The organism is Burkholderia lata (assembly GCF_902499025.1).
GTDB classification, from domain to species: domain Bacteria; phylum Pseudomonadota; class Gammaproteobacteria; order Burkholderiales; family Burkholderiaceae; genus Burkholderia; species Burkholderia lata_C.
On record NZ_CABVPW010000009.1, the window covers coordinates 57,672 to 114,246 of the forward strand.

Consider the following 56,575-nt stretch of genomic DNA (forward strand, 5'->3'; position numbering starts at 1 on the left):
GGCTAAAGCATGCCCGACGATTACTCCCCAAACCGGAAGTGAGGTTTCCCCATGTCAGATGCGCTCTCCCCCATGCCCGCCGAGATGACGGCGATCGAAATCAGCCGGCCCGGCGGCCCAGAGGTGCTGGTGCCCGTCAAGCGCGCCATCCCGAGCCCCAAGGCGGATGAAGTGCTGATCCGGGTTCACGCCGCGGGCGTGAACGGCCCGGATGTATATCAGCGCAAGGGACTGTACAACCCGCCGCCGGGCGCATCGGACATTCCGGGCCTCGAGATCGCCGGCGAGGTCGTCGCGGTGGGTTCCGACGTGCAGCGCTTCAAGCGTGGCGATCTGGTGTGTGCACTGGTGACGGGCGGCGGATACGCGGAGTATGCGGTTGCCAACCACGCCGTCACGATGACGCTGCCGGCCGGTCTCGACGTGACCGAGGCGGCGGCGATGCCGGAAACGTTCATGACCGTGTGGCTCAACCTCATGCAGCGCGGCAAGCTGAGCCGTGGCGAATCGGTGCTGATTCATGGCGGCGCCTCCGGCATCGGTACGGCCGCGACGATGATCGCGAAGGCCATGGGCGCGTCGAAGATCATGACGACCGTTTCCTCCCAGGCGCACCAGGAGGCAAGCCTGAGCCTTGGCGCGGATCACGCGATCAACTATCTCGAAGACGACTTCGTGGCGAAGGTCGACGAGTTCACCGAAGGCAAGGGCGTGGACGTGATCCTCGACATCATTGCGGGCGACTACGTGGCGCGCAACTACCAGGCCGCGGCAATGAACGGCCGCATCCTGCAGGTGAGCGTGCTCAAGGGGCCAGCGAAGGAGCTCGATCTGTGGCCGTTGATGATCAAGCGCCTCACCCATGTTGGCTCGACGCTGCGTTCTCGTACGAGCGAGGAAAAGGCCGCGATCATTGCCGAGCTCGAACAGACCATGTGGCCGCACATCGAAGCCGGCCGGGTCAAGCCACACGTCTACCGGACATTCGCGCTCGAGAACGCGCGCGGAGCACACGAGCTGCTCGATTCGGGTGTTCACATCGGCAAGATCGTACTCACCACCGCCGCGCATCGCACGGCATGACGTCCCGGGGCGCAGCCGAACGGAAGCACGTTCGACTGCGGCCGCCGGCAGCGGGCGGACACCTGGCCCACGGACCGCTGTTCATTGCCGCTCATCCGATTCCACCAGCAAGCTCATCATGAAAATCTTCTACAAAACCCGCGCTACCGCCACCGGCGGGCGTTCCGGCCGTACCGCACTTGACGATGGCAGCCTCGCGCTGGATTTGGCCATGCCGGGGGCGGGCAAGGCCGGGGCCAACCCCGAGCAATTGTTCGCGCTCGGCTACGCGGCCTGTTTCGACAACGCGCTGGCACTGGGTGCCAGACAGATGAAACTGCCGATCACGGGGAGCCAAACCTCGGTCGAGGTCGGCATTGGCCAGGCGGCCGAGGGCGGTTACGCGCTGGACATCGACCTGTACGTCGAGGTGCAGGGGCTCGGTGAGGACGATGCCCGCAAGCTCGTCGAGGCCACCCATCGCACCTGCCCGTATTCCAACGCGACGCGCGGCAATGTGGACGTGCGCCTGCACGTTTCTGTTGCCTGATGGCAGACACGCCGCATCGATGAAATCGATGCGGCCCGCCAGATCGGGACGCCCGGCTTCGTCGATGTCCACACGCACGACGATGGGCACCTCACGCGGGAAAACCGGCCGTCACCTGCTTCGAACCACGGCGTGACGACGGTACTCACCGGCCACTGCGGCATCGGTTTCGCACCGTAGCGGTCGACCGGGCGTGTCGTCGCGATGCGCGACCCGGCCCGCCGGCAGGCACCGTCAGCGATCCAGCAATCGCCCCAGCCGCATCATCGTGACGTTCACGCCGAGATGCCGCATCGACGGTTGCACGATCACGCAGTTGTCGTAAGGCGTGACGATCACGTCGTCGCCGTCGCGGGCAATCTCGGTACCGGCTTTCTCGATCACCTCGAGCCCCGTGAACGGTTGCGAGAACCGGAAGTCCATCGAACGCGCGACGACCGGCTCCGTGATCTCGACGAACTTCTGCCGCACCGGCGCGGCTTGCGTGAGGAACGTTGCGACGTCGTCGCGCGCGACGACGCCCGCATGCAGCAGGAAACGCGCCGCGCTGTCGAGCGCGACATCGCGTGCGCTCGCGGCGAAGTGCTGGCCCGTCTCGATCAGCAGCGCATTCTTCGTGCTCGCCGGATCGCCGAAACCGCCGTAATCGCGCAGCCGCGTGCCGTTCGCATGGCCGCGATCGACGATCACGTGCTCCGGCGTGCCGATCGCGGCCGCCAGCGCGATCGCCTTCTCGAGCGGGCCGGTCATCATCAGCGGCGCGGACGCTTCGTGCATCGAATGAATGTCGAGCAGCAGGTCGACCGTATCGAGCAGCGGACGCATCGCGCGCGCGCGTGCGAGCTCGCGGCTGTCGCGCGTGCCGTCGAGCGCGGCCGGCGTCCATACGCGATTCATGTCCTCGTCGAGATAGCGCGTCGCATCGGCGTTCTCCGCGCTGAAGTGCTCGTAGGCGCCGACGTTGCCGAAGCCGAGCGACAGGCGGCCCGCAGCCGGGCGCAGGCCCGAGGCCAGCAACGTGTCCACCGCGATCGCGCCGCTCACTTCGTTGCCGTGCGTCAGCGCGAGGATCATCACGTGCTTGCCGGGCCGGCCGCTGTCGAACGTATGCAGATAGTCGATGCCCGTATTGCCCGCGCGCCAGCGCGAGATGTCGGGAAAGGCCACTTCGATCGGATAGGCCGGCAACGCGGCACGGATGGCTTCAAGCGTGGTCATGTCGGAAAGGCTCAACAGGGTTCGGGAAAGGCGCAGCCGGCGTGGGCCGGTTGCGCCGGAATCGGGTTCGGGGCCGGTGCATCACGCCTCGGTTGCACGCGCCGACGGCGCGGCGGCGGCAGCCGCGCCGCGCATCCGGCGGCCGAGCGAGATCACCGACGTGATCCCGAGCACGGCCGTCGCCATCACGTAGAAGCTCGGCGCCAGCTTGTTGTGCGTCGCGTCGATCAGCCAGGTCACGATCAGCGGCGCGAAGCCGCCGAACAGCGTCACCGAGAAGTTGTACGACAGCGCGAGGCCCGTGCCGCGCGTGCTCGTCGGGAAGATGTCGGCGAGCAGCGCCGGCAGCGGCGCGAGGCTTACCGCGATCAGCAGGCCGACCAGCGCCTGCACCGCGAGCAGCGTCTCGACCGTCGGATAGCGGTTCAGCAGGACGAACAGCGGCCACGTCGTCACGCCGACCAGGATCAGCGCGATCAACATCACGCGGATGCGGCCGAAGCGATCCGACAGGTGCCCGACGACCGGCGCGGCGACCATCAGCATCGAGCCCGTGACGACCGCGCCGAGATACGACGACGTGGCCGGGATATGCAGCTGCTTGACCGCATACGTCGGCATGTACAGCTTGTGCACGTAGTTGAACGCGGTGGCCGTCGCGACGACACCCGCGCCGAGCAGCAGGTTCGCGCGATCGCGAGCGAACACGTCGCGCAGCGGCGACTTCGCGCGCCCCTTCTCGCCGAGCCGGCGGAAATCGGCCGGTTCGTCGATGTTGCGGCGGATGTAGAGCCCGACCGGGCCGATCAGCAGCCCGACCGAGAATGCGACGCGCCAGCCCCACGCATGCAGCTGGTCGGCCGTCAGCAGCAGGCTCAGCAGCGCCGACACGCCGGCCGCGAGCACCGTCGCGAGCCCCTGCGTCGACATCTGCCAGCTCGCGAAGAAGCCGCGCCGCTTCGCATCGGCCTGCTCGACCATGAACGCGGTGGCCGCGCCGAATTCGCCGCCCGTCGAGAAGCCCTGCAGCATCCGCGCGACGATGATCAGCAGCGGCGACGCGATGCCGATCTGCGCATAGGTCGGCGCGAACGCGATCATCGCGGTGCCGAGCATCATCAGCCCGATCGAGATCGTCAGCGACGCCTTGCGGCCTGCGCGGTCCGCATAGCTGCCGAGCACGATCGAGCCGAGCGGACGCGTGATGAACGAAATACCGAACGTGCCCACCGACAGCAGCAGCGAGGTTGCCGCGTCGTGCGTGGGGAAGAACAGCTGGCCGATGACGATCGCGAAATAGCCGTAGATCAGCAGATCGTAGAACTCCAGCGCGTTGCCGATGCTCGCGGCGCAGATCTCGCGCCACGGATTGTGCGGGGCCGGCGTTGCGGCGTGCGTGTTGCGGGTCATCCCTGTGCTCCTCCGGTAATGCTGGCCGTCAGGATTTTGAAAGACGGCGCGCGGCGTTGCCGGCGGCCGTTCGGGCCAGTCAAGCGCGGAGTGTAGGCAACGCGGAGCGGGCGTTCGTGCCGTTTCGGCACGCAATCGTGCCGATCGGCGCGCGGGCCCCGGCGCCGCTGCCTGCGGACGCTATGCGTCGCCGTCGTCGCGTGACGGCGCGGTGCGCCAGATCGCGTCCAGTACCGGATGCGGATCGTTCCGGCGCCGGTACAGCGCGATGTCGAAGCCGATCTGCCAGTCGGCGCCGCCGACGATCGCGAGCTCGCCGCGCCGCACGTCGTCGGCCACGAGCCGCTGCGGCAGCCACGCGAGGCCGAGCCCGCGACGCGCCATCGCGAGGATCGCTTCGTACGAGTCGGCCTGGTACACGGGCCGCAGCGTCGGGCGGTTCGGCATTTCGGCGAGATGCCGCGCCAGCACCGCGCGCAGCGTCAGCGTGCGCGCGAACGCGAGCCACGGCACCGGCGCCTGCCCGGCCGGCAGCCGGTAGCGCACACCGCCGCGCGCATCAAACGCACTGACCGGCACCAGCACCTCGCGCGCGACGGACAGCCAGTCGAAGCGGTCGCGGTCGATCAGCAGCCGCGTATGCGGGCTCGAATAGACGATCAGCATGTCGGCGTCGCCGGCCGTGAGCTGCAGGATCGCTTCCTCCGCGCTGCCGGTCGACACGGTGGCCGTGAAGAAGCCTGCGCGCGCAACCGCGTCGTCGTACCAGTCGGGGAAGAAGGTGGCCGAGAGCGTGCGGCCGGTCGCGATCCGGAGGTTGTTTTCCAGCACCGGCGCCGCTTCCTGAAGCTGCGTGCGGGCGCCGTGCAGGATGTCGAGCGCGTTCGACGCGGCATCGAGGAAGACGGTGCCGGCCGCCGTCAGTTCGAGCGGTTTCGTGCGCGCGATCAGCCGCGTGCCGACCCACTCCTCGAGCGACCGGATACGGCGGCCGAACGCCGGATGCGTGACGAAGCGGTTCTCCGCTGCGCGCGTGAAGCTGCGCGTGCGCGCGAGTTCGACGAAGTCTTCGAGCCATTTCAGTTGCATGGCCGGGCTCCTTGGGGGGCGATGAGGTGCGGGTCGGTGCCCGCTCGCGAACGGCACTCATGGCGCGGCCGCCGCCATGGGCAGATGCGGCCGTGCGGCGCGCGCCGCGAGCGGCGCCCGATCCTACAGCACCTGCGGCGCATCGCGCAGCACGGCGCGCAGCGCGGTATCGAACGGGGTCGCGTGATCGATCCCGGCGGCGCGCACGCGCGATGCGTCGAGGTGGCAGTCGTACGGGCGTGGCGTCGCGTCGGTCGGCTGGTCGATCCGCTTGAGCGATGCGTCGATGCCGAGCGCGGCCGCGATCCGCTGCGCGATGTCGTACTTCGTCATCGGCTCCTCGCCCGACCAGTGACGCAGGCCCGTGATCGATGCGCCCGCGAGATGGCGCAGCGTCAGGTCGCGGATGACGTCCGCGACGTCCGGCGTATACGTCGGGTAACGGATCGCCCATGCGTCCATGCCGACCGCGTCGGCGCCCGGCCGCGCGGAGGCGGCAATCGCCGGCACGAGGCTCGTGACCGCCGATTCGCTCCAGTCGACGATCGGGCCGAAGAGCAGCGGCAGACGCAGCACGCACGACAGCGGCGACGCGGCGAGGAGGGCCGCCTCGCCTTCCAGCTTCGTGCGGCCGTAGATGTTCAGCGGGTTCGGCGTGGCGTCCTCACGGTACGGGGCGGCCTTGCCGTCGAACACGTAGTCGGTGGAGATGCCGAGCGTCCACGCGCCGTGGCGCGCGGCGAGCGCACCGATGCGGGCCGGGGCGGTGACGTTGATCGCGCGGGCGCCGTCAGGGTCGCGTTCGCAGACGTCCGGGCGGCGTTCGGCCGCGCAGATGATCACGGCGGCCGGTTGGCGGGTGGCGAAGAGGTGTTCGAGGGCCGGCTCGTCGAGGACGTCGAGTTCGGCGAGGTTTTCCGGGGGCAGCGCCAGGCGTTTCGCGCCTGCGCCTTGCGGGTTCCGGATCGTTGCGATGAGATTCAACGACGATTCACGGGCCAGCGATGCGGCAACCGCGCGGCCAAGGAGGCCGGCGGCGGCGATGAGGAGGACGGTCGGGAGATCGGTCGACGAGGTCGGGTTTGGCATGAGCGGCAATTCGGGTGACTGGGGAGCGCGCGAGATCGCGTTCGACGTTCGCGCCGTGGTCGTGGGGAGAATAGCCGAGTATGACAGCCGGTTCATCGTGATGGCAGATCGGCCGCCCTGCGACCGACGTGCGTCTTTCGCCGCGACCGGCGGCCGTCGCCCGGCACGGCGTATCGTCCGCCCGGACGGCACCCGTGCTGCCGGCGACGTCGACACGCCGCGTGGCCGCCCTTGTGCACGTGCGATCCGCGGAGCCGCCGCACCGCGATCATCGCCAAAAGGCAAAGCCCGGTGCACTTGCGCGCACCGGGCCGTCACACCTGCAGGAAACTTCGTGCCGCGTTACTTCCGGTCGAGCGAATACCGCCCCGGCCCGGTCAGCGCGAGCAACAGCAGCCCGCCGATGATGCTCACGTTCTTGTAGAAGTTGATCATCGCCATGTATTGCTCCATCCCCTGCAGCGCCCAGTAGCGATGGCCGATCAGCGCGGTCGCGAGCGTATAGGCGGCGAACACCAGTGCGAGCGGACGCGTATAGAAGCCGATCGCGATCAGCAGGCCACCGGCCAGCTCGACCCCGACCGCGATCGCGGCTGCCAGCTCGGGCGCCGGGTTCCCCGTCGACGCCATGTACGCGACCGTGCCCGAGAAGCCGTTCAGCTTCTGCCAGCCGAACAGCACGAACAGGATCATCATCAGCACGCGAGCCGCCAGCAGCAGCTCGTCCTTCTTCGACTCCAGTGAAACGTAACGCATGGCAATCACCCTTGAATTGACGGTTTGATGCATCCGGTGCCGATACGCGCCGAATCGGCGCGCCAGGTCGGCAACGAACTACTCCTCGCGCAATCGGACAGCAAGCCGGCTGGCCCGCCGCCGAAGAATCCGTCCGGTCGCACCGTTTTGGGTGCACTCCGAATCGGTTCTGGCGAAGCACGGATGCAGTCTACTGTCTCCTCATAAATCATCAATCCGTCAAAATATGATTTGCTGTCTCAAAATAGTGGACAATTGAAGACGACAACGCCGGTAGAACGCGCCCAGTGGGGTATCGCGAAACGAAAATCGCCTGCATCCGTCCTGCACGGCGCGCACGCCCGCTCGTCCATTGCCATCCGGCGTCTTTTCCTTCAGCCGAAAGGTCAGCTTGATCGCCGATGAAACGCGGCAATTGCGTCCCACATCGACACCGGATTCGAATACATCGGGAAATGGCCGCAATCCGGGATCTCAGCCAGTTCGACGCCCTGCTCCTGGATGTGCTTCAGGTAGGAAAGCGATGCATTCTGTTCGCCAAACATGAACATCCTCGGAAACGGCAGACCGAGGAACTTCGTCATCAAGTCGCCGTTGTCCGACAGGTCGACCATCGACCGGAAAATCCCGCCGACGGCTTCGGCGCGAACCTTGTGACGCAGGCTCGCCGAATAAAGCGCACTCGCATAGGCGGGGGCATGCAGCGTCCGTTCGATGAAGTCCTCGAAGAACCGGTGAGCGTCGTCCCGCGCATGGTCGACGATCTGCCGGCTGAGAAAGCAGTCTTCCGGGGCGATGTTTCCTTCGATATCGACGAAGCTCAGCACACGCTCAGGCTGCTGGTGGGCAAGCATCAATGCGGTCAACCCGCCCATTGAATGCCCGACCAGATGGAACCGATCGAACCCGATATGGGCGAGCACGGCCCGCGCAGTTTTCACCAGAAACGGGATACTGACCTGCGACAGGTCGGCACAACGGGTTTCGCCGCAGCCGGGCGCGTCATAAGCGACGAACGGATGCCCGTCGAATGCGGCGTGGCGCACGATATCGGCATAGTCCTCTTTCGTCGAACCGAAGCCGTGCAGAAACACGATCGGCGCGTTGTCGCCATCGCGATGAATGGCCGCGACGTCCAGCGCCGTGCCGTCGACGTTGAACCGGAACTGCGACCGGATAAATTCACGCGTCATCTCAATCACCTTGCACGCATGTCCCCGCAACGCGACCTCGATTCATCGAAGGCAACCGAGGCCGCGTACTGCGGCGACGTTCAATCCACCAGCGTCGAACAGAAGTCCTGAATAGCCGTGCAAGCGCACGCCAGGGACGCGTCGTCCAGCGCATACGCGATGCGAATGTAGGGCCCAAGGCCGAACGCACTGCCATGCACGGTCGCAACACCGGCCTCGTCGAGCAACGCGTTGACCACCGCCTCGTCGCCGTCCAGATGGACGCCGCCACGCGTCGTCTTGCCGATCAGGCCTTCACACGAAGCGAACACGTAGAACGCGCCTTGCGGTACCGCGCAATGCAGGCCGCGCGCCTGGCCGAGCCGATCGACGACCCGGTCACGCCGGCACTGGAATACACCACGCGCGTGCCGGATGAAATCCTGCGGCCCCGTCAATGCGGCCAGTGCCGCATGCTGCGAAATCGTCGATGCCCCCGACGTCTGCTGCCCCTGCAACTTCTCCATCGCGTCGATCAACCAGCCGGGCCCCGTACCGAAGCCGATGCGCCAGCCCGTCATCGCATACGCTTTGGATACGCCGTTCATCGTCAGCACGCGGTCGCGCAACCGCGGCTCGACCTGGGCGAGCGTGAAGAATTCGATGCCATCGAAAATCAAATGCTCGTAGATGTCGTCGGACAGCACCAGCACCTGCGGATGCACGAGCAACACCTCGGCCAGTGCCCGTAGTTCCGCACGGCTGTAGGCCGCGCCGGTCGGGTTCGACGGCGAATTCAGAATCAGCCAGCGCGTGCGCGGCGTGATCGCCGTTTGCAACGCGTCCGCCGTCAGCTTGAAGCCGCTTTCTGCCCCGCACCGGACGATCACGGACTGCGCGCCGCAGAGCTGCACGATTTCGGGGTAGCTGACCCAATACGGCGCCGGCACGACGACCTCGTCACCCTCGTTGAGCGTGGCCGCCAGTGCATTGAAGATCACCTGCTTGCCGCCGCTGCACACGAGCGTGTCGCGCCAGTCGACGTCCAGGCCGTTCTCGCGCCGGAACTTCGCGGCGATCGCCTCACGCAGCGCACGCAAACCCGCGACTTGCGTGTAACGCGTGTGGCCCGCCCGGATCGCCGCGATGCCGGCTTCGCGAACGTGCTCCGGCGTATCGAAATCGGGCTCCCCGGCGCTCAGCGAGATCACCGCCGCACCGCTGGCGCGTCGTGCGGCCACGCGATCCATCACCTGATAGGTTGCCGACGGGCGGGCTGCGACCAGGAAACGATTCAGACCTTCTGCCGGTGCGGTCATTGCGCTGCCCTCCAGCGCGTGAGCCCCATCAACTCCAGCGTGCTACTGCCTTCACGCAACGCGTCCATCATCTTCGCCTCCTTGTCGGCACGGGCCTGCCCCTGTGCCAGCGTCTCGCCGACGTGCGCCGCCGGGATCACGAGGACACCGTCGTCGTCCGCAACGACGAGATCCCCCACCGCCACCGGCGTGCCGGCGAAGCTGATCGGCTGGCCGACCGACGGCGCGCTCGCCTTGATCGTGCCGCGCATGCAGATGCCGCGGGTGAACACCGGAAAGCGCCGGGCGGTCAGGGCCGCGATGTCACGCACGCCGCCGTCGATGACCAGGCCGACGACACCGGCGGCTTCGGCTGCGACGGTCAGCACTTCGCCCCAGTAGCCCGACACGAAGCCGCCGGTCGATACGACGAGCACGCTGCCGCGCGGCACCTGCTCCATCGCAATGTGGATGGACAGGTTGTCGCCGGGCGAACATTCGAGCGGATACGCCGGGCCGGCAATCGACGCACCCGGCCATACCGTGTGAATCGCGGGATCGACCGAACTGGTAGCGAGACCCGATGCTTCGTACAGCGTCGATGTACCCAGCTTGCAGGCTTGCGCCAGCAGATGCGGGTCGTAGAAAGGCACGTGGGTCATCGCTCAGCCCCTGGTTTGAAGCGTGTGATAACCGAGTGCGGCGCGCGCGTCACCCAGCGACTTGCCTTCCGCGATCTGCTCGCGGATACGCGATTCGACCTCCTCGATCTTGCGGGCGATCCCGGCGACTTCCCGTGCACGGCCGCGCGGCACGACGACGACACCGTTCGCATCCGCCACCACGATGTCGCGCGAAGCAACGCGGACGGTCCCGATCCCCACGGTGGCGTTCACCGATTCGACCTGCACGCGGTCCTTGCCGGTTCGCATGAAACGACCCGCCGTGAACAGCGGATAGTGGTCGCCGAGCGCCTGGTTCACGTCCCGGCAGACGCCGTCGATCACGGTGCCCGCGATCCCGCGCAGCCCCGCATACTGGGTCATGATGTCGCCCCAGACCGTGCAATCGGTGCGACCGTCGTTGTCGATCACGACCACGTCGCCTTCCGCGACGTCATCGATGAAGTCGCCGACCGTGCCGGGCGGATGGCCGGCCGGCACGTACTTGACCGTGAATGCCGGCCCCACGACGACCTTCGTGTAGTTCGCCAGCGGCATGATGCCCAGCGACTGCCCGTGCAGGCCCAGCTTGTCCATGGCGTCGGAGACACCGGGGGTGTCCAGCCCGGCGAACAACGCGACCAGTTCCCGGTCTGCCGCGCTTGCCCTGTTCGGATGCGTCATACGAGACAACTCCAAAAATGATGTCGGGTCAGCGGGCCGCGATGGCCTCGAATTCCGTGTCGTGCATGACCTCGGCAACGGAGCGGCCGGCGCGCACGGCGGCCACCATGCCATCCTGCCGACGCGCGATGCGCTCGCCGAGATCCAGCACCGCCTCGATACGCGCGGCCGGCACGAACGCCGTGCCGCAGCGATCGGCAATGACGTAGTCGCCGTCGTGCACGGTGACGCCTGCCATCCGGACCGGGATGCCCGAGTCGACCTGGATCACGCGATTGCGTGCGCTGATCATCGTCACGCCGCGGCCGTAGACCGGGTAGCCGATCGACTCGCTGCCGTCGATATCGCGGCTCAGGCCGTCGATGACCGATCCGCGGATCCGTCTTGCCGTGGCGGCGTTGGCCAGGATGTCGCCCCAGCAAGAGATGCCGTCGGCGCCGCCGGCGATCACCAGCACGCGGTCGTCCGTGGTCACCGCGTCGATGACGGGCGAAATCAGGTGCACGGTGGGTTTCGCATCCGCTTTCGGACCGAGCTGAATCGTGCTCGCGCGGCCGACGATCTTCGGGCAATCCCACAGTGGACGCAGTCCACAGGTCGCGCCCGGCAGATCGAGAAAATCGAGCGCATCGGCAACGGTGTTGGTGTCGAGCGCGGCGAGGCGCTCGAGGATGGAGGTCGGGTTCATCACGTTGGGCTCCGTAGGCAAGTGCCGCCATCGTCGCGTCGCCACGTTGATATGTAAATTTCCTATTTCGTATCTGCCTGATACCATTTTCGGATCAGCAAAAAAACGGGCGATGGCGCCAGACAAGCGGAAAATGAGCGCCCTCGACGCATCTCGCATTTCGCGGAGCATTCCGGACGGAGGCAAACCCGCATGAGCAATACGATCGATTTCAGGCTGATCCGGCAGTTGTGGATGTTTCTCGCGGTTGCGGAAGAACAGCACTTCGGGCGCGCAGCGAAGCGCCTGAACATGTCTCAGCCCCCGTTGACCGAACAGATCAAGGTTCTCGAGCAATCGCTGGGGCTTCAGCTCTTCTATCGCTCGCGACAGGGCACGCAACTCAGCCCCGCCGGCGCCGCCATCCTGCCTGCGGTACGACAATTCACGCACCAGGTCGAACGGCTGGAGCGCGTCGTGCGAGAGGTCGCCGCGGGTCAGTCCGGCGTGCTGCACGTCGGCGCCATTACGTCCGCGATGCTCGACACCGTCCCGCCGCTGCTGGACGAGCTGAAGCGGGCCCATCCGGATCTGACGGTCTTCGTCAATGAAATCGACAGCGTCGACGCGATTCCCGCACTCGAAGCGGGAGAACTGGACCTCGCGTTCGTGCGCGTCGACCGAGAAGCCGGAAACGGGATCCTGACGATGCCGCTTGCCGAAGATCGCCTGGCCGTCGCGCTTCCCAGGGATCACACGCTCGCCTCGTTGCCGAGCGTGCGATTGCGATCCCTGGCGGGCGAGCAGATGGTCATCTCCTCGCGACAGGTCGCGCCGGATTACTTCGATCTGCTGATGTCCGTTTGCCGCTCCCACGGACTGACACCGCGCGTCATGCACGAGGTGCGTTCGATCACGTCGCAAGTCGCCTATGTCGGTTGCGGCCAGGGTGTTGCGCTTGTGCCGTCGTCGATGCGCAAGCTGGTGCCCGCGAACGTCGTCGTGAGACCGTTGAAGGAAAAGGTGATGGTGGTCACGGCCGCACTGGTCTGGAACTCGAACCGCTACCACCCGATGGTCGATGCCGTGGTGGCCTTGTTGAAGAAGAAGTCCGGGCACTCGCGCTTGCCACCAGCCGGCAACCCCGGCGGCTCGGTGCGAACCACGGGCCACCGCGGGCCGGCCTGACATACGTCGATGCCATTTCCGTTCGGTGCGACAGTTTTCCGGGACATGACCACCGACGTCGATCAAGACGACACGGCTGCCGGCCTTGTGCGCGAAGCCCATCCGCAGTCGCGATGCGCGTCCACGACCGGCCGCGCCCGCCGCCCTTCCCCCCTCTCCTGCCAAATACTAAGCACGACACATTGTCCTTGGGCATCGACGGGCGCTTTTGCTACGCTCGTTTCGACGCCTGACCGGCGTCAAAAAAAGCATCGAAAATTTAAACGCTTAAATTTTACTGGAGCCGACGGGTTCGGCATCCATGTTCAGGAGGATGACGATGGACAGACGATCGATGTTGCGCTGGAGCCTCTCGGCCGCGGCGCTTGCCGGCCTGGATTTCGCCGGCGCGGTGCCGGCGCTTGCCGCGATGCGCGGGTCGGCACCCGGCTCGTTCGCCATGGGCGCAGACGTGTCGACGCTGCCGCAGCTGGAGGCGCACGGCGCACGCTTCTTCGACCGCAACCAGGCCGGCGACTGCCTCGCGATCCTGCGCGCGCACGGTGTCGATTCGATCCGGATCAAGGTCTGGAACGATCCCGGCAATCCGGCCTTCTACCCGGCCAACCAGAGCGAGCCGGGCGGCTACAACGATGCCGCGCATGTGTGCGCGCTCGCGCGGCGGGCAGCGGCCCTCGGGTTGCGCGTGCTGGTCGACTTCCACTACAGCGACTGGTGGGCCGATCCGGGCAAGCAGTATCCGCCGCACGCGTGGGCGGGCAAGAACCTGGCCGACACCTGCGCGCTGCTGGCCGCGTACACGACCGACGTCCTGACGCAGCTCGCGCGGGTCGGCGTGCGTCCCGAATGGGTGCAGATCGGCAACGAAATCACGGGTGGCATGCTGTGGCCGCTCGGCAAGTACGACCAGTGGGACAACCTCGCGCAACTGCTGAAGACCGGGCACGACGCCGTCAAGGCATTCGATCCCCGGATCAAGGTGATGCTGCACATCGACAGCGGTGGCGACAATGCGAAGAGCCGCTGGTGGTTCGACAGCGCGACGCAGCGCGGGGTCGCCTTCGACGTGATCGGCCTGTCGTACTACCCGCAATGGCAAGGCTCGCTCGACGACCTGCGCAACAACGCGAACGATCTCGCCGTGCGCTACGGCAAGGAACTGATCGTCGTCGAGACGGCCTATCCGTGGACCACCAGCGACGGCGACAGCGAACCGAACACGATGACGAACACGGGCTCGACGACGTTCCCGCCGTCGCCCGCCGGGCAGGCGCAGTTCCTCGCGGCGGTGACCGACATCGTGAAGGGCATCCCGGGCGGACGCGGCAAGGGCGTGTTCTGGTGGGAGCCGGAATGGATTCCGACACCGGGTGCGGGCTGGAAGATCGGCGCGGGCGATCAGTGGGACAACAACACGCTGTTCGATTTCCACGGCAACGCGCTCCCGTCGCTGGATGCGTTCCGGCGACGCTGACGGCATGCCGGCCGCCACGTGACATTCGTGCGCGGCGGCCGGCCCGAGGCGTGTCGTTGTGCGTCAGCCCGTCGTATCGCAGCGTCCGCGCGAATGCCGTGCATCGCCCGCAACGCCGGTGCCCGGGTCGCGCGCCGCACGCAGCAGTCCCCATGCCACGAGCGCCAGCGCACCGCAGCACAGGAACGTCGCGCGGTAGCCGAACAGGTCGAGCAGCGCGCCGGACAGGATCCCCGACACGATCGACCCGACGCGTGCGGTGCTGAAGAACATCGCGGTCGCGGTGCCCGGCCGCGCCGGCATCATGTCGCACACGCGCGTCATGCCGAGGCACGACGTAATCGCGACGACACACGCGCTCAACAACTGAAGCGGCAGGACCGCGCCGACGTGCGGCACCGCCGCGAGCCCCGCGAAATAGATCGCGTGCACGGCCGCGCAGCCGGTCAGCCAGCGGGCCTTGTCGAGCCGGGTCGAGCGGATCCCGAGCCACAGCATCATCGGAATCTCCAGCAGTGCGGCCACGCCGAGCGCGGCCGACACGTCCGCCGGCGAGCCGCCCAGCCCGCGCACGACGTACAGCGGCAGCACGATCATCGTCGCGTTCGCCGCGAGGCCGATCAGCGTCAGCGCGGCCAGCGTGCGCATGACGACCGCACGCGGCGCGGTGGGTTGCGAAGAAGCCGCCGCCGGCGCACCGGCGGCGAACGACGCCGATACCGCAGTGACGGGCCGCGCGGCCGGCTCGGGAATCCGCATCACGATCGCCATGCACGCCGCGAAGCCGAGCGCGGCGGCCACGAACAGACCGGAGAAGCCCGCTTGCGCGAGGATCAGCGCGCCGAGCGCCGGCCCGAACACCCACGCGACGGACAGCATCGTGCGCAGTGCCGCCGCCGCGAGTTCGCGCTCGGCGTCGTTCGCGGCCGGCAGCACCGCGCGCGCGAACGAGAAGATGTGCGACAGCGACACCGCGCCCGCCCCGAGCAGCAGCGTGCCGGTGACGATGACGGGCACCGGGGCGCGCAGCCGGCACAGCAGCGCGAAGCCGAGTGCGGCGGCGGCGAGCGACGCGACGAGCAGCGGACGATGCCGCGCATGGCGATCCGACCAGCGGCCCGCCCACGTGCTCGCGACCACGCCGCTCGCCGCGATCAAGGTCATGAACACCCCGGCCATCCAGGGCGACATCCCGGCCGCCTCGACGCCGAACAGCGACAGGAACGGCGCGGTAAACGACATCGCGACGCCCAGCATCAACGCGGCGGCCGACAGCGCGACGAAATGCGGAATCCGGACCAGGCCGGCAAACCGGGATCGCATGACGTCAGTCCGGCGCGATCCACGCCGCGACGTCGACCGCGCCGATCACGGGCCCGCCCAGTACGAAGGTCGCATCCGCCGGCGCGGGTGCCGGAACCGGCGTTTCGCCGTAATTGAGCGCGAACGTCAGGCGGCCGCGCCGGCGCAGTCGCACGCCGTCCGGCAACGCCTGCACCGGCAACCCGGCCTCGCGTGCGCTGCGGGCGATCACCGCCCGCAGCACGGCCGGATCGAAACAGGCCGGCGCATAGGTCACGCGGCCGTGCGCGACGAGTGCCGGCACGCCGTCGTCGAACGAGGCGAGCACGTCGACCTCGCCGGTGTCCTCGACGTGGTCGCGCCACCTGACCGCATGCCCCTCCACACCGTCGACCCGCACGCGCGGCGCCAGCGACGGCCGCAGCGATTCGACCTGTTCGATCCGGGCCGGCAACACGTCCCTCAACCGGCCGGGCGCGAGCCCCGGCACGATCGCGAACTCGGCGGTCCGGGAGCCGCTGCGCGGGCCGAACAGCCAGTGCGCACCGCCGCGCGCCGCCTGCTCGACCAGGCCGTCCGGCACGACCGGCAACGTCGGCGCAACGACCAGCGCGTAGCCGTCCAGGTCCGCGTTCGCCGCGACGAGGTCGACGTCGAGCCCGAGCTCGCGCAGCGCGCGATACCAGTCGAACACATGCTGCTGATAGTCGAAGTCCGCGCCGTGCGGCTGGATCCGGATCATCCAGTCGGCTTCGTAGTCGAACAGCAGCGCCACGCGCGCGGGCACCGGGCGCGCGTTCGTCAGCGCAGGATCGAGCGTCGCGAGCTCGGCGGCCACCCGTGCGACTTCGCGCCCGCCGGCGGACAACCGGTCGTCCGGCGTATTCAGCCCCGAGTGCAGTTGCTCCTGCGCATGCGGATATTGCCGCCAGCGGAAATACGACACGAGTTCCGCCCCGTGCGCGAACGCCTCCCAGGTCCACAGCCGCACCGCCCCCGCGTGCGGCACCGGATTGTGCGGCCCCCAGTTCACGGGGCCGGCCTGCTGCTCCATCACCCACATCCGCCCGCGGCCGATGCCGCGATACAGGTCGTGCGAGAACGCCGACACGTCCGGATGCCCGGTGCGCGCCCAGCGATGCTTGTCGCGTTCGTCGAGCGGCAGCACCTCGGTGCGCGGCACCGGATAGCTGTCCCACGCGGCCACGTCGAGACCGGAGCGGGCGAACGCGTAGTGATCGAATTCGGTGAAGAAACCCATGAAGTTGTGCAGCACGTCGCGGCCCGGCGAGTGCGCGCGAATCCGCTCGACCTGCAGCGCATGGAACCGCGCGACCTCGTCCGACTGGAAGCGCATGAAATCCAGCCGATGGGCCGGATTGGCGTCGGTCGGCGTGTGCCGCGGCAATTCGATCTCGCTGAAGCTGCGGTACTCCATGCTCCAGAACACGTTGCCCCACGCGCGGTTCAGCGCCGCGATCTCGCCATAGCGCGCGGCCAGCCAGCGCCGGAAGCCCGCGAGCGCGGCCAGCGTATGGCTCGGCAGCGTGTTGTGGCAGCCGAGCTCGTTGTCGGTCTGCCACGCGATCACGGCCGGATGCGTGCCGTAGCGGCGCGCCATCGCGTCGACGATCCGCACGCAGTGCTCGCGATAGATCGGGCTCGATACGTCGTAGTGGCGGCGCGAGCCGAATTGCCAGACCTGCCCGTCCGCGCCGATCGGCAGGATGTCGGGATGGCGGTCGACGAGCCACTTCGGCGGCGACGCGGTCGGCGTGCCGAGCACGATCCGCAGGCCGTGCCGCGCGAGCGTGTCGATCGCCTCGTCGAGCCACGCCCAGCAGTAGCGTTCCGGCTCCGGTTCCATCCGGCTCCAGGCGAATTCCGCGATCCGCACGCAACTCAGGCCGAGTTCGGCCATGCGACGCGCGTCGCTCGCCCATTGTTCGCGCGGCCAGTGTTCGGGGTAATAGCAGACGCCGAGACGCATCGCGGTGTCCTTGCCGGCAGGAGAAAAGGTCATCGGGTCATCCTTTGGTCGCGCCGAACGTCAGGCCGGCGACGAAGTGTTTCTGCATCGCGAAGAACATCGCGACCGACGGCAGCGCGGCCAGCACCGAGCCGGCCGACACGAGATTCCAGGCGGTCGTCCACTGCCCTTTCAGCGCGGCGACGCCGACCGTGATCGGCGCGGCATCGTCGCCCTGCGTCAGGCACAGTGCCCAGAAGTAGTCGTTCCAGACGAACGTGAACACGAGAATCGCGAGCGCCGCGAGCGCGGGCCGCACGAGCGGCAGCACGACACGCAGGTAGATCGTCCATTCGCTCGCGCCTTCGACGCGCGCGGCCTCGATCAGCTCGAACGGCAGCTCGCGGATGAAGTTGCGCAGGAACAGCGTGCAGAAGCCGGTCTGGAACGCGGTATGGAACAGCACGAGCGCCCATACCGTGTTGTACAGCCCGATGCCGAGCATGATCTGCCGCACCGGGATCATCAGGATCTGGATCGGCACGAAGTTGCCCGCGACGAACAGCCCGAGCAGCACCGCGTTGCCGCGGAACCGGTAGTTCGCGAGCGCATGCCCGGCGAGCGACGCGAGCAGGATCGACGCGACGACCGACGGCACCGTGATCAGGATGCTGTTCGCGAAGTAGTGGAGCATCGGCGTCTGCGTCAGCGCGGTGCCGTAGTTGGCGACGAGCGCGAAGTGCCGCGGCCAGGTCCAGTAATGGCCGGCCGCGAGCTCGTCGCTCGAGCGGATCGACGTGACGAGCACGGCCATCAACGGCGCGAGCCACAGCGCGAGCGCGCATGGCAGGGAGACGCCATACAGCCAGCGCGACGGCCGGCTCCAGCGGGAAACGGGCATGGGATACATGAGCGTCGGGCTCCGGTGCGGGATCAGGATTCGGTGCGCACGAGCTTGCGCAGTTGCCACGCGATATAGACGAGCATGATCGCGAACAGCACGACCGCGATCGCGGCCGAATACCCTTCGCGGTAATACTTGATCGCCTGGTCATACATGAAATACGCGAGCACCGTCGAGCTGTCGAACGGGCCGCCGCCCGTCATCACCGAGATCAGGTCGAAGCTGCGCAGCGCACCGATCACGGTCAGCACGATCGCCATGAACGTCGCGGGCCGCAGCTGCGGCAGGATGATGTGCCACAGCAGCGTGAAGCCGCGCGCGCCCTCCATCCGCGCGGCCTCGACGATCTCGCCGTTCAGGCCGGTCAGCCCCGTGAGGTAGAGGATCATGCAGAACGGAATCTGCGGCCACAGCGCCGCGGCAATCACGCCGTAGGTCGCGTAGCGCGGATCGCCGAGCACCGGGATGCCGTGGCCGACGATCAGCTTCAGCAGGCCGAAGGTCGGGTCGTAGAACCACGAGAACACGAGCCCGACGACCACGCCCGGCAAGACGAACGGCGCGAAGAACAGCGATTTCACGAGGCGGATCCCGCGCACGTTCTGGTTCAGGTACAGCGCCAGCGCGAGCCCGAGCGGCGGCGCGGCGAGGAACAGCGCGAGCCATGCGAGGTTGTTCTTCAGGGCGACGTAGAACGTGTCGGATTGCACGAGTTCGCGGTAGTTGCCGAGACCGATGAACACGGGCGGCGTCATCCCGTCCCAGTCGTGAAAGCTGAGCCAGATGCTGCTGACGATCGGATACAGCACGAACACGCTGAACAGCGCGAGGCCGGGCAGCACGAACAGCAGCGCCGCGCGGGTGCGGCGACGCGCGAGCGATGCGCCGGTGCGCGGCCGGCGGCGCGCCCCTCGCGGCAATACGTTATCGGACAGGCTGAGTGACATCGGGAAACCCTCTGCAATGCGAACGAAAGCGGTCTCGAGGGCCGGCGCGGCCGGCCCGTTCGACGCGCGCTACTTCTTGTAGATGCGCTTGCGCGTCTGCTCGAGGCGCTGCAGGACCGCGTCGAGCTGCGTCGGGTCGGACAGGAACTGCTGCATCGCCTTCATCCCTTCGTCGGCCATTTCCTTCGTCATGTCGCGGTCGTAGAACTGCGCGATGCCGCCCGTCGTCGTCGCGAGCGTATGGAAGCCGATCTTCGAGATCGGATCCTGCGGCTCGGGCGCCTTGTTGTTCGACGGCAGCTGGCCCATGCCCTTCGAGAACTCGCCGTTGATCGCGGGCTGCCCCATGAACGCGAGCAGGCGGCGGGCATCCGTCTTGTTGTGCGCCTTCGCCGGCACCACCAGCACGTTGACCGGGCCGTCCTCGGCCAGCGGCACCGATGCGTCGATCACCGGGAAGCGGAAGAAGCCGATCGGGTTGCGCGCCGCACTCAGCAGGCCCGCCGAGTACCAGGTGCCCATCAGCGTCATCGCGGCCTGGCCGTTCACGATCAGCGGGCTCAGCGAATCGACGTCGTAGGACAACGCGTTGTCGATGAAGTACTTGTCGTCGATCAGCTTCTTCCATGCCGCATACACGGCGCGCACGCGCGGATCGGTATAGGCAACGTCGCCCGCCATCAGCTTCTGGTGGAACGCGTAGCCGTTGATTCGCAGGTCGAGATAATCGAACCACGCGGCGAGCGTCCACGCATCGCGCGCGGCCACCGCGATCGGCGCGATGCCGGCCGCCTTCAGCTTGCGGCACGCGTCGAGAAACTGCGCCCAGTCGGCCGGCTCGCCGTGAATGCCGGCCTTGTCGAACAGGTCCTTGCGGTAAAACAGGCCGTATGCGTCATAGCCGAGCGGCAGGCTGTAGACCTTGCCCCCGTAGGTCGACGACTGCTTCACCGCTGCAAAGGTGTCGTTCCAGCCGTTCTTCTGCCAGTCCGGCGTCAGGTCCTCGATCAGTCCGCGCTTCGCGAAATACGCGAGCCGCTCGCCGTTGTTCCAGCTCACCACGTCAGGCGGATCGGTCGCGAGCCACCCGGACATCTGCACCTTGAACGCCTCTTCGCCGACGTAGCTGACCTTCAGGTCGATGTCGGGATTGGCCTTGCGGAACTGGTCGAACGCGCTCTGCCACGTCGCGCGCTGGTTGCCGCGCGCGGCGACGTTCACCTTCAGCGTGCCCGCATCGGCCGCGACGGACGCGACGAGCGCGGCGGCGGTCGTCAGGGCGAGCAGCAGTTTGCTCGTGCGAAATCTCATCGTTGTCTCCTGGTTTTTGCGTGGTATGCGCCGCGCGCGGGATGCGCGGGAAATCGGTGTGCCGCTACGCGAACGTCGGCGCCGCGTGCACGGCCGGTAACGCCGTGCCGGTCTCGTCGAACAGGTGGCAGTGTTCGGCCGGCACCTGCAGCGCAGGCCGCTCGCCGCGCCGCAGCGTGGCCTGCCCGGGCACCTTCGCGAGCAGCGGCGTGCCGCCCGGCTGGTCGAGGTGGACATACGCGGCCTCGCCGAGCTGCTCGACGAGCGCGACTTCGCGCACGATCGATGGCGCGTCCAGTGCGGCGCCTGTCCCGACCGCCAGGTGTTCCGGCCGAATGCCGAGGGTCAGCGGCGTGCCGGCCGCCATGCCGCGCGGCAGCGCACGGCCCCGCAGCGTCAGCCGCTCTCCGGTGCCGTCGAGCACCAGCCGGCAGGCATCCGGATCGTCCGATGCAACGGTCGCCGGCAGGAAGTTCATCCGCGGCGAGCCGATGAAACCCGCGACGAAGCGGTTCGCCGGCCGGTGATACAGCTCGAGCGGTGCGCCCACCTGCGCGATGCTGCCGAAGCGCGCGACGTCGTCGCCCGCGTGCAGCAGCACGATCTTGTCGGCGAGCGTCATCGCCTCGACCTGGTCGTGCGTCACGTAGATCGAACTCGACTGCCCGAAGCGCGCGTGCAGGCGTGCAATCTCGACGCGCGTCTGGCCGCGCAGCGTCGCATCGAGGTTCGACAGCGGTTCGTCGAACAGGAACACGCGCGGCTCGCGCACGATCGCGCGGCCGATCGCGACGCGCTGCCGCTGGCCGCCCGACAGCGCCTTCGGCTTGCGATCGAGCAGCGCTTCGAGTTGCAGCACGCGCGCGGCCTCGGTCACGCGCCGGCGGATTTCATCCTTCGGCACGCCGGCGATCCGCAGGCCGAAGCCGATGTTGTCGAACACCGTCATGTGCGGAAACAGCGCGTAGCTCTGAAATACCATCGCGACGCCACGCTCGGCCGGCGGCGTGTCGTTCATCCGCTCGCCGCCGATGCGCAGCTCGCCTTCGCTCACCTCCTCGAGCCCGGCGATCATGCGCAGCAAGGTCGACTTGCCGCAGCCCGACGGCCCGAGGAACACGCAGAATTCGTGCGACGCGATCTCCAGGTTCACGTCGCGCAGCACCGGCGCATGGTCGCCGTAGCGCTTGGATACATCCTTCAATGAAATGGCGGTCATCGGTGGTCTCCGTCGGCGTCACGCAGCACGCTGCGCGAAATTTAAACGCTTAAATTTTTGTGGCGCCACGCGCCGGATTCGCCGTACCATGATGTCTCCTGTTCATCGGCGTCGATACGCCGGCGCGTGCATTGCGCGCCAGGCCGCTGTCGAACCGTCGAATTGCCTGTTCGGGGTGTGTCGAGAAATTAGCGCACCGATTATCGCTGCGCAACTTGTGGGACGCTATCCCAATATATGCATCAGCATCCGTTTTCCCCGACCCTGCCGGCCTCGGCCGGCCGCAGCCGATGGTGACGCTCGCCGAAGTCGCGCGTCGCGCGAACGTGACGGCCGCGACCGTCTCGAACGTGCTGCGCAACCCGCAGAAGGTCAAGACGTCCACAGTCGAGCGCGTGATGGCGGTCATCCGTGAGCTCGGCTACCGGCCGAACCTCACGGCCCGCGCGCTGGCCGAAGGCCGCACGCCGACGCTCGCGCTGATGCTGTCGAACATCACGAACCCGTTCTATCCGGAGTTCGTGCTGGCGGCCGAGCGCGAGGCGCGCAAGCGCGGCTACTACCTGCTGGTCACGAACACCGACGACGACCCCGCGATCACCCGCAGTTACCTGGAACGCATTGCCGGCACGCTCGCAGCCGGCGCGATCGTGATGAACACCGATCTCGCCGAAGCCGAGCTGGCCGACCTCTCGCGCCATGGCGCAGCCATCGTGCTGTGCATGTGGGAGCACGTGCCGGCATCGCACACGCTGCCCTGCGTGACGGTCGACTTCGCGGCGGCCGGTGCGCTGGCCGCCGCGCACCTGTCCGGGCTGCGGCACCGGCGCTTCGGCGCGCTCGTGGGCAAGGGCTCCGGCGGCCCGCAGTCGGTGCGGCTGCGCGGCTTCGTCGACGCGCTCGTGGCGCTCGGCCATGCCGAACGTGCGGTCACGACGGTGTCGACGCACGATTCGATCGAGGGCGGCTACGACGCCACCATGGCGCTGCTGCGCGCGCATCCGGATCTCACCGCGCTGTTCGCGACCAACGACCTGATGGCGATCGGCGCGCTGCAGGCGGCGGCCGACCTGGGCCGGCGCGTGCCTGACGACCTGTCGGTCGTCGGCATGACGGATATCCAGCTCGCGCACCAGTTCCGCCCCGCGCTGACGACGGTCCGGTTCCCGACGCCGCTGATCGCCGCGCAGGCGATTGCCACGGCGATCGAGATGATCGACGGAGAACCGCCCGGCGAAAGCACGCGCGTATGCGGCACACCGGAACTCGTGGTCAGGGAATCGACGGCCGTCGCGCCGACGCGCCGCAAGGCGGCATCGGCGCAACGCTCGAATTGAAGCGGTTGCGCCGGCCCCGTTCAGGCGCCCCCTTTCGGCGTGTATGTCCCGCCGATGCCCGTGCGTGCCGCTGCGCGGATGGCAGCGGTGTCGCCACTGACAGACACGCCCCCTGATCCGAATGCCTGGGCCGACTCCGCGCCCAGCGCCCTGCCTCGAACCTCGGTGCCGTCGCGATAGCCAGGCGCGCCGGCAAACGTCGCGCCCAGCGCCGTGCCCCCTGTTTCAAGGACACGAAAACTCCCGCTTTTTTCAGGCTACCTGATTCAATCGTTATTTCCGACTTCAATTGACACGAATCGGTCACAACCGTGCATCACGCACTGTCATTTCGCAGCATTTTCGATATGCGATTCACGCAGGCTGATTTCATTCCCGCAACTCGACAGAAATTGCAATCGACGGTGCTTCGTGTTTCAGAAAAAGACACATGGCCCGGAAACGGCGACTACCAAACGAAAACGTTTCGCGGGCAAGCGGGTGGATGCCATCCCCGGCGGGTACGCCCAACGGACAAGAATTTCATCCCGATGCCCACCAGGAGAAGCATCTTCCGCATGCCGTCGATCGATCCGATGTTTAGCTGAGCAAGCGAAATAACCCGATCAAACATTCGCGCCATCAGCAAGTTTTAAATGCCGGCAAAAAGCCTTGAATAAATACAATCAAAACGGTGTGTTAACGGCAAAAAATCGCAAACCTTTAGTCCGCACTACATCGCGCCACTTCCGTCTGCATTTTTCTCAACATGCATTACAAAAAATTACCAAGCAATACCGATTTAAATATACGATAGCGCACGTCCTTACGTTTTCCCGACATTCCCGTGAACCCCGGAACGCATGTCGCCGGACGCGGCCTGCAGGCGAATCGCCGCAGGGCGTCCCGACAGCCGCTCGTCACGGGATCGCTTTCCAACCGGAGACCATCCATGGCAATTAACACGCCCGTGAACAGCAACGCGAATATGAACAGCGTGATGCAAGATGCGGTGCAATCGCTCATCAGCGGCTCGACCGGCAATACGTCGGATGTCAACGCGCTCGTCAAGGTGCTCGTGAACGCGAAGACGGCCGGCCGCGCGGCCGCGCTGACGTCGGCGCAAACCACCGGCACGACGCAGATTTCGGCATTCGGTGCGCTGTCGTCGGCGCTGGGCGCGCTCGAGGCAGGCCTCGCGTCGCTGAAGAACGGCGCCCTCCAGTCGACGTTCAACGCAGTCGCGAGCGGCAAGGGCCTGACCGCAACCGCAGCCGTCGGTGCGGTCGCCGGCACCTACACGGTCGGCGTCACGCAGATCGCAACCGCGCAGGCGCTCGCGTCATCGGGCTTCGACGGGAGCAAGGCGCTCGGCACCGGCACGTTGACGCTGTCGCTCGGCAGCCAGTCGTTCAAGGTCCCGGTCGGCAGCACGAACAACACGCTGTCGGGCATTGCGGCCGCGATCAACACGGCGTCCGACAACCCGGGGATCAGCGCAACCGTCATCAAGGGCACCGACGGCGCGCACCTCGTGCTCTCATCGACGAAGACCGGCTCGGCGAACGCGATCAGCGTCGCAGTCGGCGACGTGTCCGGCGACAACGGGCTGTCGAGCCTCGGCGTCAAGTCGACGGCCGACACGTCCGGCGGCGCGTCGAAGATCGAATCGGCGAACAGCGCGGCCGCGTGGCAGCAGAGCACTGCCGCGCAGGACGCGAAATTCACGCTCAACGGCATCGCATCGACCAGCGCGAGCAACGCGGTGTCGGGCGTGCTGACCGGCGTCACGCTGAACCTGTCGGCGGATGCGATCAACGCGACCGGATCGCAGACGCTGACGATCAGCACCGATACGAAGGCGCAGGCGACGACGATCACGAATTTCGTGAACCTGTACAACACCGTCGTCAAGACGATGGGCACGCTGACGAACTTCACGCCGGGCGCGAACTCGCAGGGTGCGTTGATCGGCGATTCGACGCTGAACACGATCCGCAACTCGCTCGCGTCGAGTGTCGCGCTCGGCGTCCCCAACGAGAACGGCAACGGGCACACGAACCTGATGGCGCTCGGCATCACGCTGGAGAAGGACGGCACGCTGAAGATCGACAGCGCGAAGCTCGACAGTGCGCTGTCGTCCAACCAGGCGGGAGTCGCGCGCCTGTTCAACTCGAAGAACGGGATCGGCGCGCACCTGGCCGAGCAGATCGCACCGTTCACGAAGAAAGACGGGATGATCGACGTGCGCACGAACGCGCTGAGCGCCGATCTGAAACGCGTCACCAAGCAGCAGTCGGACCTGACGGACTTCGCCGACCAGTTGACCAAGCAGTACCGGGCGCAGTTCACGGCGCTCAACTCGCTGATGGCCAAGATGAACTCGAACACGAAGTACCTGACGCAGCTGTTCGGCGGCGCCAACAGCGCCGGCACGCTGGCGAACAAGTGACGAACGCCGGGGCTGCCCGATGATCGTGGCGGCCGCCGCCGGTCAATGGATCGACCGGCTCGCGCCGCCGCGCACGGCGGCTCGCCTGGCAACATCACTCACGCCCGGCGGTGCGCCAGCGCGCCAGGCTCCCTTCCCTGGCTCACGCCGTTGCGGCAGGTAGCCTTGCCGCGGTTCGCCCGATGCAGGCGTGCGGTCAGCCGAGCCCTTCCACGCGATCGGCAAACAGATCGATCGCACGCGACACCTGACGCCCGAAATAGCTCGGCCGCTCGCGCTCGTACGCGCGCAGCAGCGACGTGCATTCACGCTCGGCCCAGCGCCACACGGGGCCCTGTTTCGCGAAGACCGGATGATCGTGCAGTTCGGCCGGCACCGTGTGTTCGTCGTCCCAGCCCCAGAAATACGCCTGGTATGCGCGGTCGAACGGCATCCCCAGGTTGCTCGCCACGGTCTCGTCGTGGCGCAGCGTGAAATCGACGATTTCCTTGCGCGTGCGGCCGCCGATGTCGTCGTGACGCGCTTCGATCCAGCAGTGATACCTCGCCAGTTGCGACAGGTGCCGCGCGGTGCGGCGACGCTCGCGCGTCGTACACAGCGCGTACAGGTTGCCGCCGCCGAAATCCAGCACCTCGCCGCCCGCGTACGGCCGGTAAGTCTTACCTGTCAGCAGCGTCAGCACCTGCGCGCCGACGATCGCGTAGTCCGCACACCGCATGTAACCGCTGCGCGTCGTCGCTTCCGACACGCTGCGGTGGACGACCTCGTCGATCACGGCGTGCAGCATGGCATCAACCGGTGCCGCCAGGATCGGTGGCTGGCTTGTCGTCGTTACGTGGTGCATGGAAAGCGGATGCGGATTCAACGGTTCGTCGGTAAAAAACGCTCCGCGGCATAATATTACGAATCGTTACGGGAACGATAGAACGGTCTGATCATATTTGTGTGCTTTTGTCTTCTGGTATGAACATGCGCCGATCGGTCGGCAGCGACGGCGGCGAATCAAGGGGACGCAACGGGGCGGACGAGCGAGCGGTCTGCTTGGGGCTTGGGGCTTGGGGCTTGGGGCTTGGGGCTTGGGGCTTGGCGCTTGGCGCTTGGCGCTTGGCGCTTGGCGCTTGGCGCTTGGCGCTTGGCGCTTGGCGCTTGCGAGCGGCCCGATGATGCGATGGGGGGGAATAAAGCCGGGGCCGGCGTTGCGTCGCGCTTGCGGCACGCCGTCGTGCGTGGCAACGGGCAACCTGTGACCGGCCAGCCAATGCGGGAGTCGGGCCGCGACAGGCGGCTTGGCCGCCGTCGACAGCATTGAAATTCCGATGGAGTCGCCGCGTGACACGTCCGACCCATACGCGGCGCCGGACTCACCTCATCCGAGGTACGGCAGGTACGAGGCAAACGCCGCCAGTCGCGCCACGCACGCGGCGCATCGCGACAAGCGAACTGCGCTGGCGGCCACCCTACGCCGCTAGCATGCGCTTCCGGACGAACCCATCCGAAGGCACCCGCCCGTGCAGCACGCGCTGCCGTCGCGCACCGCAAAACTCGCACGGCATACCGCGCACACTATTGCGCAGCGATCCTTCGCCGGAAATGCTCGGTGCCGGCCACGATCTTGTCGAGCACCGCGTCGAGCGCCCAGAATCGTTCACGCACGTCGTAGTCGATCGCGCGGCAGCGGATCGACGCGAACGTACCGATCCGCTGGTGATAGAGCTTCGCGAGCGCCGGGTACCCCAGCGCCTCCGACACCGCCGAGACGACCAGGAACGTCGAGAGTTCGTCGGCCAGCGCCGGATTCGACTCCCCTTGCGTGCGCAACCACCGGTACAGGTCCGGATGGAAGTTGGTGAACACGCCGTTGAAGCCGGCGGAACCGGCCTTCATCGCATCCCACGCAATCGCGGCGTTCGCGTTGAGGATCTTCAGCGGCGAGCCTTCGGCGAGCGCGACGCGCCGCTTCACCGTCGCCAGGTCGCAGCTGACGTCCTTGAGCATCACGAACCGGCCCGTGTCGATGCACGCGCGCAGTTCGTCATCCGACAACAGCCGCCGGTAAGGCGCCGGGCACTCGTACAGCCCGAGCGGCAGATCCGACGGCAATCGCGCGAGCAGCCGGTGAAGATGGTCGAGCAGCGCAGCGCTGCCCTTGCGCTGCGGATCGAGGCGATTGGTCACGAGCACGACGCCCTGCGCGCCCGACTCGGCTGCTGCACACAGCTCCTCGACCTGCGCGTCGAGATCGTCGCTGATGTGCCCGGACGCGACGACCGGCACGCGCCCGGCCACCCGTTCGACCACGAAGCGCGCGAGTTCCGCGCGTTCGGCCAGACTCAGGAACTGCATCTCGCTCGACTGCGCGACCGCGAACAACGCATCGGCGCCGTGCGCCAGATACCACTCGATGAGCCGCTCGAGCCCGGCGTAGTCGATCGCGCCGGCGTCGTCGAACGGCGTCAGCATCACCGGGACGATGCCCTCGATGGTCACGTTCGATTGCTGCGGGTGTTGCATCTGTTTCTCCTTCCTTCAATGAATGCGTGGCGCGAGCCGCGTGCTCAGGCCGGCAACGGCCCGGACGCGGCGTTCGCGGCCTGCTCGGGAATCGGCTTGCGCACGAGCAGCAGATAGGCCATTGCGCCGGCGAACGCGATCGCCGCGGCCGCCAGCAGCGCCGGCACGAACGACCACTTCTGCGCAATGATGCCCGTCAGGATCGGCGCGAGCGCGCCGCCGATGAAACCGCCGAAATTCTGGATCGCGCCGAGCGACGCGATGCGGCTCGGCGGCGCGGCCGCCGTCGCGAGCGCCCACGAGCAGGCCGACGCCGCGTTGGCGAGAAAGATCACGACCGAAATGCACGCGAGCGCCACTGCGTTGCTCTGAACCAGCGCGGCGGGAATCGTGAACGCGACCATCCCGAGCATCGCGACCACCACCGCATTGCGCCGGCTCACGACGGGCGAACGGCTGCGGCGCGTGACCAGGTCCGACAGCCAGCCGGCCAGCAGCGAACCGACGAACCCGCACAGGAACGGCACCGACGCGGCAAAGCCGGTACGGATCAGGCTCATGTGCCGCTCCATCGTCAGGTAGCCCGGCAGCCAGGTCAGGTACACCCAGTTCAGGTACACGGAACCGAAATAGCCGATCAGCATCCCCCAGGTCGTGCCGTGCGAGAACAGGCCGCGCCATTCGGCGAACGTCAGTTTCGGCGCTGCGACCGCGCTTTGCGCGCCGGCGTCGAGATAATTGCGCTCGGTGGCAGTCAGTTGCGCGCGCACCGGATCGCGGTACAGCGCAAACCAGACGACCGCGACGACGAGACCGGCCGCGCCCGTCGCGATGAACGCCCAGCGCCAGTCGAACGACGCGACGAGGATCGACAGCAGCAGCGGCGCGAGCGCGGTGCCGAGCGGCGACGCGGCGTTGAAGATGCCGGTCGGCGTGCCGCGCGCGCGCAGCGGAAACCAGTTGCTCACGACCCGCGCGGCCGACGGGAATTGCGGCGCCTCGCCGATGCCGAGCACGATGCGCGCGACGATGAACCAGCCGAACGTCGACACGATGCCGCCCGCCGCCTGCGCGAACGACCACACGATCAGGCCGATCCCGAGCAGCCGGCGCGGCCCGATGCGGTCGACCAGCCCGCCGACCGGAAACTGGCACAGCGCATAGCTCCACGAGAAGGCCGACAGCAGCAGCCCCATCTGCGCGAGCGACAGGCCGAGATCGCCGCGGATCGCCGCGGATCGCCGAGCTTGCGACGGCCAGCGTGCCGCGATCGAGATAGTTGACGATGCCGCTCACCATCAACAGCGCGAGCGCGATGCGTTGCCCGCGCCGGATACGTGGCGGAGCGGGCGGGACGGTCGGGGTTTCGTTCATTGCGGTTGTCTCCATGTCACTGGTATTGGCCGGTTCCGGCCTGTCCGTCTGATGCGGAATTCAGGGCTCCACGCGCGCCACTTCGTCGCGCGTCGGAATCGAGGTCTGCGCGCCGTAGCGCGTCACGCTGATCGCGGCCGCGCGCTGGCCGAAGCCGATCGCGTCGTTCATCGACGCGCCGCCTGCGCGGGCGGCCGCGAACCCGCCGACGAACGTGTCGCCGGCCGCGGTCGTATCGACGGCCGTCACCGACATCGCCCGCAGGCGGCCGTTGCCCGCACCGCCGCGCCAGCACACGCCGCGCGCGCCGAGCGTGACCAGCACGTTGCCCGCGCCCTTCGCGCACAGCGCGTCGGCGGCACGCACGGCGGAGGCGTCGTCGCCGACGGCGATGCCGGTCAGCGACTCGGCTTCGGTTTCGTTGACGACGAGGTAGTCGACCCGCGCCAGCAGTGCGTCGAACAGCGGCTGCGCGGGCGCGGGATTGAGCAGCACCGGCGTGTGGTGCGCGGAGGCACAGGCAATCGCGCGCGCGACGGTAGCCACCGGCACTTCGAGCTGGCTCACGAGCATCGCGGCGCCGGCGATCGCGTCGCGTGCCGCGTCGATCCGGTCGGCATCGAGACGCGCATTCGCGCCGGGCACGACGACGATGCTGTTCGCGCCGCCCTCGTCGACCGTGATCGTGGCCACCCCGGTCGCCGTGCCGCCGATCCTGCCCAGGTGCGCCACGTCGATGCCCTCGGCCGCCAGCGCGTCGTGCAGGCGCGCACCGAACGCGTCGTCGCCGACGCAGCCGATCATCGCGACCGACGCGCCCAGGCGCGCGGCCGCGACCGCCTGGTTCGCCCCCTTGCCGCCATGAACGGTCTGGAAATCCGTGCCGAGCAGCGTCTCGCCCGGCACCGGCAGGCGCGGCGCACGGGTAACGAGGTCGATGTTCACGCTGCCGACGACGGCGATGCGCGGTGGATAGGTGTAGCTCATTTCCGAATGTAATCGCTTACATTTGCGACGGACAAAACGGCCGAAAGGGCCGTCGTCGATGAAAATTTCACGAAATGGATAGAATATGTGTCTGACATAATGCGGAAGCACTTCAAGATAGCGCTTACATTCTCACAGGGTCGAACGGGAATGCAAGCGGTGCCACCATGAATCGAGGGTAAACATTGACGCATTTGACAACGCGTAGCGCCGCCACCGCCGCCACGCCGGGAGCCGGCCGATGAGCACGCCTCCGTCCCGCGGCGGTACACCCCGCGCGCGCCGCGGCAGCGGCCGCTCGGTGCTCGGCGATGTCGCGAAACTGGCCGGCGTGTCGACCGCGACCGTCTCGCGCGTGTACAACGATCCCGGCAAGGTGTCGGCCGACGTGCAGCAGCGCGTGCGCGACGCGGCGCGCGCGCTGAACTGGATCCCGAATGCGGCGGGCCGTGCGCTCGCGTCCACGCGCACCCACATCACGGGCGCGATCATTCCGACGCTCGACGACCAGGTGTTCGCGTCGCAGGTCGCGGGCATGCAGACGGTGATGGCCGAGCACGGCATCACGCTGTTCCTCGGCTGCTCGAACTACGATCCCGTGCAGGCGCTGGACCAGGTGCGCGCGATGCTGTCGCGCGGCGTGGAAGCCGTGTCGCTCGTCGGCGAAGCGTATCCGCCGGAACTGTTCGAACTGCTGGCGATGCACCGTGTGCCGTACGTCGTCACTTATGCGTACCGCGACGACAGCCCGCACTGCTGCATCGGCTTCGACAACCGCGCGGCATTCGCGCGGCTCACCACCCACCTGCTCGACCTCGGCCATCGCGATTTCGCGATCATCATGCAGCCGTCGGCCGACAACGACCGCGTGCAGGCCCGCCTGCGCGGCATTCACGACACGCTGGCCGCGCGCGGGCTCGCGGTACGCCCCGTCCATCAGCACGAAGGCGCGGCCACGATCGCGTTCGGGCGGGCGAGCCTGCGGGCGATCGCCGACAGCGACGCGGCCACGCGGCCGACGGCCGTAATCTGCGGCAACGACGCGCTCGCGCTGGGCGCGTTGCTCGAGGCGCAGGCGCTCGGCATCGACGTGCCCGCGCAATTGTCGATCACCGGCTTCGACGACATCGCGCTCGCGCGCGAGATCCAGCCGCCGCTGACGACGATGTGGGTCGACACCAATGCAATCGGCCGCCAGGCCGCCCGGGCCTTGCTCGATGCGTTGGAAAACGGCGCAACGGGGCCCGGGCATGCGGTGCTGCCGGAGTTGCGCACGCGGGAATCGGCTGCGGCGCCGGCGCAGGTGCGCGCAGCGCGAAAGAAATGAAGATGCGCCGGGCGGCTTCGGCTGCCCGGCCCGCCCGTCACTGCATCACGTCGACCGGCAGCGTCTTGTCGAGATTGTCGTGCCACGCCTGGATGGTCTTCGGCACGCGCTTCTTCCACGCCGGCACGTTCGTGTAATAGCGCATCCGGACATCGTTCTTCGCGTCGAACACGAGCAGCCCGATCCACAAATCGTTGCCGCGGCGCATCACGATCGCCGCATTCGTCGTCGCGATACCGCGCACCCAGTACGAATTCACGTGCGCGTTCAGCCCGTCGAGATCCTTCTCGTCGGCGCTGTAATTGACGTTGTCGACGAGCGTCTGGTAATCGGCGCCGAGCAGCGTGTGCGCGGTCGCGTTCTGCGTCGCGTCGTCAACGACCTTGAGGCTCAGCAGGTCGGCCACCGGCTTGGCCTGGAACTGCGACGCGGTCACATACTGGCCGGCGTAGACAACACCCGCGCCGGCACCGCAATCGAAATCGGCGCCGTGTTGCGTGACGCCGATGCGTCCGCCCTTCCGTTCGAAATCGAGCCGGCACTTGTCCTTGCGGTAGGTGCCGCTGTCGCCGTGCAGCACGATGTCGCCGTCGAGCCCGCCCGTATTCGCGCCGTTGTTGCCGCCCAGCTCGAAATGCAGGCGCGGCGCCGTGCCGGTGAACGTCAGCACGCCGCCGAACGACGGGTTGTCGCTCGTCATGTACCACGTCTGCTGCCAGCGGTCGGCAGCCAGCGGCTTGCCGTTCAGGCTCGCGAGACGTTCGCGGTAGCGGTCGCCCAGGCACTGTTCGTCGCCGCCGCACCGGTCGCGCTGCTTGAGCCACTTCAGCTGCGCGGCTTTCAGCGCGGCCGTATCGCCGCCTTTTGCGAGCGCCTGCTTCCACGCCGTCGCCAGGTCGCCGTCGAGCTTCGACAGCGTGGTGTCCGCGCAGATCGCCTTCTCGGTGGGCGAGGCGGCCTTCGCGCAGTCGAAGCCGGCGGCATTCACGGCGACCGGCAGCAACGTCACCAGTGCAGCAGCCACGATGGATCGCAGATGCGTGCGCGACGCATCACGGGCGGGAGTCGCGGTTGGCCCGCGCGGATTCGATCGGTTCTGGATGGTCATCGGCTTGGCTCGTCGCAGGATCGCGCGCCTGTAGAAGCTACCTGCACGCGGCATTCGAGGTAAAAACGCCCGGCCCGGCACGTGGCGCATGCCGTTGCTCGCCGAAGCCTAACCCGAATGCGCGGCGCCGATCAATCGATGGTCGATGTCAGTGCAACCGTTCCAGTGGTCACGCTGCATTGCACGATGCCGTCACGCAATGCGGCTTCGACGGCGGCATCGATGAACCCGATGAACACCATCACGCCGTCACCTTCGTGCGCGGCCAGCCCTTCGTCTTCCATCGACGAGAACCGGATGCGCCGCGCGGCGACCTGGCAGACGCGCGTCGCAATCGCGCCCTCCGCGTCGGCCACGCGCACGATGCCCTTCGCACGCAGGATCGTGCGCGGCAACGCCTTCAGCCACGCACGCAGCCGCGCCTTGTCGAGCACCTCAGGCACCGCGACGGTGACGCTCGCGAACGCCGGCATCGCTTCATGTCCGATCGGCCGGCGCGAACGCGCGAAACCCGCCGGCATCGCGCCACGATCGGGCACCGCCGCATCGAACAGCAGCGCGAGCGGAATCTCGCCATGCCGCGCGGCGACGACGATATCGGTCGGCGCACACGCGCGCACGTCGTCGAGCACCGCGTCGCGCCGATCCGGATCAACGCAGTCAAGCTTGGTCACGACGATCGCGCCCGCGCCGTCGAGCTGGCGCTGCGCCATCGCGCCGACGAGCGGATCGGCGAGCGTGTCGCGCCATGCGAGCGCGTCGGCGACGACGAGCACCGACGTCAGCCGGAAGGCACCGTTCAGCAATCCGATCTGCGCGATCTTCGCGGGATCGGCCACGCCGCTCGCTTCGACGAGCAGCAGTTCGGGGCGCACGTCGCGGGTCGCGACACGCGTCAGCGCATCGACGAGCGCGCCGCCGATCGTGCAGCAGATGCAGCCGTTGTCGAGTTCGATCACGTCGTCGCCACGCGCCCGCACCAGACGCGCATCGATGTTCACCGCGCCGAAATCGTTGACGAGCACCGCGATGCGCCGGCCGTGCGGCGCCTGCAGGATCGCGTTGACGACCGTCGTCTTGCCGGCGCCGAGATAGCCGCCGATCACCGCGAGGTCGATCGGCGCGCGCGCAGCCGCGGCAGGCATGACGGCCTCGGCCGGCGTACTCATCGCGGCGACCGGAACACGCGCCCGCCGAGCACGGTGCCCCACACGGCGAGTTCCTTCAGGCGGGCGGGTGCGCAGACTGACGGGTCGTCGTCGAGCACCGCGAAATCCGCGAACTTGCCGATCTCGATGCTGCCGACGAGATGATCCATCCGCAACGTATAGGCCGCGCCGAGCGTGATCGCATGCAGCGCGTCGTCAACTGAAAGCCGCTCGCCTTCGCCGAGCACGCGCCCGGACGCCGTCTCGCGCTGCACCGCGCACCATGCGGTGAACAGCGGATTCAGCGGCGTGATCGGCGCATCCGAATGCAGCGCGAACGGAATGCCGAGCCGCTGCGCGGAGCCGGCCGCGTCCATCCGGTTCGCGCGATCGGGGCCGATAGTCTGGCTGTAATGCGCATCGCCCCAGTAGTACAGATGATTCGCGAAGAAGTTCACGCACATCCCGAGCGCGCGGATGCGCTTCAACTGCGCGACGTCCGCCATCTGGCAATGCTGGAGCGTATGGCGATGTTCGGGGCGCGGATGGCGCGCGAGCAACGTCACCATCGCGTCGAGCACGACGTCGGTCGCTTCGTCGCCGTTGGTATGCACGTGCAGTTGCAGCCCCGCGCGATGGAACGGTTCGAACACGTCGACGAGTTGCGCGGGCGGAATCAGCCACAGCCCGTTCGGCTGCCCGCCCACGTAGCCGGGCCAGCGCACGCGCGCGGTGAAGCCCTGGATCGAGCCGTCGACGATGAACTTCACGGGCCCGAAATGCAGCTTGTCGGTATTGCGCTCGATCTCCGCGAGCACGCTGTCGGCCGAGCGCGCCGGATTGCGCTGCGGCGCGAACGCCGGCACGATCCGCACCGGGTAATCGGGATCGGCGGTCACGTCATGCAGTGTGCGGTTGCCGTCGGCCGACAGGTCGTTGACGAGATCGGTGGCCGTCGTCACGCCCGCGAGCTGCGCGACGCGCCCGAAATTCCAGATGGCGTGCGGCTTCTCGCTCGCGGAAATCGCGAGCTTTCCGCCGATCGTCTGATACACCGGCAGCATCGCCGCGAACTCCTGCAGCTCGCCGGTCGGGCGGCCGTCGGCATCGCGCGTCACGCCGTCGATGTCGGTGTCCTCGTCGATGCCCGCGCGTGCGAGCATCGCGCCGTTCACGTTCATCAGGTGCACGCTCGCATGCAGGATCGCGATCGGTCGCTGCGACGACACGCGGTCGAGCTCGCGCGTCGTCAGCCGCGTCGTGCCGAAGAAGATCGGGTCGAAGCCCCACGCGAGCAGCGGCCCGTCGTCGGTCATCGCCCGCTCGGCTTCGGCAAGCCGTTCGAGCACCGCGTCGAGCGAGCGCAGCCCCGGCCACAGTGTGCCGTCGGGGCCGCGCCGGTCGTAGTAGCCGACGTACGCGGCGTCCCACATCGCGCCTTCCATCAGGTGGCAATGCCCTTCGACGAGCCCCGGCATCAGCACCTTGTCGCGCAGCGTGTCGTCGGTCGTGCACGCGCCGAACCGCGCGTGCCACGTGGCGGCGTCGGCGGCATCGCCGACCGCGAGGATGCGGCCGTCGCGCACGGCGACGTGCGTGGCCGACGGCTGCGCCGGGTTCATCGTCAGGATGCGGCGCGCCGCGAACACCGTCACGGGCGCGGCCGGGATTGCGGATGCTTGCATGGGATGCGGTTCTCCTTGCGGCGGAACGCCGATGGCTCAGGATACGGCGTATTGCTTCACGGGACGGCCGTGCAGCATCGCATGCACGGCCGCGACGACGAGCACGTTGACGACGAGGCACACGAGGCCGAGGTTGATGCCGCCGAAGTCGATATGGAACACGTAGAAGATCATCGCGAGCACCTGGCCGCAGATCATCCCGGCCCCGACCGCGACGGGCCGCACCTGGCGCCCCGCGAGCAGGATCAGCACGCCCGGCAGGAACTGCGTGACGCCGTAGTAGGTGGTGTTGATCAGCGTGAGCATCAGGTTCGGCGTGAGCATCGTGGTCGCGATCGACAGCAGCAGGTAGCCGACGATCACGTATTTCGCCGCACGCTTCTGGCGCGACTCGGGCAGGTTCGGCATCAGGTTGCGCGTGACGATCGGCCCGATCGCGAGACAGATGCCGGCCAGCACGAGCAGCCCCGACAGCGCGGCGCCGGCCGCGACGAGGCCGATCAGCCAGCCGGGCAGCAGGTGCGTGACGGCGGCGAAGAACGCGTCGTTCGGCGACGCGAGCTTCAGGTTCGCGGTGATCGCGTAGTACGACGCGATCACGAGGAACGGATACATCAGCATGTACAGCGGCATCACGACCTGCGTGCGCCGGATCGCGTTCGGCCCGCGCGCGGTGAAGAAATTCTGCGCGGCGAACGGCATCAGGTAGAAGCCGAGCGACTGGAACAGCATCGTGCTCATCGAGAAGCGCAGCTGCGATCCGCTCATCGTGTTGCTGACCTGCCGGCTCGCGGCGTCGAACACCGGATGCACGCCGCCCACCTGCCACGCGACGGCCACGCCCGTCACGACGATCGCGAGCAGCATCAGGATGTCCTTCAGGATCGCGATGTACGCCGACGCGCGCACGCCGGAGATCGCGATATAGGTGAACGCGAGCGCCGCGCACACGAAGATCAGGTACAGCGGCTCGACATGCCAGCCGAGCCCCTTCAGCGCCGCGACGAGCCCGGTGAACTGCAGTTGCCCCCACGGGATGAGGAACAGGATCGATGCGCACGCAACGACCAGCTCGAGCCCGCGGCTGCGGTAGTGGCCCTTGAACAGGTCGGGCAGCGTGATCGCGTTGTGACGCTTGCCGGCCTCCCAGATCTTCGGGCCGACAAAATAGCCGATCGGGTAGGCGAGCAGGATGTAGCCGAGGAACCACACGCCGTAGGTCGGCCCTTTCGCGTAGATGCCGCCGGGGAAGCCGACCATCGTGCCGATGCTGTAGATCTCGCCGGCGGTCAGGAAGAACACGAGCGCCGTGCCGAACTGGCGCGACGCGACGAAGAAGTCATGCACGCTCTGCTTGCCGCGGCCGGATCGAATGGCGAGATAGAGCGACAGCGCGATCAGCGCGGCGAAGACGACCGTGGACATGCGCACCTCTGCGAAGGAAAGGAATGCGTAGGGTTCGCCGGAAAGCATGCGGGCGGCCGGCGCTCCGCGGGACAGCGAATGCGCGCTACGCGGTGCCGCCCGCGCGGCGGTCGAACAGCATCCAGCACGCGAACAGGCAGCCGGACGTGAGCACGAACCACGCGAAGATCCACATGAAGATGAACGGCACGCCCAGCACGTAGCGGTCCTGCGCGGCCACCCAGGGCAGCACGCCGATCACGCCGAGATACGGAATACCGATGCCGATCAGGTACCTGAGCATGCGCGTCTCCTCGAAAGCGGGTTCGTACGGAAGGGTCGTACCGGTGGCGGCGGATGTCGCGTGGACGACATCCGCCGTCGAATCCAGTATTCGAAGACAAAAAGGCGCGGGATAGTGCCAGACGCGGGCAATCGCTTGGGCCAGCGGCTAGCGGCCTGCGGATCGGTGCGGGCCGCAGGCCGGTCGATGCGGAAGCGATCGGTGCGGCAACGCGGCTTCGCTCCGCCTCGGCCAACGCTCGCGGGCACGCCCCGGGCCGGCGTCAGCCGTCGACCGGCGCCAGCTCGTAGCTCGTGCTCCGGCCGCCGGACGACGAGCGGCGCAGCACGCCGTGTTCGACGAGCTCCGTGATGTCCCGCAGCGCGGTGTCTTGCGAACACTTCGCGAGCGCCGCCCACTTGGTGGTCGTCAGCTTCCCCTCGAAACCGTCGAGCAGGCGATTCATGACCTTGATCTGGCGTTCGTTCATCGCGAAACCGGCACAGCGTTGCCAGAAGCGTGCCTTGATCAGCACCGCGTCGAGCGTCGTGTGTGCGTGATCGATGGCCCTGCCGAGCGCGGTCAGGAACCACGCGAGCCATTCCGTGACGTCGAGCGAGCCGCGCTGCGTACGCTCCAGCACGTCGTAATACGCGTTGCGCTCGCGCTGGATTTGCGCCGACAGGCTATAGAAGCGCTGCGGACTGCGGTCGGCGCGCGCGAGGAGCAGATCCCCGAGCGCCCGCGCAATCCGGCCGTTGCCGTCGTCGAACGGATGGAGCGTGACGAACCACAGGTGGGCCAGGCCGGCCCGGATCAGCAACGGCTCGACCGGCGCGGCATTGAGCCACGCGAGAAAGCGCGCGATCTCGCCGGCGACGCGTGTGGCGGGCGGCGCCTCGAAATGCACGCGCTGCCGGCCGATCGGCCCGGACACGACCTGCATCGGCCCGGTGGCATCGGTGCGCCAGCCGCCGACCGTGATCCGCGACATCCCCGAGTAGCCGGTCGGGAACAGCGCCGCGTGCCACCCGAACAGACGGGCGTCCGTGACCGGCACCGCCGCATGTGTCGTCGCGTCCAGCACCATGTCGACCACGCCCTCGACGTGACGATCGACCGGCGCCAGCGCGCCGATATCGACCCCGAGCCGGCGCGCGATCGACGACCGCACCGATGCGACGTTCAGGCTTTCGCCCTCGATCGCGCTGGTCTTGACGACGTCCTCGGTCAGCGCGGCCAGGCTCGCCTCGTCGCGCAGCGCCAGGCCGACATCCGCCAGCCGCCCGGCCAGCATGCCTTGCGCACGGCTGACGTCGGCGAGTGGCGTCGCCAGTGCAGGGAGGTCGAAGCGCCACGCAGGCCAGTCGGCCGACTCCCAGATGTAGGTGTAATCTCCGCTCATGATGCGGAGATTATCCCACCGATTCACCGCATGACTCAATATTCTCCGCAAATCATGCGGAGAATAACACCGTCATTCCCCGCAAACCGGCCCGCTACCGCGCCCGGCCCGCGCCGCCCTTCACCGCCGGCGCAGCCTCCGCGAGGCGCTCCGCGAGAAACCCGATGAACGTGCGCAGCGTGACGAACCCTTCCCGATGCTGCGGAAACACCGCATTGAGCGTGATCGGGGACGGCGCATACGCGTCGAGCACCGGCACGAGCGCGCCGCTGTCGAGCGCCCCGCCGACGATGAAATCCGGCAGCAGCGCGATGCCGAGCCCCGCGATTGCCGCGTCGCGCACCACTTCGCCGTTGTTCGCGACGAGCGGCCCCTGTACGTCGAACGTGCGCGCCGCGCCGTCGACGCGGAATTCCCAGCCGATGCGCCGCTCGCGCCCGTACAGCACGCACGTATGGCCGGCGAGATCGGCCGGCGTCTGCGGCGTGCCCTGCCGCTTCAGGTAGGCGGGGCTCGCGCACGCGACCATCCGCCACGCGCCGAGCGGGCGCGCGATCAGCGTCGAATCCTCGAGCGAGCCGATCCGCAGCACGAGATCGAAGCCCTCGCCGATCAGGTCGACCCGCCGGTCGGTCAGGTCGAGGTTCAGCCGCACCGCCGGGTGCGCGGACAGGAATTCGGCGATCAGCGGCGACACGTGCGTGATCCCGAACGACAGCGGCGCGCTGATCTTCAGCGACCCGTGCAGCTCGGTGCTGCGCACCGACATCGCCTGCTCGGCGTCGGCGATCTCCGCGAGGATCCGCTGCGCACGCGCATAAAACTCCTGCCCCGATTCGGTCACCGCGAGGTTGCGCGTGTTCCGGTGCAACAGCCGCACGCCGAGCGACGCCTCCAGCGCCATCGTGCGCCGGCTGACGAACTGCTTGGACAGCATCAGCTGGTCGGCCGCCGCCGTGAAGCTGCCCGCATCGACCGTCGCGACGAAGATCCTGAGATCGTTGAGTTCCATATTGTCCACTCCATAGCGACAGTCATTATCTCTACAGCCATTTATTTGTCAAATCGATTGACCTAAGATTCATCTCAACGAACGGCCGGGCCCACTTCCGAGGTCCGGCGTCTTGAGGAACAAAAATCATGATCGAAATCCGTGCAGCAAACCAACGTGGCCGTGCGGAGCATGGCTGGCTCAGCTCCCGTCATACGTTTTCGTTCGCGAATTACTACGATCCGAAGCAAGTCGGCTTCTCCGACCTGCTCGTGATCAACGACGACCGCGTCGCGCCGGGCCGCGGCTTCGGCACGCACCCGCACCGCGACATGGAGATCCTGTCGTACGTGCTCGACGGCGCGCTGGAACACAAGGACTCGATGGGCACCGGTTCGGTGATCGTGCCGGGCGACGTGCAGTTGATGAGCGCCGGCACCGGCGTGCGCCACAGCGAGTTCAACCACTCGCCGGAGGTGCCGGTCCACTTCCTGCAGATCTGGGTCGGGCCGTCCGAAAAGGGTGCCGAGCCGCGTTATCAGCAGACGAACGTCACGGCCGGCGACAAGCGCGGCAAGCTCGCGCTCGTCGTATCGCCGACCGGCGACGCCGGTTCGCTGAAGATCCGGCAGGACACGCGGATCTACGCCGGCCTGTTCGATGGCGATGAGCGTGCCACGCTGGAACTGGCGCCGAACCGCTTTGCCTACGTGCACGTGGCACGCGGCAGCGTGACGGTCAACGGTGTGACGCTCGGCGAAGGCGACGGCGTGCGCATCCGCGACGAACAGGCGCTGACGATCGCCGACGGGAAGGATGCCGAAGTGCTGGTGTTCGACCTGCGTCCGGTCGAAGTAACGGCCGAGTGGGCATGACGCCCGTTCGGGAAACCGGGCCCCGCTGAACGCGGGGCCCTTTTAATCGGAGATTCGCAACATGGCCAAGGTACTCGTTCTTTACTACTCGTCCTACGGGCACGTCGAAACGATGGCGCAGCACATCGCGGAAGGCGCGCAATCGGTGGCGGGTGTCGAGGTCACGCTCAAGCGCGTGCCGGAAACGATCCCCGCCGACCAGGCCCGGGCGATCGGCGTGAAGGTCGACCAGGCTGCCCCGGTCGCGACGGTGGACGAACTCGCCGACTACGATGCGATCATCTTCGGCACGCCGACCCGCTTCGGCAACATGGCCGGCCAGATGCGCACGTTCCTCGACCAGACCGGCGGCCTGTGGATGAAGGGCGCGCTCGTCGGCAAGATCGGCAGCGTGTTCGCGTCGACCGGCACGCAGCACGGCGGCCAGGAAACGACGATCACGTCGTTCCACTCGACGCTGCTGCACCACGGGATGGTGATCGTGGGCGTGCCGTATGCATGCAGCGGCCTCGTCAACATGAACGAAATCACCGGCGGCACGCCGTACGGCGCGACCACGCTCGCCGGCGCGGACGGCAGCCGCCAGCCGAGCGCGAACGAGCTCGACATCGCGCGCTACCAGGGCAAGCACGTCGCGGAAATCGCGAGCAAGCTCGCGTCGTAACGCGGCGGCCCGGCCGTTCGGTCGGCCTCGCACACGCGCAAACGGCGCCGGTCGATCCGGCGCCGTTTGCGCTGTGCCCGACGCCCGGCCGTTACTGGCCCGACGCCGGCGCGGCCGGTGCTGCCTTCTTCGCAGGCGCCTTCGCTGCGGCGTTTTGCGGATAGTTGCTCTGGTCGTTGGTCAACCGGTAGCCGCTACCCGTGCCGATCGCCTTCAGGTCCGACGCGTGCCGCGCCCGGGCGGCCTTGCGGGCCGCCTTCTTCTGCGCCTTGTCGAGCTGCTTCTGCGTCGGCGCGGACGCCGGATCCTGCGCGTATGCCGCCGGCGCGGCGGTCAACAGCAGACCGAACGACGCCGTTACTGCTACTGCCACCGAAACCACGCGAGACTTCTTCATGGCCGGATCTCCTTGTCGATTGTTGGTTGTGGGTCGAACACCGGCGCGCACACGACCGCTTGCGACATCGGCGCCGATGCAACGTTAGCCGATCAGTATTCCGTTGTCCGTGTGCGTTCCTGAATTCTCCTGATAACGGCCACGATAGGTGCGTACCGCATGCGCCGTCGTTTCGGCGCGTCGCCCGCGCCATCAGGGAAACCGATAACCCGGCCTCGCCCGGCCCGGCCGGCGCTCAGACCCAGCGCGACAGCACCGGCAGCAGGATCGGCACGACGAAGGCCGTCAGCACGCCGTTCAGCCCCATCCCGAGCCCGGCGAACGCGCCGGCCTCCTCGCTGACCTGGAATGCGCGCGCGGTGCCGATCCCGTGCGACGCGACGCCGAGCGCGAAGCCGCGCACGGCCGGTTCGTCGACGCGCAGCACGTTGAGGATCCCGCGTGCGCACACGGCCCCGAAAATCCCGGTCGAGATCACGAGCACGGCGGTGAGCGACGGAATCCCGCCGATCTCGGCCGCGACGGCCATCGCGATCGGCGTCGTCGCCGATTTCGGTGCGAGCGACGCGATCGTCTGGTGCGACGCGCCGAACAGCGCCGCGATGCCGACCGCCGACACGATCGCGGTCAGCGAACCCGCGAGCAGGCCGACCAGCAGCGGCACCGCGGCGCGACGCAGCTTCGACCACTGGCGGTACATCGGCAGCGCGAGCGCGACGGTCGCGGGGCCGAGCAGGAAGTGGACGAACTGCGCGCCTTCGAAATACGTCGGATACGGCGTATGGGTGATCGTCAGCAGCACGACGATCAGCGCGACCGCGATCAGCACCGGGTTCGCGAGCGGGTTGAAGCGCGCCCGCGCATAGACGGCCTGCGCGAACAGGTACGCGATCAGCGTGATGGTCAGGCCCAGCAGCGGCGTCGCGGCGAGATAGACCCAGATCGCGCCGAGCTTCGGGAAGGCCGTCATCGCGTGCCCTCCGCCGCGCCGCCCGCGCGCCGCTGGCGCCGCAGCAGCGCACGCGTGACGAGCGCGGTCACCGCGATCGCGAGCGTGGTGCTGACGGCCAGCGCGACGACGACCGCGACCGCATCGCCGCGCACGCGGTCGGCCGACACCATGATGCCGACGCCGGCCGGCACGAACAGCAGCGACAGGTGGCGCAGCAGCTCGAGCGCGGTCGGCTCGATCGCATCGGCCACCTGCGGGCGCAGCATCACGAAGCCGAACAGCAGCAGCATGCCGATCACGGGGCCCGGCACCGGCAGGCCGAACAGGTAGGACACGCCTTCCCCGAGACACTGGAAGGTCAGCAAGACCGCGAACGCCTGCAGCATGAACCGCTTCTCCCGAACGGAGCCGCGCCGCCGGGCGGCCGCGCGACCGATGGCCGGCGGCTTGCGGCGCCGGCGTGAACGATACGGGCGATCGTACCAACTTCGCACGATATCGGACATCGCCGAGTGCGGTTGCGGGAAGACACCACCGGCTGCACGGCATGCGGCCTCCCGCCGCCACGCGTCACCCCAGCGCAGGCTCGGCCGACACCGTCCGGCCCGGGTCGTGCGCGTTGCCCGATGCGCCGGCCACGGGCAGCGTGAGCGTCACGGTCGTGCCCTGCCACGGGGCGCTGCGCACGCTGATCTCGCCGCGGTGCCGGTCCACGACCGCCTTGGCGAACGCCATGCCGAGCCCCACGCCCTTCGTGTCGGGCTGCCCTTGCAGGCGAAAGCGCCGGTAACGCTCGAACAGGCGCGCCTGATCCTCGGCCGCGATCCCGTAGCCGCGATCGCGAATCACGCAGCTCACCGACGCGCCGCCGTCGGCCAGTTCGACGCTGCACTCGATGCGGGTATGCGCCGCGCTGTAGTCGACCGCGTTCCCCAGCAGATTGACCAGCGCACGCGACAGCAGCGCCGGATCGCCGCGCACGAGCGCGTCGTCGCACGACGGTACGTCGTCGATTGCGATGTGCTTGTCCCGCGCGCGCAGCCAGATTTCGTCGCGCGCCTGATTCATCAGGTCGGCCACGTTGACGAGTTCCGACGCGTACTCGCCCGCCTCCGCCCGCGACACCTGCGCGAAGCCGTCCGCCATCGCCAGCGTATGACGCGCCAGCCCGTCGATCTCGTGAAGGCGCTCGCGCACCGTGCAGTCGGGCGGGCAGGCGGCAGGCGCGTTCACGAGCACGATGACCGAGGTGAGCGGTGCGCGCATGTCGTGCGAGAACAGCGTCAGCATGTCGTTGCGCTGCCGCTCGAGCAACGTGCGATGGACGTAGGCGCCGCGCAGCGCGTCCAGTGCGTCGTTCACGTGCACGATCTCGGGGCTCGTGCCCGGAATCCGGACGATCGGCGATACGTCGCCCTCGCTCAACGCGACGATGCGCCGGCTCAGCGCATCGAGCGGCTTCGACAGCGTCCGCTGCGTGCCGCGCACGAGCAGGAACAGGATCGCGATGCAGCAGGCGGCCTCGGCGGCCGACACCGCCATCCTGACGCGCGCCGCATCGCGCAGCTCGACCGCACGCGCACGCGTGAGGTCGAGCACGTGGTCGCGCAACCGCTCCGATGCTTCGAGGTCCCGCATGACCCGCGACGAGAAATCCTCGGCGTTCATCGCATACGCGCCCGTGCGGCCCGCGCGGAGCGTCGCGGCGACGAGCGGCAGGAAGCTGCCGTCCATCGTGTCGTTCAACCGCACCAGGTCGTTCGACAGCATCGCGTCGTCGAGCGGCGGTGCGAACGCGCCGGCGATCAGTGCGCGGAGCTGCACGATGCGCCCGCGCATCTGCAGGATGCGCGCAAGCCGATCGTTGTCGAGCGCCTCGCTCCTGACCAGCGGCGCGACGAACAGCGAGCCGAGCCGGCCCGTGTATTCACGCAGGTCGCCCAGCAGGCGCGCGAGGACCAGCGCGCCGGCCGTGTCCGGATGGCGCATCGCCGTACCCGCCATCACGCCGCTGGTCAGCGCCGCCAGATCGTCGGCGGCTGCGAACATGCGGTCCTGCGCGGCCTGCACCTGCCACGTCGCACGCGCCGCCGCGGGCCGCGCGGCGAGCGCGTCGACTTCGCCGCGCGCGCCGGCCAGCTCGGCGCGAATCGACTCGAGTGCGTGCAACGCGGCCCCGCGCTCGGACGCACCGGGCGCCGCCGCCCGCGCGAGGTCGTGCCGCAGCCCATCGAGCGCCCGATCCGTGTGCGCACGCGCCTCGCGCAGGGCCTGCGCTTCCATGGCCGAATCGCGCCGCCGCAGCGCCAGCACCCGGTTGGCCGGCCAGCGTTCGGCCGAGATCCGGTTCGACGCGATCATCACGCACTCGACCAGCGCGAAATCGCGCAGATCGAGAATTCCCTGCCGGTACTGCCGATAGCTTTCCCACAGATTCGTGCCGCACGCGACCGCCGTCAGCATCGCGACGAGCACGAAGCCGGCACGCATCCGCTGCCGGATCGAGAGGCCGCGCAGGTTCACGATACCGGCCCGTTGCGCGAAGGAGGCGCGCCGCCTTCGCCATCGGGCGAGCGCGCCGCCCCGGCCGACGCGACGTGCCGGCCGGCGCCATGCGTCGCGGGCCGCGCGGGCCCTGCCGCGGCCGCCCTTGCCCCGCTAGACTGCACACCATTCTCCCGATGATTCGTCTGCGGCGCTTCCGCTGCCGCGACAGGACGCGACGGCGGCATGTGGGTCCTGCCGTCGCGTATGACGCGTACCGGGCGCCACGCGCGGCGGCGTACCGGCCGCGCGCTTGCCGGCACGCGCCGGCAAGCGGCACGCGACGCACACGGGATGCCGGCGCAGCGCGTAGCGGTAGGTGATGAACGCCGCGCTGCAATCCCGGCATCGGGCGATGTCGAGCGCGCCGGCGTCGACGAAGCGCACCAGCATCCACGCGCGTGTCAGGTCCAGCGGCAACGCGCAGCACGCGGCATCGCCCTGTTCGGCGTACAGCGTATAGGCCTTGACGAGCGCCTCGAGTCGCGGGCAGCCCGCCTGGTTGCGCAGGAAGCGGTAGATGCTGTGGAACAGCGATGCATGAAGGTTGGCGAACCACGTCATGTACCAGTCGATCGACGACGGCAGCAACCCCTTCGGCGCGGCCACGCCACGCACTTCGCGATACAGGCGCACGAGGCGGTCGCGCGGCAACCCGCACTCGATCTCCAGCATCTGCAGCCGCGCGCCGAGCCGGATCAGCGCCGCCGCGTGCATCGTCAGTTGCGCATCGTCCGCGAGGCCGTGCCGCGCTGCCCGGCCGTTCACGATGTTTCCTCGTCGGGTAGCGCAAGGCCGGCCAGCACCATCGCGGTATGCACGCGCACGAGATCGACCGGCGGCGTCGCGCGGGTCAGCGCCGACAGCACGCCGTACCGGCCCGGCCGCAACGCGCAGATCAATTGCCCCGCAGACGCGAGCTCGTTCATGTGCTTCATCGACAGCGCGGCCAGCGCGGCGGCGACGTCGGCGGTCACACCCAGGCGGAACATGCCGGTTGCGCGATCCGACTGCAGCAGTCGCTGCGCAAGCCACAGATACGACATGTTCAGTTCCCACATTGCATCACTGTCGTTGGCAACCTTCATCGTTCACCTCGATTCATGCGCGATCAGGATCAATGATTCGCCGTCAAAACGCGTGCCGGTCATCCGGTTGTTACGAACCGTTATTTTTTCCGTTCGGCGTGGATAACAGACATTCACTGCTGCCGAACGACGCGCATCGTGTGCGTGCATCGCGCCGTCGTTCAGTCCCGAGGCGGCCGCCTGCTTCGTCGCTCGCATCGCCGCGATGCCGGCGGCGCATCGAATGGCGCGCCCGCATTCGCCTGCATTGCGAACTGTCGTGATTGAGTCTCGGCGATATTCCGCTGAATGTAAATGCGACGTTAGACGCAAGACAGATGCGGGACAAACGCGACTTTAGTATTAAGACTTTCGTCTTGTACAATCCGGTTCGTTCGTAGCGGTCCGCTTCCGGATTCACATATTCAAGCGTCCTCATGAAAATTCTGATCGTCGACGATCACGCGATCCTGCGGGATGGCGTGGAGATGCTGCTGCGTCAGGGTGACGACGACACCGTCGTCGTCCAGGCGAGCAGCGCCGATGACGCGGTGCGGCTGCTCGACGAGCACGCCGACCTCGACGCCATCGTGCTCGACCTGAAGCTGCAGGGCATGGACGGCCTCGATGCGCTCGCCGTCTTCGCGACGATGCGCCCGGGGCTCCCCGTCATCGTGCTGTCGTCGTCCGAGGATCCCGGTGCCGTGCGCAGCGCGTTCGCGCAGGGCGCGATGGGTTACGTGCCGAAGTCCGCGAGCCCCCGCACGCTGCTGTCCGCCATCCGGATCGCACTCAACGGCGAGCGTTACGTCCCGCCGCTCGTGCTCGACGACCCCGCGCTGCAGCATCAGGACGGCGCCGCTGCAGCACGCGGTTCGATGCTGACGCAACGCCAGATCGAAGTGCTGCGCTATCTCGCGGAAGGCGTACCGAACAAGGTCATCGCCGACAAGCTGGGCCTGTCCGAAAAGACCATCAAGGCGCACATCACCGCGATCTTCAAGACGTTGAACGTGATCAACCGCACCCAGGCAGCGGCGGCCGGCAGAAAGGCCGGCCTCATCTGACCGGATGCCGGTGCGCGCGTCCCGGCATTGCCATGCCGGCGCGAATCGCCTAGATTTTTCTCATCCCTTCCGCCCGCTCGAGGAGCCTGCGCATGACGCGCGTCGACGAACCGCCCGAAGCGCCGGACGAGCACGATGCGTCGTTCGACCTCGCCGCCGACGTGATCGCGCGCTGGCAACGCCTCGTCGACCTGATGGCGGAAATCGTCGGCGTGCCGGCCGGGCTGATCATGCGCAACGTCGGCCGCGACATCCAGGTGCTGGTGGCGAGCCGCAACACCGGCAATCCGTTCTATCCGGGCGAATCGGCCGAACTGCACGGCTCGGGACTCTACTGCGAGGCGGTCATTGCGAGCGGCGATACGCTGGTCGTGCCGGATGCGCGGCAATCGGCGCAGTGGCGCAACAACCCGGACCTGCGCGTCAACATGGTCTCGTATCTCGGCCTGCCGATCCGCTGGCCCGACAACACGCCATTCGGCACGATCTGCTTGCTCGACTGCAAGGAGAATGCGTATTCGGAGCGCTACATCCGGCTCGTCGAGGAATTCCGCGACCAGATCGAGATGCAATTGCAACTGATGCGCGCGCAGCGGATTGCCGAGCGCGAACGCCAGCGCGCCGCGCAGCTGGCCGAGAACTTCCGGCGGCAAAAGGATCTCGCGACCGAGGCCGTGCACGTCAAGTCGAGCTTTCTCGCCGCGGCGAGCCACGACCTGCGCCAGCCCGTCCACGCGTTGAGCCTGTTCGTCGGCGCGTTGCGGCACGTCCCGATGCCGGCCGACGGCACGCTGCTCGTCGATCGCATCGACCAGTCCGTCAACGCCATGGATGCGCTGTTCACCGCGATCCTCGACATCTCGCGGCTCGACGCAGGCGTCGTGCCCGTCCATCGCCGGCCATTCGCGATCGGCGCGGTGCTCGAGCGCGTGTGCCGCGAGGTCGCCGCCGACGCGCATGGCAAAGGCCTGTCGCTGTCGTACGTGCGCAGCACCGCGATCGTCGATTCCGATCCGGTGCTGATCGAGCGCATCGCCCGCAACCTGCTGTCGAATGCGGTGCGCTATACCGACGCCGGACGCATCGTCGTCGGCTGCAGGCGCACGCGCCGGCATGTGCGCCTGCAATTCATCGACACCGGGCGCGGCATTCCGTCCGACCAGCAGGCGCGCGTATTCGACGACTACTACCAGTTGCGCCATCGCGGCGACGAACCCGAACGGGGCGTCGGCCTCGGACTGGCGATCGTGCGGCGCCTCGCGGGGCTGCTCGACTGTCCGCTGACGCTGCGCTCCGAGCCCGGGCGGGGCTCGTGCTTCGAACTGCAGCTGGCGCGGCTGGACACGGCCGTGCCGCCGAGCGCCACCGCCGACGAGATCGCCGTCGACGAGGCGACTGCCGCTGCACACCTCGTGGTCGTGATCGACGACGAAAGCGCGATTCGCGTCGGCATGTCGATGCTGCTCGAGCGCTGGGGCTACCAGGTCGTCACGGCCGCGTCGGTCGATGACGCGATCGCGTGCCTGGCATCGTGCGACGTCCGGCCGACCCTGCTGATCTGCGACCTGCACCTGCATGGCGACCAGAACGGGATCGGTGCGATCGCGCGGCTTCGCGACGAGTACAACAGCGCGATTCCCGCGATGCTGATCACGGGCGACACGACCGCGCGGCGGCCCGGCCGGCTGAAGCACGGCGGGTTCGTGCTGCTGCACAAGCCGGTGCCGAGCGACAAGCTGCGCGCGGCGATCGCACGCCTGCTGCATGCGCAGCCACCCGGACAGCGGTCCCGGACGAGCGCGGGATAGTCGCCGGCGCGCTGCGTCGCTTTCGCATCCCGCCCGCCGGCTGCACGCAAAAACGGCGGGCATGTGCCCGCCGCCGTGTCTTCGCACGCGCACCGCCTCGAGCGCGGCGCGCGCGTGAACGGTCGCTTACTTCAACCGCGTCGCGATTTCATTCGCCATCGCCTTCGTCGCGGCCTTCGTCGGCGCATCCGCGGCCAGTGCGTTCAGCAGGCCGAAATCGTGGATGGTGCCGTCGTAGCGCGTGGTCGTCGCGTCGACGCCGGCCGCGTCGAGCTTGCGGCCGTACGCTTCGCCTTCGTCACGCAGCACGTCGAACTGCGCGACCTGGATCAGCGCGGGCGGCAGGCCCTTCAGCTGCGCGGTGCTCGCGCGCAGCGGCGACGCGTAGATCTCGTTGCGTTGCGCTTCGTTCTTCGTATAGGCGTCCCAGAACCACTTCATCATCGGCCGCGTCAGGAAGTGACCTTGCTGATACGCGTTGTACGAGCCCGTGTTGAAGTTGTGGTCCGTCACCGGCCACATCAGCCCCTGGAAGCGGATCGCGGGGCCGCCCTTGTCCTTCGCCATCAGCGCCACCACGGCCGCCATGTTCCCGCCGACGCTGTTGCCGACCACCGCGAGGCGACTGCCGTCGACACCGATCTCCGCGCCGTGCGCGGCCACCCACTTCGTCGCCGCATACGCCTGGTTGATCGCGACCGGGTAATGCGCTTCCGGCGACGGCGTGTAGTTCACGAACACCGCGACGGCCCCCGATTGCACGACGAGGTCGCGCACGAGACGTTCGTGCGTCGGGAAATCGCCGAGCACCCAGCCGCCGCCGTGAATGAACATGAACACCGGCAGCGTGCCCGTCGCGCCTTGCGGGCGGACGATCGTGACCGGCACGGACACGCCGTCCTGTTCGATCGTGCGGTTCGACACGTCGATACCCGACAGGTCGACCTTCGTACCGTTCTGCGCATCGACCAGCACCTGCCGCGCCTTCGCGGGACTCAGCGTTTCGAGGCCCGGGCCCTTCTGGCCGTTCAGCGCGGCGAGGAAGGCGCTCGTCGTCGCATCGGGCCGCACGGCTTCGGCGCCGGCGCCCGCGGCGAACACGGTGGGCGCGGCGGACAGTGCGGTGGCGACGGCGGCAGCGATCAGCAGCGGCTTGACGATCTTCATGGTGTAACTCCTTGGCTCAACCTGTGAATGACAATGTGACGATGGATGATTTGGAATGCGTACGATCAGACGAGCGTGAGCGTGACGTCGATGTTGCCGCGCGTCGCGTTCGAATACGGGCACACGAGGTGCGCACGCTCGACCAGCGTCTGCGCGGTATCGCGGTCGAGGCCCGGCAGCGAGATCTTCAGTTCGACTTCGATGCCGAAGCCGTTCGGGATCGCGCCGATGCCGACGCTGCCTTCGATCGCGGCGTCCGCGGGCATCGCAATCTTGTCGCGGGCCGCGACGAACTTCATCGCGCCGATGAAGCACGCGCTGTAGCCGGCGGCGAACAGTTGCTCGGGGTTCGCGCCTGCACCGCCCGCGCCGCCGAGCTCGCGCGGCGTGGTCAGCTTCAGGTCGAGGCCGCTGTCGGGCACCGTCGCACGGCCGTCACGGCCGCCGGTGGCTTTTGCATGGGCGCGGTACAGCACTTTTTCGATCGACATGACAGACTCCTTTTTCAATCAGTGAGTGAAACAGCCTTCCAACCCGGGACCGCTTGCCGGCTGCCCGGCAGCCGGCGTCGCGTTTATTTATCTACTCATAGATAGATAAACATCCCCAAAAAATGCAGGTGCTTGATCCACCTGCCCAAAAAATCTATCTACTCCCAGATAGACAACAAGACCCAACAAAAGGCGGCGAACCGCCTGACTGCTTGCGCCGCCCGTCAGGACCGCGTTTTCCAGACCGCCTCGACATCCTCGAGGCGCGCCCGCGTGTGAAACAGCCGGCTGGCCAGCACGCTGCCCTGGAACGCCGCATACAACGTGCGCGCGGCCGTTTCGGGCTTGCCGCTGAACTGCAGCGTGCCTTCCTTCGCGCCCTGCGCCAGCAATTCCGCGAGCCAGCTCTCGTTGGCCTTGAAGAACGCCTGCACGGCCTGCCGCACGTTCTCCGGCAACGATTCGATATCGGCCGCCAGCATCCCGCACAGGCAGATCATGTTGCCGTCGCCGAGCGTGCGGCCGAACATCTTCGTGTACAGGCTCAGCTTCACGTCGGCCGGCAGCGCCGGATCGATCGCCCGCATGGCCGAGAGGACGTCGTCGCTATAAACCGACACCGCTTCCAGCACGAGGTCGTCCTTCGACGGGAAGTAGTAGTGGATGCTCGACGTCTTCACGCCCACCAGGTCGGACAGGTCTCGATAGCTGAAACCGTTGTAACCGCGCAGCATCATCAGCGTGATCGCGTGGTCGAGAATCTGTTCGCGGACGGTCGGTTTCGTTTCCATGGATCGAACTTTATCTACTCATAGATAGAGAGTCAAGGGATTTTTTAAGGGCACGATCTATGCCCTGCCAGGCGTCCCGCCCGCGCTCACCGGCTAAAGGCCGCCCAACGCGCGCGCCGGGTTCGGATAGCGCCCGAACCCGACGTGCGTCAAGCCGGCCCCGCCACACTTACTGCGGCTTCAGCATCCGCTGAATGATCGTCCGCAGCATCGCCCGGTGCGCGCGCGGCTTGAACCCCGGCTCGAACACGACGCGCCCGACCGCGCCTTCCGCGAGCGCGAGCAGCCACGTTGCGACGAGATCGGGCTTCAGGCTGCCGTCGATCTTCCCTTGCGCGACACCGCGCTTGATCAGCGCGACCATCCGCCCTTTCACCTGCGCCTCGTTCGCCGCGAACAGCGCGGCGACGTCCGGATTGCGCGTCGCCTCCGCCGCGGTCTCGACGCTGATGCGCGCATAGACCGGATCGCTCGACAATTCCATCAATGCCAGCGCGATCTCCTCGATCGCGGTCAGCGCATTGTCGGCGTCCGCATACCGCGCGAACAGTTCGGCCATCTCGCGCTGGTCCTCCTGCGCGACCGCCTCGATGATCGCCGCCTTCGTCGGGAAATAGTGGAACAGGTTGCCGGGGCTCATGCCGGCCGCCTTGCAGATCGCGGCGGTGGACGTCGCATGGAAGCCGTCGCGCGCAAAACAGTCGATCGCGGCGTCCAGGATCTGGCGCCGCTTCGCTTCCACTCTTTCAGGGTCGATCTTTCTCAACAGGAACTCCGTGCTAGACGTTCACTCGAATCTTTATTAGACTGATTAGTCGATCTATTATCGTGGCGAAGTCCTGCAGGCGTCAAGGCATCGTGTCCGTGCCGCCTGCGACCTCCGCTCGCACCATCGCTCCGAGGGCCGCTTGAAACGAATCGTCATTGCCGGCATCGCGCTCGCCCTGCTCCTGCTGGCCGCAGTGGGTGCAATCGTGTTGCGCGGCCTGTCCGATTTCGAGCTGAAGGGCGCGGAAATTTCTACGCTCGCATTCCGCGCCGGCGACGCCGACCTCGTCGGCACGCTCGCGCTGCCGGCCCACGCGCCCGATGCGCCGATCGTGCTGCTCGTCCACGGCGACGGGCCGCGTACGCGCTTCTCCGACGACGCGATGCTGCCGCTCGTGAACAGCCTGCTCGACGCCGGCATCGGCGTGTTCGCATGGGACAAGCAGGGCACCGGCCGCAGCAGCGGCGACTGGCTCGCGCAATCGATGCACGACCGCGCGAACGAAACGATCGCCGCGATGGCGCGCGTGCGCGCCGCCGCCGGTCCTGCGCACAAGATCGGCCTGCTCGGCTTCTCGCAAGGCGGCTGGGTGATTCCGCGCGTCGCGAATGCGGTGCGGCCCGCGTTCTCGGTGATCGTCGGCGGGGCCGTCAGCTGGCGCCGGCAAGGCACCTACCTGACGCGGCAGCAGCTCCAGGCAACCGGCCTGCAGCCGGATCGAATCGATGCGACACTGGCCGCCGAGCGACGCGACAACGACGCGATCTTCGGCCAGGCGGACGTGCCGGCCGATCCGCGCCGCCGCCCCGACATCGAGCCGCGCCGCTTCGGCTTCATCGCACGCAACTACCTGGAAGACGCGTCACAGGCGCTCGCGACCATGCAGGGGCCCGTGCTGGCCGTGTGGGGCGCGCAGGACCGCAATGTCGATCCGGTCGACGAGGCGAACACGTACACGCATGCGTTCGCGAACCGGCCCGACCGGCGCGTGGTGGTCGTGCCCGATGCGACGCATGCGCTGCTGCGCGCCGGCTGGTTCGACTACCAGCTCGAGTCCGACTGGCCGACGTGGAAGCAGTGGCTGTACACGGCGCTCGGGCGCGATGCGTATGCACCGGGCACGCTCGGCCCGATCGAGGCGTGGATCCGCGCGCAGTGAACACGTGTGCAACACGGCGGCGCCGCGAAGGGCGTCGCGCATGAAACGGGCAATACGGGCCGCGCCGGTCGGCGTGGCCGCATCAAGGAGAGGTTTCAATGTTTTCGTGGTTTGAACGGCGCCTGCCGACTTTCCCGCTCGAAGATCCCGCCACGCCGCCGCGGGGATTCTTCTCGTTCGTCTGGGCGTGCACGAAAGGCGCGCGCAGCTGGATCCTGCTGATCGCGCTGACGTCGGCCGCGCTGGCCGCGTACGAAGCCGCGCTGTTCGCGATGATGGGCCGCGTGGTCGACTGGCTCGCGTCCGCGACGCCGGCCGAATTCGGCGGCCGGCACTTCGGCACGCTCGCCGGTTTCGCGGCGATCCTCGCCGGCAGTACGCTGCTGATCGCGCTGCATACGATGGTCAAGCACCAGGTGCTCGCGATCAACTTCCCGATGCGGCTGCGCTGGCTGTTTCACCGGCTGATGCTCGACCAGAGCCTGTCGTTCTACGCGAACGAATTCGCGGGCCGCGTGACGACCAAGATCATGCAGACCGCGCTCGCGGTGCGCGATGCGCTGTTCATGTCGGTCGACGTCGTGATCGGCGTCGCCGCGTACCTGATCGGCATCCTCGCGCTCGCGGCCAGCTTCGACTGGCGGCTGATGATCCCGCTCGCGCTGTGGGCGCTCGGCTACGGGCTGGCGTGTGCGTTTTTCGTGCCGCGCCTCGGTGCCGTCGGCAGCCGCCAGGCCGATGCGCGCGCGCTGATGACGGGCCGCATCACCGACGCGTACTCGAACATCACGACCGTGAAGCTGTTCTCGCACACGCGGCGCGAAGCCGACCACGCGCGCCGTGCGATGGAAGCGTTCAAGGCGACCGGCGACGCGCAGATGCGGCTCGTCAGCGCGTTCGAGGTCGTCAACCACCTGCTGTCGACGCTGCTGCTGGTCGGCTCGACCGGCCTCGCGCTGGTTCTGTGGATGCATGGCGAGGTGAGCGCGGGCGTCGTCGCGGCGGTGATCGCGATGGCGCTGCGCCTGTCGAGCTATTCGCACTGGATCATGTGGGAGATGACCGAGCTGTTCGAGAACGTCGGCACGATCCAGGACGGCATCAATACGCTGACGAAGGTGCGCAGCGTGGTCGACGCGCCCGATGCGAAGGCGCTTGCGGTGCAGCGCGGCGGGATCGTGTTCGACAACGTGCAGTTCGTGCACGAGGACAACGACCGTGCCGTGTTCGACGGGTTGAACCTGACGATCCGGCCCGGCGAGCGGATCGGCCTGATCGGCCGCTCGGGCGCCGGCAAGTCGACGCTCGTGAACCTGCTGCTGCGTTTCTACGACGTGGGCGGCGGCGCGATCCGGATCGACGGGCAGGACATCGCGCACGTGACGCAGGACAGCCTGCGCAGCGCGATCGGGATGGTCACGCAGGATACGTCGCTGCTGCACCGGACGATGCGCGAGAACCTGCTGTACGGGCGCCCCGACGCGACCGAGCGCGAGATGCACGACGCGGCCGTGCGCGCGGAAGCGTCCGAGTTCATCGACCGGCTGCGCGACCGCCACGGCCGCAGCGGCTACGACGTCGAGGTCGGCGAGCGCGGCGTGAAGCTGTCCGGCGGCCAGCGGCAGCGCGTCGCGATCGCGCGCGTGATGCTCAAGGATGCGCCGATCCTCGTGCTCGACGAAGCGACCAGCGCGCTCGATTCCGAAGTCGAAGTCGCGATCCAGCGCAGCCTCGACGGCCTGATGAGCGGCAAGACGGTGATCGCGATCGCGCACCGGCTGTCGACGATCGCGGCAATGGACCGGCTGATCGTGCTCGACGAAGGGCGCATCGTCGAGGAAGGGACGCACCAGCAGCTGCTGCAGGCCGGCGGCATCTATGCGGGGCTGTGGGCGCACCAGAGCGGCGGGTTCCTCGGTGAAACGGCCGACGCGGAAGGCGCGGAGCAGTAGCCGGAACCGCTGTGGCAACATGGCGGCGCAGCGATCGGCGGCGGATTCGGCCGCGATCGCTTGCCCACCGGCCGGACGCTATCGCCCGGCTCCCTGTCGCTCCACAAAGATCTCGGGAGTTCCCATGACCACGCGACCGGATATCGCCACTGCGCTCGACGCGCCCGATTCGGTGCTCGACGAAGCCGAGCAGCGATTCGTGAACCAGATTCGCCAGCACGGGTGGTTCCGCACGGAAGTGTTCGCGGAAGGGGGCGCTCCGGGGTTCTCGTTCACGACCGGGCTGTGGGTCAACCACGGTTTTCCGGAAATCATCGTGTTCTCGTTGCCGGCGCGCATCGTCCACGACGTGCTGTGGGACGTCTACCGGATGGTCGCGGCCGGCACGCCGCCCCCGGTCGGCGAAGTCACCGCATCCGTCTACGCCAACGCAAACGCGCTCCTCATGCCGGTCGAGCAAGCCCATTACGAAGCCCATCTCGGCTGGAACCGCTGGTTCTACGGCAACGACGACTTCCCGTGTGTCCAGCTGATGTGGCCCGACCGCAACGGGATCTTTCCGTGGCAGCCGGAGGCGGACGACGCGTTGAATGCCGCGCAGCCGCGGCTGTTCGTATGCGGCGACGATCGACACTGATCTGCGTACCGGATGGCGCGGCATGCCGCAAGCGTACCGCGCCGCCCTTGGCTACAGCCGCACGATCGTCGATTTCAGCTCGGTGTACTTGTCGAGCGCATGCAGCGACTTGTCGCGACCGTTGCCCGACTGCTTGTAGCCGCCGAACGGGAAGTTCAGGTCGTCGCTGCCGTCGCCGTAGCAGTTGACCCACACGGTGCCCGCGCGCAGCCGCCGCGCCACCGCATGCGCGGTCGAGACGTCGGCCGACCAGACAGCCGCGGCCAGTCCATA

Annotated in this window: 54 protein-coding genes and 1 pseudogene (1 of these 55 running past the window's edge); 16 read left to right on the forward strand and 39 right to left on the reverse strand. The window is 67.7% G+C overall.

Annotation, left to right across the window (positions count from 1 at the left end; all coding sequences use genetic code 11):
• Positions 1-51 precede the first annotated feature (51 nt).
• From BDI24065_RS11095 to BDI24065_RS11105, 3 genes are all read left to right on the forward strand, one after another.
• The gene (locus BDI24065_RS11095; protein ID WP_254609728.1) at positions 52-1,083 is read left to right on the forward strand and encodes an NAD(P)H-quinone oxidoreductase; all 1,032 of its coding nucleotides are present in this window, start codon (positions 52-54) and stop codon (positions 1,081-1,083) included.
• 118 nt (positions 1,084-1,201) lie between these two features.
• Positions 1,202-1,612 carry an organic hydroperoxide resistance protein gene (locus BDI24065_RS11100; protein ID WP_175031279.1) on the forward strand — a complete coding sequence of 137 codons (411 nt, stop codon included), beginning with the start codon at positions 1,202-1,204 and terminating at the stop codon, positions 1,610-1,612.
• Between the two features lie 24 nt (positions 1,613-1,636).
• Positions 1,637-1,792 (forward strand): hypothetical protein, encoded by a 156-nt coding sequence (locus BDI24065_RS11105; protein ID WP_302479457.1) that lies wholly within the window; start codon positions 1,637-1,639, stop codon positions 1,790-1,792.
• A gap of 54 nt (positions 1,793-1,846) precedes the next feature.
• Here the strand turns inward: BDI24065_RS11105 and BDI24065_RS11110 are convergent, their stop codons facing one another.
• From BDI24065_RS11110 to BDI24065_RS11135, 6 genes are all read right to left on the reverse strand, one after another.
• Positions 1,847-2,830, reverse strand: coding sequence for a succinylglutamate desuccinylase/aspartoacylase domain-containing protein (locus tag BDI24065_RS11110; RefSeq protein ID WP_175031280.1), 984 nt, complete (start codon positions 2,828-2,830; stop codon positions 1,847-1,849).
• A gap of 81 nt (positions 2,831-2,911) precedes the next feature.
• Positions 2,912-4,240, reverse strand: coding sequence for an MFS transporter (locus tag BDI24065_RS11115; RefSeq protein ID WP_175031281.1), 1,329 nt, complete (start codon positions 4,238-4,240; stop codon positions 2,912-2,914).
• Positions 4,241-4,420: 180 nt separating this feature from the next.
• Positions 4,421-5,329, reverse strand: a complete 909-nt coding sequence (locus BDI24065_RS11120) for a LysR family transcriptional regulator (RefSeq protein WP_175031282.1) — start codon at positions 5,327-5,329, stop codon at positions 4,421-4,423.
• Positions 5,330-5,452: 123 nt separating this feature from the next.
• Positions 5,453-6,418 (reverse strand): dTDP-4-dehydrorhamnose reductase family protein, encoded by a 966-nt coding sequence (locus tag BDI24065_RS11125; RefSeq protein WP_175031283.1) that lies wholly within the window; start codon positions 6,416-6,418, stop codon positions 5,453-5,455.
• Between the two features lie 342 nt (positions 6,419-6,760).
• Complete coding sequence (locus BDI24065_RS11130) at positions 6,761-7,174, reverse strand: DoxX family protein (RefSeq protein WP_174949705.1); 414 nt, start codon at positions 7,172-7,174, stop codon at positions 6,761-6,763.
• Positions 7,175-7,560: 386 nt separating this feature from the next.
• Entirely contained in the window at positions 7,561-8,268 is a 708-nt protein-coding gene (locus BDI24065_RS11135; RefSeq protein ID WP_254609729.1) for an alpha/beta fold hydrolase, read from the reverse strand.
• On the opposite strand from BDI24065_RS11135, the gene BDI24065_RS11140 reads away from it, so the two are divergent.
• Positions 8,257-8,478 (forward strand): hypothetical protein, encoded by a 222-nt coding sequence (locus tag BDI24065_RS11140; protein WP_175031235.1) that lies wholly within the window; start codon positions 8,257-8,259, stop codon positions 8,476-8,478. The two genes, BDI24065_RS11135 and BDI24065_RS11140, sit on opposite strands and share 12 nt — an antisense overlap.
• Here the strand turns inward: BDI24065_RS11140 and BDI24065_RS11145 are convergent.
• From BDI24065_RS11145 to BDI24065_RS11160, 4 genes are read right to left on the reverse strand one after another with little or no spacing between them, the layout of a single operon-like run.
• Entirely contained in the window at positions 8,448-9,665 is a 1,218-nt protein-coding gene (locus tag BDI24065_RS11145) for a pyridoxal phosphate-dependent aminotransferase (protein WP_175031285.1), read from the reverse strand. The genes BDI24065_RS11140 and BDI24065_RS11145 overlap by 31 nt on opposite strands.
• Positions 9,662-10,306, reverse strand: coding sequence for an RraA family protein (locus BDI24065_RS11150; RefSeq protein WP_175031286.1), 645 nt, complete (start codon positions 10,304-10,306; stop codon positions 9,662-9,664). The genes BDI24065_RS11145 and BDI24065_RS11150 overlap by 4 nt, the downstream gene beginning before the upstream one ends.
• A gap of 3 nt (positions 10,307-10,309) precedes the next feature.
• Positions 10,310-10,990, reverse strand: a complete 681-nt coding sequence (locus tag BDI24065_RS11155) for an RraA family protein (protein ID WP_175031287.1) — start codon at positions 10,988-10,990, stop codon at positions 10,310-10,312.
• A gap of 28 nt (positions 10,991-11,018) precedes the next feature.
• Positions 11,019-11,678 carry an RraA family protein gene (locus BDI24065_RS11160; RefSeq protein ID WP_175031416.1) on the reverse strand — a complete coding sequence of 220 codons (660 nt, stop codon included), beginning with the start codon at positions 11,676-11,678 and terminating at the stop codon, positions 11,019-11,021.
• A gap of 192 nt (positions 11,679-11,870) precedes the next feature.
• Between BDI24065_RS11160 and BDI24065_RS11165 the strand changes: the two genes are divergently transcribed.
• Entirely contained in the window at positions 11,871-12,845 is a 975-nt protein-coding gene (locus BDI24065_RS11165) for a LysR substrate-binding domain-containing protein (RefSeq protein WP_175031288.1), read from the forward strand.
• Between the two features lie 319 nt (positions 12,846-13,164).
• The gene (locus BDI24065_RS11170; RefSeq protein ID WP_175031289.1) at positions 13,165-14,319 is read left to right on the forward strand and encodes a glycoside hydrolase family 53 protein; all 1,155 of its coding nucleotides are present in this window, start codon (positions 13,165-13,167) and stop codon (positions 14,317-14,319) included.
• 63 nt (positions 14,320-14,382) lie between these two features.
• On the opposite strand, the gene BDI24065_RS11175 is transcribed toward BDI24065_RS11170, so the two are convergent.
• From BDI24065_RS11175 to BDI24065_RS11200, 6 genes are all read right to left on the reverse strand, one after another.
• Entirely contained in the window at positions 14,383-15,642 is a 1,260-nt protein-coding gene (locus BDI24065_RS11175; RefSeq protein WP_175031290.1) for a sugar efflux transporter, read from the reverse strand.
• A gap of 4 nt (positions 15,643-15,646) precedes the next feature.
• Positions 15,647-17,611: a beta-galactosidase gene (locus BDI24065_RS11180; RefSeq protein WP_175031417.1), complete on the reverse strand. Its 1,965-nt coding sequence runs from the start codon at positions 17,609-17,611 to the stop codon at positions 15,647-15,649.
• Between the two features lie 37 nt (positions 17,612-17,648).
• Positions 17,649-18,500, reverse strand: a complete 852-nt coding sequence (locus BDI24065_RS11185) for a carbohydrate ABC transporter permease (RefSeq protein ID WP_175031291.1) — start codon at positions 18,498-18,500, stop codon at positions 17,649-17,651.
• Between the two features lie 23 nt (positions 18,501-18,523).
• On the reverse strand, positions 18,524-19,441 hold the full coding sequence (locus BDI24065_RS11190) for a carbohydrate ABC transporter permease (protein WP_124488352.1): 918 nt from the start codon (positions 19,439-19,441) through the stop codon (positions 18,524-18,526).
• 69 nt (positions 19,442-19,510) lie between these two features.
• Positions 19,511-20,752 carry an ABC transporter substrate-binding protein gene (locus BDI24065_RS11195; protein ID WP_175031292.1) on the reverse strand — a complete coding sequence of 414 codons (1,242 nt, stop codon included), beginning with the start codon at positions 20,750-20,752 and terminating at the stop codon, positions 19,511-19,513.
• Between the two features lie 64 nt (positions 20,753-20,816).
• Positions 20,817-21,971 carry an ABC transporter ATP-binding protein gene (locus tag BDI24065_RS11200; protein ID WP_175031293.1) on the reverse strand — a complete coding sequence of 385 codons (1,155 nt, stop codon included), beginning with the start codon at positions 21,969-21,971 and terminating at the stop codon, positions 20,817-20,819.
• A 290-nt stretch (positions 21,972-22,261) separates the two neighbouring features.
• On the opposite strand from BDI24065_RS11200, the gene BDI24065_RS11205 reads away from it, so the two are divergent.
• Both BDI24065_RS11205 and fliD read left to right on the forward strand, forming a co-directional pair.
• The gene (locus tag BDI24065_RS11205) at positions 22,262-23,308 is read left to right on the forward strand and encodes a LacI family DNA-binding transcriptional regulator (RefSeq protein ID WP_175031294.1); all 1,047 of its coding nucleotides are present in this window, start codon (positions 22,262-22,264) and stop codon (positions 23,306-23,308) included.
• A 931-nt stretch (positions 23,309-24,239) separates the two neighbouring features.
• Complete coding sequence (gene fliD, locus BDI24065_RS11210) at positions 24,240-25,739, forward strand: flagellar filament capping protein FliD (protein WP_175031295.1); 1,500 nt, start codon at positions 24,240-24,242, stop codon at positions 25,737-25,739.
• A 196-nt stretch (positions 25,740-25,935) separates the two neighbouring features.
• Here the strand turns inward: fliD and BDI24065_RS11215 are convergent, their stop codons facing one another.
• The 4 genes and pseudogenes from BDI24065_RS11215 to rbsK form a co-directional block, all read right to left on the reverse strand.
• A complete protein-coding gene (locus BDI24065_RS11215) occupies positions 25,936-26,583 on the reverse strand; it encodes a hypothetical protein (protein ID WP_175031296.1) in 648 nt (215 codons plus the stop codon).
• A 719-nt stretch (positions 26,584-27,302) separates the two neighbouring features.
• A complete protein-coding gene (locus tag BDI24065_RS11220) occupies positions 27,303-28,250 on the reverse strand; it encodes a dihydrodipicolinate synthase family protein (protein WP_175031297.1) in 948 nt (315 codons plus the stop codon).
• Between the two features lie 44 nt (positions 28,251-28,294).
• Positions 28,295-29,624 (reverse strand): annotated as a pseudogene (locus BDI24065_RS11225) (MFS transporter).
• A 60-nt stretch (positions 29,625-29,684) separates the two neighbouring features.
• The gene (rbsK, locus tag BDI24065_RS11230) at positions 29,685-30,611 is read right to left on the reverse strand and encodes a ribokinase (RefSeq protein WP_175031298.1); all 927 of its coding nucleotides are present in this window, start codon (positions 30,609-30,611) and stop codon (positions 29,685-29,687) included.
• Between the two features lie 241 nt (positions 30,612-30,852).
• Between rbsK and BDI24065_RS11235 the strand changes: the two genes are divergently transcribed.
• Positions 30,853-31,938, forward strand: coding sequence for a LacI family DNA-binding transcriptional regulator (locus BDI24065_RS11235; RefSeq protein ID WP_175031299.1), 1,086 nt, complete (start codon positions 30,853-30,855; stop codon positions 31,936-31,938).
• A 37-nt stretch (positions 31,939-31,975) separates the two neighbouring features.
• On the opposite strand, the gene BDI24065_RS11240 is transcribed toward BDI24065_RS11235, so the two are convergent.
• The 7 genes from BDI24065_RS11240 to BDI24065_RS11270 form a co-directional block, all read right to left on the reverse strand.
• Positions 31,976-33,046, reverse strand: coding sequence for a lysozyme inhibitor LprI family protein (locus tag BDI24065_RS11240; RefSeq protein WP_175031300.1), 1,071 nt, complete (start codon positions 33,044-33,046; stop codon positions 31,976-31,978).
• 131 nt (positions 33,047-33,177) lie between these two features.
• Positions 33,178-34,191 carry a CobW family GTP-binding protein gene (locus BDI24065_RS11245; protein WP_254609730.1) on the reverse strand — a complete coding sequence of 338 codons (1,014 nt, stop codon included), beginning with the start codon at positions 34,189-34,191 and terminating at the stop codon, positions 33,178-33,180.
• A 20-nt stretch (positions 34,192-34,211) separates the two neighbouring features.
• Positions 34,212-35,879 carry an amidohydrolase gene (locus tag BDI24065_RS11250; protein WP_175031302.1) on the reverse strand — a complete coding sequence of 556 codons (1,668 nt, stop codon included), beginning with the start codon at positions 35,877-35,879 and terminating at the stop codon, positions 34,212-34,214.
• 36 nt (positions 35,880-35,915) lie between these two features.
• The gene (locus tag BDI24065_RS11255; RefSeq protein ID WP_175031303.1) at positions 35,916-37,304 is read right to left on the reverse strand and encodes a sodium:solute symporter family protein; all 1,389 of its coding nucleotides are present in this window, start codon (positions 37,302-37,304) and stop codon (positions 35,916-35,918) included.
• Between the two features lie 85 nt (positions 37,305-37,389).
• Positions 37,390-37,587, reverse strand: a complete 198-nt coding sequence (locus tag BDI24065_RS11260) for a DUF3311 domain-containing protein (protein ID WP_175031304.1) — start codon at positions 37,585-37,587, stop codon at positions 37,390-37,392.
• A 262-nt stretch (positions 37,588-37,849) separates the two neighbouring features.
• The gene (locus BDI24065_RS11265) at positions 37,850-38,971 is read right to left on the reverse strand and encodes a Fic family protein (RefSeq protein WP_217481810.1); all 1,122 of its coding nucleotides are present in this window, start codon (positions 38,969-38,971) and stop codon (positions 37,850-37,852) included.
• A gap of 94 nt (positions 38,972-39,065) precedes the next feature.
• Positions 39,066-39,983, reverse strand: a complete 918-nt coding sequence (locus BDI24065_RS11270; RefSeq protein WP_175031305.1) for a LysR family transcriptional regulator — start codon at positions 39,981-39,983, stop codon at positions 39,066-39,068.
• A gap of 128 nt (positions 39,984-40,111) precedes the next feature.
• Between BDI24065_RS11270 and BDI24065_RS11275 the strand changes: the two genes are divergently transcribed.
• A complete protein-coding gene (locus BDI24065_RS11275; protein WP_175031306.1) occupies positions 40,112-40,837 on the forward strand; it encodes a pirin family protein in 726 nt (241 codons plus the stop codon).
• A 61-nt stretch (positions 40,838-40,898) separates the two neighbouring features.
• Positions 40,899-41,501, forward strand: coding sequence for an NAD(P)H:quinone oxidoreductase (wrbA, locus tag BDI24065_RS11280; protein WP_175031307.1), 603 nt, complete (start codon positions 40,899-40,901; stop codon positions 41,499-41,501).
• Between the two features lie 91 nt (positions 41,502-41,592).
• Here the strand turns inward: wrbA and BDI24065_RS11285 are convergent, their stop codons facing one another.
• The 7 genes from BDI24065_RS11285 to BDI24065_RS11315 all read right to left on the reverse strand — a co-directional run bounded on the left by BDI24065_RS11285 (position 41,593) and on the right by BDI24065_RS11315 (position 46,680).
• On the reverse strand, positions 41,593-41,898 hold the full coding sequence (locus BDI24065_RS11285; protein WP_175031308.1) for a hypothetical protein: 306 nt from the start codon (positions 41,896-41,898) through the stop codon (positions 41,593-41,595).
• 235 nt (positions 41,899-42,133) lie between these two features.
• Positions 42,134-42,868: an LrgB family protein gene (locus BDI24065_RS11290; RefSeq protein ID WP_175031309.1), complete on the reverse strand. Its 735-nt coding sequence runs from the start codon at positions 42,866-42,868 to the stop codon at positions 42,134-42,136.
• Positions 42,865-43,236 carry a CidA/LrgA family protein gene (locus tag BDI24065_RS11295; RefSeq protein ID WP_089429982.1) on the reverse strand — a complete coding sequence of 124 codons (372 nt, stop codon included), beginning with the start codon at positions 43,234-43,236 and terminating at the stop codon, positions 42,865-42,867. Before BDI24065_RS11295 ends, BDI24065_RS11290 begins: the two co-directional genes overlap by 4 nt.
• 184 nt (positions 43,237-43,420) lie before the next feature.
• The gene (locus BDI24065_RS11300; RefSeq protein ID WP_254609731.1) at positions 43,421-45,373 is read right to left on the reverse strand and encodes an ATP-binding protein; all 1,953 of its coding nucleotides are present in this window, start codon (positions 45,371-45,373) and stop codon (positions 43,421-43,423) included.
• A 135-nt stretch (positions 45,374-45,508) separates the two neighbouring features.
• On the reverse strand, positions 45,509-46,162 hold the full coding sequence (locus BDI24065_RS11305) for a FlhC family transcriptional regulator (RefSeq protein ID WP_254609732.1): 654 nt from the start codon (positions 46,160-46,162) through the stop codon (positions 45,509-45,511).
• Positions 46,159-46,482: a flagellar transcriptional regulator FlhD gene (locus BDI24065_RS11310; RefSeq protein WP_039355302.1), complete on the reverse strand. Its 324-nt coding sequence runs from the start codon at positions 46,480-46,482 to the stop codon at positions 46,159-46,161. The genes BDI24065_RS11305 and BDI24065_RS11310 overlap by 4 nt, the downstream gene beginning before the upstream one ends.
• Positions 46,483-46,485: 3 nt before the next feature.
• Positions 46,486-46,680 carry a hypothetical protein gene (locus BDI24065_RS11315; RefSeq protein WP_175031310.1) on the reverse strand — a complete coding sequence of 65 codons (195 nt, stop codon included), beginning with the start codon at positions 46,678-46,680 and terminating at the stop codon, positions 46,486-46,488.
• Positions 46,681-46,898: 218 nt separating this feature from the next.
• On the opposite strand from BDI24065_RS11315, the gene BDI24065_RS11320 reads away from it, so the two are divergent.
• Together BDI24065_RS11320 and BDI24065_RS11325 are read left to right on the forward strand one after the other, a co-directional pair.
• Positions 46,899-47,528: a response regulator gene (locus BDI24065_RS11320; protein WP_122950163.1), complete on the forward strand. Its 630-nt coding sequence runs from the start codon at positions 46,899-46,901 to the stop codon at positions 47,526-47,528.
• Between the two features lie 92 nt (positions 47,529-47,620).
• The gene (locus BDI24065_RS11325; RefSeq protein WP_175031311.1) at positions 47,621-49,336 is read left to right on the forward strand and encodes a hybrid sensor histidine kinase/response regulator; all 1,716 of its coding nucleotides are present in this window, start codon (positions 47,621-47,623) and stop codon (positions 49,334-49,336) included.
• Positions 49,337-49,462: 126 nt separating this feature from the next.
• Here BDI24065_RS11325 and BDI24065_RS11330 read toward each other — a convergent pair whose 3' ends face one another.
• The 4 genes from BDI24065_RS11330 to BDI24065_RS11345 form a co-directional block, all read right to left on the reverse strand.
• Positions 49,463-50,503, reverse strand: coding sequence for an alpha/beta hydrolase (locus BDI24065_RS11330; protein WP_175031312.1), 1,041 nt, complete (start codon positions 50,501-50,503; stop codon positions 49,463-49,465).
• Positions 50,504-50,568: 65 nt separating this feature from the next.
• Complete coding sequence (locus BDI24065_RS11335) at positions 50,569-50,994, reverse strand: organic hydroperoxide resistance protein (RefSeq protein WP_175031313.1); 426 nt, start codon at positions 50,992-50,994, stop codon at positions 50,569-50,571.
• A 224-nt stretch (positions 50,995-51,218) separates the two neighbouring features.
• Positions 51,219-51,785: a TetR/AcrR family transcriptional regulator gene (locus BDI24065_RS11340; protein WP_174949751.1), complete on the reverse strand. Its 567-nt coding sequence runs from the start codon at positions 51,783-51,785 to the stop codon at positions 51,219-51,221.
• A gap of 169 nt (positions 51,786-51,954) precedes the next feature.
• Complete coding sequence (locus BDI24065_RS11345; protein ID WP_175031314.1) at positions 51,955-52,551, reverse strand: TetR/AcrR family transcriptional regulator; 597 nt, start codon at positions 52,549-52,551, stop codon at positions 51,955-51,957.
• Between the two features lie 142 nt (positions 52,552-52,693).
• Between BDI24065_RS11345 and BDI24065_RS11350 the strand changes: the two genes are divergently transcribed.
• The 3 genes from BDI24065_RS11350 to BDI24065_RS11360 all read left to right on the forward strand — a co-directional run bounded on the left by BDI24065_RS11350 (position 52,694) and on the right by BDI24065_RS11360 (position 56,302).
• Entirely contained in the window at positions 52,694-53,713 is a 1,020-nt protein-coding gene (locus BDI24065_RS11350) for an alpha/beta hydrolase family protein (RefSeq protein ID WP_175031315.1), read from the forward strand.
• A gap of 98 nt (positions 53,714-53,811) precedes the next feature.
• Positions 53,812-55,665, forward strand: a complete 1,854-nt coding sequence (locus BDI24065_RS11355; RefSeq protein ID WP_175031316.1) for an ABC transporter ATP-binding protein — start codon at positions 53,812-53,814, stop codon at positions 55,663-55,665.
• Positions 55,666-55,789: 124 nt separating this feature from the next.
• Entirely contained in the window at positions 55,790-56,302 is a 513-nt protein-coding gene (locus tag BDI24065_RS11360) for a DUF4262 domain-containing protein (RefSeq protein ID WP_175031317.1), read from the forward strand.
• 51 nt (positions 56,303-56,353) lie between these two features.
• On the opposite strand, the gene BDI24065_RS11365 is transcribed toward BDI24065_RS11360, so the two are convergent.
• On the reverse strand, positions 56,354-56,575 hold the end of the coding sequence (locus tag BDI24065_RS11365) for an aldehyde dehydrogenase (protein ID WP_175031318.1). Its footprint extends 1,269 nt past the window's final position; 222 of the gene's 1,491 nt are visible here — the last part of the coding sequence; the start codon falls outside the window, past its right edge; the stop codon is at positions 56,354-56,356.

Coding starts and splice junctions, on each gene's coding strand:
- rbsK (WP_175031298.1), bottom strand. CDS start 30,611: ATGAGCTACACCTATCCACCGCGCATCGCCGTCGTCGGCAGCGTGAAC.
- BDI24065_RS11260 (WP_175031304.1), bottom strand. CDS start 37,587: ATGCTCAGGTACCTGATCGGCATCGGTATTCCGTATCTCGGCGTGATC.
- BDI24065_RS11110 (WP_175031280.1), bottom strand. CDS start 2,830: ATGACCACGCTTGAAGCCATCCGTGCCGCGTTGCCGGCCTATCCGATC.
- BDI24065_RS11270 (WP_175031305.1), bottom strand. CDS start 39,983: ATGGAACTCAACGATCTCAGGATCTTCGTCGCGACGGTCGATGCGGGC.
- BDI24065_RS11355 (WP_175031316.1), top strand. CDS start 53,812: ATGTTTTCGTGGTTTGAACGGCGCCTGCCGACTTTCCCGCTCGAAGAT.
- fliD (WP_175031295.1), top strand. CDS start 24,240: ATGGCAATTAACACGCCCGTGAACAGCAACGCGAATATGAACAGCGTG.
- BDI24065_RS11120 (WP_175031282.1), bottom strand. CDS start 5,329: ATGCAACTGAAATGGCTCGAAGACTTCGTCGAACTCGCGCGCACGCGC.
- BDI24065_RS11115 (WP_175031281.1), bottom strand. CDS start 4,240: ATGACCCGCAACACGCACGCCGCAACGCCGGCCCCGCACAATCCGTGG.
- BDI24065_RS11330 (WP_175031312.1), bottom strand. CDS start 50,503: ATGAAGATCGTCAAGCCGCTGCTGATCGCTGCCGCCGTCGCCACCGCA.
- BDI24065_RS11340 (WP_174949751.1), bottom strand. CDS start 51,785: ATGGAAACGAAACCGACCGTCCGCGAACAGATTCTCGACCACGCGATC.
- BDI24065_RS11285 (WP_175031308.1), bottom strand. CDS start 41,898: ATGAAGAAGTCTCGCGTGGTTTCGGTGGCAGTAGCAGTAACGGCGTCG.
- BDI24065_RS11295 (WP_089429982.1), bottom strand. CDS start 43,236: ATGCTGCAGGCGTTCGCGGTCTTGCTGACCTTCCAGTGTCTCGGGGAA.
- BDI24065_RS11125 (WP_175031283.1), bottom strand. CDS start 6,418: ATGCCAAACCCGACCTCGTCGACCGATCTCCCGACCGTCCTCCTCATC.
- BDI24065_RS11215 (WP_175031296.1), bottom strand. CDS start 26,583: ATGCACCACGTAACGACGACAAGCCAGCCACCGATCCTGGCGGCACCG.
- BDI24065_RS11195 (WP_175031292.1), bottom strand. CDS start 20,752: ATGAGATTTCGCACGAGCAAACTGCTGCTCGCCCTGACGACCGCCGCC.
- BDI24065_RS11205 (WP_175031294.1), top strand. CDS start 22,262: ATGGTGACGCTCGCCGAAGTCGCGCGTCGCGCGAACGTGACGGCCGCG.
- BDI24065_RS11180 (WP_175031417.1), bottom strand. CDS start 17,611: ATGCGTCTCGGCGTCTGCTATTACCCCGAACACTGGCCGCGCGAACAA.
- BDI24065_RS11240 (WP_175031300.1), bottom strand. CDS start 33,046: ATGACCATCCAGAACCGATCGAATCCGCGCGGGCCAACCGCGACTCCC.
- BDI24065_RS11255 (WP_175031303.1), bottom strand. CDS start 37,304: ATGTCCACGGTCGTCTTCGCCGCGCTGATCGCGCTGTCGCTCTATCTC.
- BDI24065_RS11335 (WP_175031313.1), bottom strand. CDS start 50,994: ATGTCGATCGAAAAAGTGCTGTACCGCGCCCATGCAAAAGCCACCGGC.
- BDI24065_RS11095 (WP_254609728.1), top strand. CDS start 52: ATGTCAGATGCGCTCTCCCCCATGCCCGCCGAGATGACGGCGATCGAA.
- BDI24065_RS11185 (WP_175031291.1), bottom strand. CDS start 18,500: ATGTATCCCATGCCCGTTTCCCGCTGGAGCCGGCCGTCGCGCTGGCTG.
- BDI24065_RS11250 (WP_175031302.1), bottom strand. CDS start 35,879: ATGCAAGCATCCGCAATCCCGGCCGCGCCCGTGACGGTGTTCGCGGCG.
- BDI24065_RS11265 (WP_217481810.1), bottom strand. CDS start 38,971: ATGAGCGGAGATTACACCTACATCTGGGAGTCGGCCGACTGGCCTGCG.
- BDI24065_RS11315 (WP_175031310.1), bottom strand. CDS start 46,680: ATGCGAGCGACGAAGCAGGCGGCCGCCTCGGGACTGAACGACGGCGCG.
- BDI24065_RS11175 (WP_175031290.1), bottom strand. CDS start 15,642: ATGCGATCCCGGTTTGCCGGCCTGGTCCGGATTCCGCATTTCGTCGCG.
- BDI24065_RS11165 (WP_175031288.1), top strand. CDS start 11,871: ATGAGCAATACGATCGATTTCAGGCTGATCCGGCAGTTGTGGATGTTT.
- BDI24065_RS11100 (WP_175031279.1), top strand. CDS start 1,202: ATGAAAATCTTCTACAAAACCCGCGCTACCGCCACCGGCGGGCGTTCC.
- BDI24065_RS11245 (WP_254609730.1), bottom strand. CDS start 34,191: ATGCCTGCCGCGGCTGCGCGCGCGCCGATCGACCTCGCGGTGATCGGC.
- BDI24065_RS11360 (WP_175031317.1), top strand. CDS start 55,790: ATGACCACGCGACCGGATATCGCCACTGCGCTCGACGCGCCCGATTCG.
- BDI24065_RS11170 (WP_175031289.1), top strand. CDS start 13,165: ATGGACAGACGATCGATGTTGCGCTGGAGCCTCTCGGCCGCGGCGCTT.
- BDI24065_RS11275 (WP_175031306.1), top strand. CDS start 40,112: ATGATCGAAATCCGTGCAGCAAACCAACGTGGCCGTGCGGAGCATGGC.
- BDI24065_RS11325 (WP_175031311.1), top strand. CDS start 47,621: ATGACGCGCGTCGACGAACCGCCCGAAGCGCCGGACGAGCACGATGCG.
- BDI24065_RS11145 (WP_175031285.1), bottom strand. CDS start 9,665: ATGACCGCACCGGCAGAAGGTCTGAATCGTTTCCTGGTCGCAGCCCGC.
- BDI24065_RS11190 (WP_124488352.1), bottom strand. CDS start 19,441: ATGTCACTCAGCCTGTCCGATAACGTATTGCCGCGAGGGGCGCGCCGC.
- BDI24065_RS11160 (WP_175031416.1), bottom strand. CDS start 11,678: ATGAACCCGACCTCCATCCTCGAGCGCCTCGCCGCGCTCGACACCAAC.
- BDI24065_RS11310 (WP_039355302.1), bottom strand. CDS start 46,482: ATGAAGGTTGCCAACGACAGTGATGCAATGTGGGAACTGAACATGTCG.
- BDI24065_RS11220 (WP_175031297.1), bottom strand. CDS start 28,250: ATGCAACACCCGCAGCAATCGAACGTGACCATCGAGGGCATCGTCCCG.
- BDI24065_RS11290 (WP_175031309.1), bottom strand. CDS start 42,868: ATGACGGCCTTCCCGAAGCTCGGCGCGATCTGGGTCTATCTCGCCGCG.
- wrbA (WP_175031307.1), top strand. CDS start 40,899: ATGGCCAAGGTACTCGTTCTTTACTACTCGTCCTACGGGCACGTCGAA.
- BDI24065_RS11200 (WP_175031293.1), bottom strand. CDS start 21,971: ATGACCGCCATTTCATTGAAGGATGTATCCAAGCGCTACGGCGACCAT.
- BDI24065_RS11320 (WP_122950163.1), top strand. CDS start 46,899: ATGAAAATTCTGATCGTCGACGATCACGCGATCCTGCGGGATGGCGTG.
- BDI24065_RS11130 (WP_174949705.1), bottom strand. CDS start 7,174: ATGCGTTACGTTTCACTGGAGTCGAAGAAGGACGAGCTGCTGCTGGCG.
- BDI24065_RS11155 (WP_175031287.1), bottom strand. CDS start 10,990: ATGACGCATCCGAACAGGGCAAGCGCGGCAGACCGGGAACTGGTCGCG.
- BDI24065_RS11235 (WP_175031299.1), top strand. CDS start 30,853: ATGAGCACGCCTCCGTCCCGCGGCGGTACACCCCGCGCGCGCCGCGGC.
- BDI24065_RS11150 (WP_175031286.1), bottom strand. CDS start 10,306: ATGACCCACGTGCCTTTCTACGACCCGCATCTGCTGGCGCAAGCCTGC.